The organism is Azospirillum baldaniorum (assembly GCF_003119195.2).
In the GTDB taxonomy this organism is placed as follows: Bacteria; Pseudomonadota; Alphaproteobacteria; order Azospirillales; family Azospirillaceae; genus Azospirillum; species Azospirillum baldaniorum.
In genome coordinates, this window is record NZ_CP022254.1 from 1 (window position 1) to 57,671 (window position 57,671).

The following is a 57,671-nucleotide window of genomic DNA, read 5'->3' on the forward strand; positions in this document are numbered from 1 at the left end:
CGCTCTATTATTACGTCAAGAAAAGCAGGATCTGCTTTTTCAATGCCATCTTGCTGCAGCCGACCAAGCGCTGGAGACCATCTGCACCGACCCGTCACTGAACGGTCTTGAGCGGTTGCGGCGCAGCCTCGTCGCTTACGTCATCTCGATCATCGGCGAGGACAGCTTCAGCGTCGTCATCCTGGAGGAGCGGTCGCTCAGCGACGAACAGTTGCGGGTGGTGATCGAGAAGCGCGATGCCTTCGAGCGCCGTTTGCAGGACGTCGTGCGCGCCGGGGTGACGGATGGCAGCATCCTGCGCTGCGATCCGAAATTCGCCGTCTTCTCCGTCCTGGGGCCGCAAACTGGGTGACGAAATGGCATCGGCCCGAGGGGGCCTGGACCATCGACGAGATTCGCGCAGGCGTCGGCGGCTCTCCTGTGCCGCGGGCTGGCGGCCGAGCCGGTGCCCGGCTACCCGAGCAAATCGGCTGTACGGAGACCAACCCTAACGCTTTGAGCGGAATCGACCGTCGGCCGACGGTGGTCGAGGCCCCGCACGAGGTCGCTTCGGGAACGCCGAGCCCTCAGCTCCGGGGCTGGTCTTCGGGCCTGGGCGCCTTGCTCCTCGTCGTCGGGAACACCCTGGCGCAGAGGAAGTCCACCAGCGCCCGAACCTTCGGCGAGGGTGCTTGCTTGCCGCCACAGCACGTGGAAGAGGCCGGTGCGTTCCACATGATCGGTCAGGATCGGCACCAACCGTCCATCGGCCAAGGGCTCGCGGATGGCGAAGTCCGGCAGGAAGGCGATTCCCAGCCCTTGCAGCGCGAAGCACACGCGAGTCTCGATGTTGTTGCAGATCATCGAGGTGGGCAGTTGCAGTTCAGGCTCGCCGGGGTTTGCCGCAGCGCCCAGACCTCCAGCTTGCCGCTGTTGGGAAAGCGGTAGTGCAGGCAGGTTTGCTGCAGCAGATCGGCGGGGGTTCGCGGTACGCCCCGCCGCGCCAGGTAATCCGGCGAGGCGACCAGATGCATCTGGAAGCTGCCAAGCCGACGTGCCGACAGCCGTGAGTCGGCCGGCTCGCCCGTGCGCACCACGGCGTCGAAGCCCTCCTCGATGACATCCACCATGCGGTCGGTGAAATCCAGGTCCAGTTCTATCGCGGGATAGGCGCGCATGAACTCGCCGAGCACCGGCAGCATCAGCGAGCTGACCAGCGGCAGGCTCACCCGCAGGCGACCGCGCGGCGCGGCCGTGAGCTGCGACAACTCCAGTTCCGCGGCTTCGATCTCGGCCAGGATGCGACGGCTGCGCTCAGGAACAGCGTGCCCTCGGCCGTCAACGTGACGCTGCGCGTGCTGCGATGGAACAGCCGCACGCCAGCTTTTCTTCCAGCCGCGCCACGCTCTTGCCCACAGCCGAAGCCGACACGCCCAGCAGCCGGCCGGCGGCGACGAAGCTGCGGGTCTCGGCGACCTGCACGAACACCATGAAGCCGTTCAGGCTGTCCATGATCGGCATCCCCTGGGTGATTGCGGACTGTTTGTTCCGCACAACAAGGAAATGTAGCCTACTTTTTCTTTAATCGAGAGATTTCTATCGTCGGGGCATTGCCGATCGCATCGAGGCACCAGCCATGACGAACTCACCATTTCCTCTGCATCACGCTGCTCCGTCCACCCATCTGTCCACCCGCATCCAGGCCGTCGTCCAGCAGGCCGTGGACGACCGGAGACTGGTCGGTGCCGTTGTTCTGGTCGCACGTGACGGCGAACTGATCCACCAGCAGGCCGCTGGACTGGCCGACCGCGAAAGCGCGCGGCCGCTGACCGTCGGGACGGTGTTCCGGCTGGCTTCGGTGAGCAAGCCCGTCGTCGCCACCGCCGCGCTGGTCCTGGTGGCGCAGGGGCGGCTCGACCTGGACACCGGCATCGACACCTGGTTGCCCGAGTTCCGTCCCGCGCTGGCCGATGGCCGCCCGGCGCGCATCACGGTGCGACAGTTGCTCAGCCACACGGCCGGTCTCGGTTACCGCTTCCTCGAGACGGACGCAAACGGCCCTTACGCTCTGGCAGGCGTGTCGGATGGCATGGATGCGTCCAGCATCACTCTTGAGGAAAATCTGCGTCGGCTCGCCAGCGTGCCGCTGCTGTACGAGCCGGGCACGGCTTGGGGCTATTCACTGGCAACCGATGTGCTGGGCGCGCTGATCGCGCGAGTCGACGGCACGCCGCTGGACGAGGCCGTGAGGCGGCTGGTGACCGGCCCGCTTGGCATGACCGAAACCGGTTTCGCCGCCCGCGATCCCCGGCGTGTGGCCACCGCCTATGTGAGCGATGCGCCGCAGCCGCACCGGCTGGCCGAGGCGAGACGGTTTCGCCCTTCGAGGGCGCCGTCGGCATTGCCTACAGCCCGGCCCGCATCTTCGACACGTCGGCTTTCCCGTCGGGTGGCGCCGGCATGGCGGGCACCGCCGGGGACTTTCTGCGCCTGCTGGAAACCTTGCGCCAGGGGGCGGCGCGCTGCTGCCCGGTGACCTGATCGGGGAAATGGGGCGAGACCAGACCGGCGGGATGGACCTGCCCAATGCCCGGGCTTCGGCTTCGGCTTGGGCTTTTCGGTGCTGCGCGACCCTCGGCTTGCCGCATCGCCGGAATCGCCGGGCACTTGGCGGTGGGGCGGCGCCTACGGCCATGCCTGGTTCGTGGATCGGGCGCGGGGGCTGAGCGTCGTCGCCTTCACCAACACGCTGTACGAAGGCATGTCCGGCCGCTTCGTCACGGATCTGCGCGACGCTGTCTACGGCGCGCTGGAGGATCGGTGATGACGGCGACACCCGCAAGAATGGCTGCCATCGTGTTTCGCGGCGGCATCACCGGCAAGGAGATCGTCGCGCGGTCCGTCGAGGACGCGGAACGCCGCATGCCGGGGGCTGGACGATGAGGGCCGCCGGCACCGACCGCCTGCCGCTCGCGTCCCTGCTGGCGCTGGCGATGGCGGCTTTCATCACCATCCTGACCGAAGCGCTGCCAGCCGGACTGCTGTCGCAGATGGCGCAGGGTCTGGCGGTGTCCGAGGCCTGGGTCGGCCAGACGGTCACGATCTACGCCATCGGGTCTCTGTTGGCGGCGATACCGCTGACTGTGGCCACGCAGGGCCTGCGCCGTCGCCCGTTGCTGTTGACCGCCATCGCGGGCTTCGTCGTCGCCAACACCGTCACGACGCTTTCCGGCAGCTACGCGCTGACGATGGTGGCGCGCTTCCTGGCGGGGGTGTCGGCCGGGCTGCTGTGGGCGCTGCTGGCCGGGTATGCCGCGCGCATGGTGCCCGAGCGGCAGAAGGGGCGCGCCATCGCCATCGCGATGGTCGGCACACCACTGGCGCTGTCGCTGGGCGTGCCGGCCGGCACCTTCCTCGGCAGCCTGCTGGGGTGGCGGACGTGCTTCGGCCTCATGAGCGCCTTGGCGCTGCTGCTCATGGTGTGGGTGCGCGTGACGGTGCCGGATTTTGCCGGGCAGAGGACGGGCGAGCGGCTTTCGCTGGGGCGTGTCTTCACCCTGGCCGGTGTGCGTCCGGTGCTGTTCGCGGTGCTGGCGTTCGTTCTGGCGCACAACATCCTCTACACCTACATCGCACCGTTCCTGGCGGCGGCGGGCATGGCCGAGCGCACGGATCTGGTGCTGCTGGTGTTCGGCGTCGCCTCGCTGCTGGGCATCTGGATCATCGGCGTGCTGATCGACCGCCATCTGCGCGCGCTCACGCTCGTCAGCACGGCCGTGTTCGCCCTGTCCGCGCTGGCGCTCGGGATGGCGGGTGAGGTGCCGGCCGTGGTGTTCGTGGCGGTGGCCGCCTGGGGCTCGGCCTTCGGCGGTGCGGCGACGTTGTTTCAGACGGCGCTGGCAAAGACGGCGGGAGACGCCGCGGACGTCGCGCAGTCCATGCTGGTCACCACCTGGAACACGGCGATCGCCGGCGGCGGCATCGTTGGGGGCGTGTTGCTCGGACGGCTGGGCGTCGGTGCGTTCGCGCCAACCCTGCTGGTGTTGCTGGCGGCGACGCTGGTGGTGGTGCGGGCGGCTCGGCAGCATGGCTTTCCCGCCCCGGCCGGTGCGGTTGGAAATCCGGTGCGGTTCGATTCCGGACGGTGCTGACTGTCCGGAGGGGGCGCCCCGGGCCGATCCCGTCCACCGACGCTCAACCCGGCCCGGACGGTGAAATGACCGCGGCGTTGCAGGACGAAGGATCTCGGGCTCGAATCGCGTTGCCTTCGCCACGCGGATCGTGGGCGCCGGATACGGTGCCTGCATCGGCGAGGCGGATGGCCCCGGCTTGGCCGAAGATCGGCGACAGGGCGGGAAGGGGCGCCACCTCATGCCCCAGGGCGGCAAGGTTTCCGATCGCGGCCTCGCCCAGGGACGCCTCGATCTTGAGGCTGTCACGGCTGTCGGAGAAGGTCCTTCCCAGAAGGAAGCGGGGCTGGGCAAGCGCCTCCTCAGGCGTCATGCCGTAGTCGATCAAACCGGTGAGCAGCACGGCAAGGGTCTGCGGCTGGCCGTCCGCACCCTGGGTGCCGTAGAGAAGATGAGGCTTCCCATTTTTGAGGGCGATGCCGGGGTTCAGGGTGTAGAAGGGCCGCTTGCCGGGTTTGATCGCGTTGCGGTCGCCGGGAACGGTTGAGAACGCCGCGCCGCGATTCTGCCAGAGGACGCCGGTATCGCCGACCAGGACACCGCTGCCCCAGTCGAAATAGGTGCTCTGCAGAACACTCGCGCAGCGTCCCTGCTCGTCGGTTGCGGCGAAGAAAACCGTGTCGCCATGGCGGTAGGGATGCGGCCAGGGCAGGGCGCGTGCCGGTTCGATGGCCGAGGCTTTGCCGGCCAGACGCCGCGGGTCGAGAAAGTCCCAGGGCAGCAGCTCGGAACCGTCGGGATCGGCGATGAGCGGCCGGTCCAGGAAGGCCTGCTTCACCGCCTCGACCAGCAGGTGATAGCGGAGCGGGCTTGTGGGGGGCAGGGCCGCCAGATCGAAGTGGGAGAGAACGCCCATGATCGCCAGCGTGGAAAGTCCCTGCGTCGGCGCAGGCGGGGCCAGCAGGGTCAGCCCGCGATAGTCCAAGCCGACGGGGGCCTCCTCCCGCGTCCGGGTCGCCGCCAGATCCGCGGCGCCGAGGGGGGAGCCCGCGGCGGCCAGTCCCTCGGCCAGTTGCCGTCCGAGCCGCCCGTCATAGAAGGACCGGCAGCCATCCTCGGCCAGCAGGGAAAGGCTGCGGGCGAGAGCGGGCTGCTTGAAGAACTCGCCGGGGACGACGCTGAAATGATCCGCGAAGCCCTCCCAGTGCGGGATCTCGTCGCGCCGGAAATCGAACCAGAACTGTTGCGAGCGGGTGGGGACATAGCCGTCCCGGGCCTGGGCAACGGCGGGGGCGAGGAGGTCGGCGAAGGGTTCGCTGCCGCCCCATTGTTCGGCGCTGTAGGCGAGCGCTCGCCCCCAGCTGTCGACCGCGCAGGCCGGGGTGACGGTCGAGGCGGGGCCGCGCAGGGGGATCGCAGCCTGATAGGCGGGAAGCCGGCCCGCCGCCTGTCCGATGCCGAGGAAACAGCGTTGCCGCCCCTGCCGGTCCGCCACCAGCCAGATGGCATCGCCGCCGATCCCGCAGAAATGCGGCATGACGACGGACAGGCTGGCGGCGATGGCGACCGCCGCTTCGATGGCGGTGCCGCCCCTCGCCAGAATGGCGGCCCCGGCCTCGGATGCCAGGGGGTGCGGGCTGGTGACCATTCCCGGCCGGGCGACGTTCATCTCTTTCCCCATGCGCAAAGCCCGGCCGCAGTTCCGGCCGGGCTTCGTCCTGCGATCAGTCGGCCTTGTAGGCGAGCTTGCGGTCGGCCGCCGGCGGCAGGAACTGGCGGGTGAAGACCTGCTCCGGCTTGGGCGTGGCGGTCAGCTGGTAGCCTTCGACCATGATGCCGATCGAGCGGGCGAGGCGCGCGTCGTCCACGTCGCCAAGGCCGATCCGGTCGACTTCGGGCGACAGGATGAGTTGCTCGTAGGAGAACTTCATGCGGGCGCGTTCAAGCTCTTCCTTGGCCAGATTGTCGTAGGCAAGGACCGCCTTCAGCCCGGCCTCGGCGTCCGCGCCGATCTCCACAGCTGCCTTGTTGACCGCGCGGACGAGGCCGGCCACGGCGTCCGGGTTCTCCTTGATCAGCTTCTGGGAGACCATCATGCCGTTGGAATAGAGGTCGAGACCGAATTCGCCGAACAGCAGCCAGTTGTAGTCCTTGGCGGGGTCCTGGCGGTTGTTGATCAGGTTGAACCAGCTGGTGATGTTGAAGACCAGGGCGCCGTCGATGTCGCCCTTGATCAGCATCGGCTCCTGCAGGTTCGGCCCCATGTTCTCGATGGCGACCTTGGTCATGTCGACCTTGTTGAGCGTGCCGAGCACGGTGACGAGGCGGGTGGTCGGGGTGCCCTGGGCGCCGCCCAGCTTCTTGCCGACGAGATCGGCGGGCTTGGTGATGTTGGTCGCCTTCTTGGAGACGATCGCGAAGGGCGGCTTGTTCCAGAGCTGATAGACCATGATCGGCACCTCGCCGGGGCGGGTCGCCGCGTTCTGGATGATCGCGTTGATGTCGCCGAAGCCGGCGTCATAAGCCCCCGACATGATGCGGGTCACGGAGGCCGCCGACCCTTCGCCCTGGTCGATGGTGACGTTCAGCCCTTCGGCCTTGAAGTAGCCCTTCTGCTGCGCCAGCAGGAAGGGAGCGTCGGAGCCCTGGGTCTTCCAGCCGAGCGTGAACTTGATGTTGGTTTCGGCCAACGCCGGCGCGCTCAGGCCCGGCCCACTCAGACAAAGGCCGAGCGCAAGCGTCGAGAGAAGCTTTTTCAACATGGGAGGCTCCGTTTCGGGATGAAGGGTCAGGCGGAAGCAAAGCCCTGGCGACGGGTGGCCCAGCCGGTGACGCGCGCCTCGACCAGCGAGAAGGCGACGTAGAGCAGGATGCCCAGCGCGGCGAGCAGGAAGAGGCCGGCGAAGACCAGCGGCACGTCGAAGTTCGAGGAGGCCGTCATCATCACGTTGCCGATGCCCTTGTTGGAGGCGACGGTTTCGGACAGCACGCTGCCGACGAAGGCGAAGGTGACGGCGATCTTCAGCGAGGCGAAGAAGAAAGGCATGGTGCGGGGCAGCCCGACGTTCCAGAGGATGTCGAGCTTGCTGGCGCCGAGCGACTTGAGGACGTCCTCCAGCTCCGGCTCGGTGGTGGCGAGGCCGGTCGCGATGTTGACGACGATCGGGAAGAAGCACATCGCGAGCGCGGTGAGGATGGCCGGTGTCGCACCCGATCCGAACCACAGCACGAAGATCGGCACCACCGCGACCTTGGGGATCGAGGAGAAGCCGATCAGCAGGGGATAGACCGTGTCGTAGGCGGTGCGGGAGACGCCGACGGCCGCCCCGATGACCACCCCGACGGTAACGCCCAGGATGAAGCCGATCATCGTGGTCCAGAGGGTCTGCAGCACATGGGGCCAGAGGATGCCGAGGCGGGAAACCAGCGTCGCGAAGACCTGGGTCGGGCGGGGGAGGACCAGATCGGAGACCTGAAGGGCGAGGCAGAGGAACTCCCAGGTTGCGAAGAAGCCGAGGATGAGGATGGCGGCCCAGAGGCGGCGGCGCAGTTCGTAGCTCATGGCTCAGGCTCCGCGGATGGCGGTGTCGGTGCGCGCGTCGATGATGAGGTCGCGCAGGCGCTGGTTGAGGGCGACGAAATCCGCATCGAAGGTCATCTGGATCGTGCGCGGGCGGGGGAAGTCGACGGCGCTGTCATTGATGATGCGGCCGGGGCGGGCGCTCATCACGCAGACGCGCGAGGCGAGGAACCCCGCCTCCTTCAGGTCGTGGGTGATGAGCAGGACGGTGGGTTTGCGCTTCAGCCACAGGGATTGCATCGTCCCCCACAGCTCCTCGCGCGTGAACTGGTCGAGCGCGCCGAACGGCTCGTCGAGCAGCAGCAGGCTCGGTTCATGGATGAGGGCGCGGCAGAGGTTCGCGCGCTGCAGCATCCCGCCCGACAGCTGCCAGGGATAATGGCCGGCGAATTTGTCGAGCCCGACATCGGCCAGCAGGGCATGCACGCGGTCGCGGTATTCCGTCTTGCGCTTGGCGCGATAGTCGGAGCGGAAGGGCCGCACGATCTTCAGCGGCAGCATGACGTTCCGCTCGATGGTCAGCCAGGGCAGCATGGTCGGATTCTGGAAGGCCATGCCGATGCGCAGGGCCTTGGCCGCCACCTCGCGCCCGCCGACGAGGACGGCCCCCCGGGTCGGCTGCAGCAGGCCGGCGGTCAGCCGCAGGATCGTCGACTTCCCGCAGCCCGACGGGCCGACCAGGGCGACGAATTCGCCATCGGCGATCCGAAGGTTCGTCTCCTGCAGGGCTGCGAACGACTTGCCCGGCGCGCCGAACGAAACGGCGGCCTGGGAAAGCTCGACGGCGATGGCGGAACGGCCTTGCTGGATGGCTTGGGATGGGGACATGCGGCGCACCTCGTGACGGACTAATCAACTGTATGCAACAGGTGCGCCAAACGTCCTGGCGGGCCGCGCTCCACATCAGACATGACCAGCTTTTGGCGAGGAAAAGTGTGTACAATCATTGCATGCATTTGATTTGTGCAGGGTGAGGAGGCTGTTGCATTCAAATGCGGCACTTGGCGAGTTGAATTCCCGCCTGACCTCCCTTATGCAGAGTGGGTCAGGAGAGGGCGGTGATGGCCGAGGAAAAGCGTTCGAGGAAAACCGGGGGCGACCGTGTCGCGGTGATCTGCACGGCCTTGCGGCGCGCGATCATCGAACGGGCGCTCTCGCCGGGGGACCGGCTGCCGGAGGATTCGCTGGGTGAACGCTTCGGCGTCAGCCGGACCATCGCCCGCAGCGCGCTCGGGCAGTTGGCGGCGGAAGGCCTTGTCGATCTGCGCCGGAACCGCATCGCCGTGGTCGCCGTGCCATCCTTCGAGGACGCACGGGACATCTTCGACATCCGGGTCGATCTCGAGCGTCAGGTCGTCCGGCATCTGGCCGGCAAGCTGACCGAGGCCCAGGTGAAGCAGCTGAGGGCCATCGTCGACGCCGAACATCAGGCCCGGCATGGCACCGAGGGGATTTCGATCCGTCTGGCGACGGAATTCCATGTCCGGCTGGCGGAAATGACCGGCAAGCCCGTTCTGATCCGCTATGTGACGGAGATCTGCTACCGCGCGGGACTGTCGCTTGCGGTTTTCAGCCGGCCCCATTCGTCCGAATGCGCGGTGAATGAGCATCTGGAACTGATCGAGGCGATCCGGACCGGCCCCGCGGACAAGGCCTGCGCCCTCATGGACGAGCATTTGGAGGCCGTGGCCGCCCGCGCGCTTCTGCAAAGCTCGGGCGCCAAGAGCCGCGACCTTATGGACATCCTGGCGCCCTACACCGAATAAGGGCGCCAGATATCCCGGTCAGCGCATTCAGGTCAGGGCATTCCGGTCAGCGGGCGCAGGAAGGGTCGAGAATCCACTCGGCGCTGTCGTTCCAGACATCGGTTTCGACGATTAGCCCGTCCCGCACCACGAAACGGTCGACGTAGCGGTTGTTGTCGAAGGGCGTGCCGTCCGGCCAGGCCCCGTACAGGTAGCCGAGGCTGTAGACGATGGTTTCCGTCTCGCCCGGCACCACGTCGTAGCGCTCGATCCGCTTCTTCACCCACTTGTAGCGGGCGGCGTTGAAGCCGGTCGGCCCGCTCGGGGTATCGAAAACGCGGTGCCCGGTGAAGCGGCAGATGAAACCCGGGGCCACATGCTTCGCCGCGCGCACGGGATCGGGGGCCATGGACGCATCCAGATAATCCTTCACGGCCTGCAGATCGCGTTCGGTCATCTCGCTCATTGGGAACTCCACAAGTGTGCTCGGTCTGGCATCAAAAGTGCATACTGCTTATGCATGCAAATGTCACGCCGGATCTGAGATGACGCAGAACCAGATTTTCGACCTTCTCCTGCGCAACGCCCGCCTGAGGGGAGGGCAAGGACTGCAGGATATCGCGGTCAGGCAGGGACGGATCGCCGCCATCAGCCCAGCCTTGGCCGGTACCGCCGTCGTCGAGGCCGTCGTCGAGGAGGATGCCGGTGGGCGTCTCGTCCTGCCGGGGCTGGTCGATACGCACATCCATCTCGACAAGTCCTGCCTGCTCTGTCGGTGCAGAGATGCCGGCGGCGGACTCAAGGGGGCAATCGCCGCGGTGTCCCGCCTGAAAAGGGATTTCACGATCGAGGATGTCTATGAGCGCGGCGCCCGCACCCTGGAGCGCGCGATCACGCAAGGCACCATGCATATGCGGACCCATGTGGAACTCGATCCGCTGGTCGGCCTGCGCAGTTTCGAGGCCATGAAGCGGCTCAAGCGGGATTATGCCTTCGCCATCGACCTGTCGATCTGCGTCTTTCCGCAGGAGGGGATGACCCATGATCCGGCGATCGAACGGCTGCTGGCTCAGGCCCTTGCGGAGGGGGCCGATCTCCTGGGCGGCTGTCCTTACACCGATGCCGATCCTTCCCTGCAGATGGAACGGATCTTCGCCCTGGCGGTGGCGCACGACGTCGATCTCGATTTCCATCTGGACTTCGATCTCGATCCCAGCTGGTCCCACCTTGAGGAAATCTGCCGGCGGACCATGGCGGCGGGCTGGCACGGGCGGGTCGCCGTCGGCCATGCCACCAAGCTCGCGGCCATCGATGATGCGGCGCTGGAGCGGATGATCGCGCTCCTGGCTGATGCCGGCGTGGGGGTGACGGCCTTGCCCGCGACGGATCTCTACCTCAACGGGCGCGATGCCAACCACCGCGCCCCGCGCGGGGTGGCGCCGGTTCATCGGCTGGCGGAGGGCGGCGTTGCCGTCTCGGTCGCGACCAACAATGTCCTGAACCCCTTCACGCCCTTCGGCGATGGCTCGCTGATCCGGATGGGCAATCTCTATGCGAACCTCATGCATCTGGGGCCTGAAAGCTTCGGCCGCTGCCTCGATTTGATCTCCAACGGGGCCGCCCGGCTGATGCGGATCGCGGACTATGGAGTCGCGGTCGGCGGACAGGCGGACATGATCGTGCTCGACGCCGACGACGAGGCCGACGCCTTCGGCGGAATAGCCGTGCCGCTCATGGGGTTCAAGCGCGGCCGCAAGAGCTTCGTTCGACCGGCGGCGACGCTGCTGAGGTAGCGGGCTCCCCCGCTGTCCGCGATCGGGGATCGGAGCGTGCCGAGTTCCGTTGCGCGGGCAGTGAGCCGCTCCGGGCCTCCCGGAGGCTATTTGGCCTGAGCCACGCCGCCACGGACCGATCGTGACCGGTGGGGCGGCGGAGCCTCAGGGATCGTTGCGGCCGTGGGCCACACGGAACCAGTGCTCCGCGTGCTGGCGACAGGTTTCGGCTTCGACGGAATCGCCGGATCGCTCGGCATCGCCAGCGCGGGCGAGCCACTGTTGGTGCTTCTGCTCGGCGGAGCCGTTGACCTTCGGGTGTGCTCGCGCAGGGGCTCCCTGCGTGGCTTGCCGTTGGGCTGCTTTCCCGAACCGTGGCTGCCGACGGGCTCGATCGCCCGTCGGATTGTCGAAAGGCATGAACGTAGATCCTTGGGTGGTCGGTGGACCGCGATCGGAAGCGAAGGATCATTCCCGAACGCTAATCCTGGCGTTCCTTCGTCAGGCCGGAAAAAGCCCGGAAAGCCTCGGTCACATCATTCATGACCTGCGGGAAGAACGCAACGCGGCCGGCAAGCGGACCGTCATTGATGGTTATGGGGCGTGGGAGCGGACGCGGCAAGGGAGGCGGCTTGCCGGGGTCCCGCTCGTCGGCGCGGGGAGGCTCGTAGAAATGCAGGGCGAGCTGACCGTCGGGTTCGGCGGCGTAGGGAAGGCCGGGCTCGGTCCGGCGCTCCGCACCGGGAAGGACATACTGATCGCCCTGGGCGGTCCTTTCCGTCAGCGGCATCCAAGACACCCTTTCGCCGGTTGAAGCCGCGCTCAACCTATCAGGTTTCAGCCAATCCGCTCCAGCGAATACGGCGGATTGTCGAGCGCACAAGGCGCTGAAGGCCGCGGCGCCGACTTCACGCCGGCGGTGCCGACCGCCTTCACCGCCGCCATGCGACACAATGGCTCACGGGAGCGTTCCGATATTCCCGTCATAGTAGAACTTATCTATCATTCTTCGAACATGTGTCGCATGAAAAGCTTATAATTGCGAGAAAATATGCGATCTGCTTGGTGTTTTTCATGCAAAGGTAGGCGGTTTGTGAGGGGAGGCGGTGCGCTTCTCCATCCGGCCAGCCCGCCGTCGCAGGCCCATCGTCCTTCGGCAAACAGTTTTTCGGCAAACCCCGCTCGCGCCCGCCGATGACGGCTTGCCCCTCCGCCTGATCCCATTGCCAACCAATCGACCAAGCCGGGCCGAACACCCGGAAAGGGGACGCTGATGACCGACACGACCACCCCCGCCGCCAACGCAGTCATCAACGGCGACTGGAGGACCGAAACCCTTTTGGGCGGGGCCGGGCACGACACGATCGCGAGCGGCGGCGGTGGCGGCTTCATCGACGGTGGGGCCGGGAACGACGTCCTGACGGGCAACTGGGGGGACGACAGCATCCTGGGCGGAGCCGGAAACGACCGCATCGACGGCGGGGAGAACAACGACACCCTCGACGGGGGAAGCGGCGACGACACCATCTACGGCGGCGGCGGCACGGACCGCATCACCGCGGGCGAGGGCGACGACACGGTGTACGGCGACGGCGGCGCCGACCGGGTGGACGGCGGTGACGGCAACGACGTTCTGTACGGTGGCGACGGCGACGACACGGTGCTGGGTGGCGCCGGCAACGACCGGATGGGCGAGGGTGGAGGCTATTGGAACAACGATCTCTACGACGGCGGTGACGGTGACGACACGCTGGACGGCGGCTATGGCAGCGACACGCTGCTGGGCGGTGCCGGGAACGACAGCCTGACCGTCGGCAACGATTACAACGGCGATCGGCTCGACGGTGGTGCCGGCGACGACACGCTGACCGGTGGGATGGGCGCCGACACGCTGATCGGCGGCGAGGGCGGCGACCTTGTCCAGGGCGGCGGTGGCGACGATCTGGCGATCCAGAACCTGTCCACCCAGACGCGCGCCGACACGTTGGACGGCGGCGCGGGGAGCGACCGGCTGCGGGTCGAACTGACCTCGGCCCAGATCACCGGGGCGGTTGCGGGCGAACTCGTCCGCCTGCGCGATTTCATCCGGCAGCACGGCGACGACGGCCAGACCTTCACCAGCGACGCGCTCAAGCTCGCCGCCCGCAACTGGAACACGCTGGAGGTGCTGGTGGACGGCGTGGCCGCCGACGTGGGCAGCCTCGCCAGCCGGGCCAACAGCGCCCCGGTGGTGAGCGACCAGTTCCTGGCCGGCACGGAGGACACGGTGTTGACCGGGAGCGTCGGCGCGGTGGACGCCGACAACGACGCGTTGAGCTACACCGTTGCCGAGGGGCCGGCCCACGGCACCCTCAGCCTGACCGCCGAGGGCCTCTTCACCTACACGCCCGGCGCCAATTATGCGGGCACCGACCTGTTCCGCATCACCGTGTCGGACGGGCGTGGCGGCGTGGCGACCCAGACCGTCACCGTCACCCTGGCCGAGGTCAACGATGCCCCGACCGGTGTGACGTTGGCCGGCGGGCGCGTGGACGAGGCCGCGCCGGCGGGCACGGTCGTCGGCACCGTGCAGGCCGCCGATCCGGAGGGCGGGGCGCTCGCCTACAGCCTGATCGACGACGCCGGCGGCCGCTTCACCATCGACGTGGCCACGGGGCGGATCGCCGTGGCGGAGGGCGCCAGCCTCGACGCCGGCGCGGCCCCCGCCCACGCCGTCACGGTGCGGGTCACCGATGATGGGGGCCTCAGCACGGACACGGTGCTGTACATCGACGTGACGGACGGCCGGAACGACGGCGCGGCCGACGAGAACGGTCTCCCCGCCTCGGTGGAACTGGCCGCGGAGGCGGGGGAGGTCCGGGACGGCAGCGGCGTCGCCGTCGCCGTCGGCGGCAGTTGGCAGGCCGAGACCTTGTCCGGCGGCGGTGGGGACGACACCCTGTCGAGCGGTGGCGGGGGCGGCGCCCTGCATGGCGGCGCCGGCAACGACGTGGTGACCGGCGATTGGGGCGACGACAGCCTGGACGGCGGGTCCGGAAACGACACCCTGACCGGCGGCAGCCAGGCCGATGTTCTGTCCGGCGGGTCCGGAGACGATGTCCTGGACGGCGGCAGCGAGAACGACACGCTCTATGGCGGGTCCGGAAACGACACGCTGATCGGCGGCAGCAACGAAGACGTTCTGTATGGCGGGCTGGGCGACGATCTCCTGGACGGCGGCACCAACGCCAACACGCTCTATGGCGGGGCGGGCGACGACACGCTGCTGGGGGGTGGCAACGAGGATCTGCTGGACGGCGGCAGCGGCGATGACCGCATCATCGCGGGAACCGGCAACGACAGCATCCGCGGCGGTGCCGGGAACGACTGGATCGACGCCGGGGAGAATGACGACACCATCGACGCGGGCAGCGGCAACGACCTCGTCCTTGCGGGCGGCGGCGCGGACCGCATCACCGCGGGCGATGGCGACGACACGGTCTATGGCGACGGCGGCGCCGACCATGTGGACGGTGGCGACGGCAACGACGTTCTGTATGGCGGCGAGGGCGACGACACGCTGCTGGGCGGTGCCGGGAACGACCGGCTGGGCGAGGGCGGCTCCTACTGGAGCAACGACCGCTACGATGGTGGGGACGGCGACGATACGCTGGAGGGCGGCTTCGGCAGCGACACGCTGATCGGCGGGGCGGGCAACGACAGCCTCAGCGTCGGCGACGACTACAACGGCGACCTTCTGGACGGCGGTGACGGCGACGACACGCTGGTCGGCGGAATGGGTGACGACACGCTGATCGGCGGCGACGGCGACGACGTGCTGTCCGGCGGCGGCGGGCACAACGTCCTGATCGGCGGCGACGGCATCGACACCGTCGATTTCGGGGCGGGCTCCGGACCGATCGCCGTGGACCTCTCCAACGGGGGCGTGCAGCACGGCGGCTGGATGAGCGACAGCCTGTCCGGGATCGAGAATGTCCGGGGCGGGGCCGGCAACGACACGCTGATCGGCGACGCGGGCGACAACCAGTTCTCCGGCGGGGCCGGTGACGACAGCCTGGACGGAGCCGCCGGGAACGACAGCCTGGAGGGTGGCGCCGGGGCCGACACGCTGATCGGCGGCGAGGGCACCGACACCGTCGCCTACAGCGGATCGGCCGGCGGCGTCACGGTCGATCTGGCCGCGGGCACCGGGGCCGGCGGCGACGCCGAGGGCGACCGGATCAGCGGGGTCGAGGACATCATCGGCTCCAGCCACGACGACCGCCTGACGGGCGACGGCGGCGCCAACCGCATCGACGGCGCGGCGGGTGACGACACGCTGATCGGTGGGGCCGGGGCCGACACGCTGATCGGCGGCGAGGGCACCGACACCGCGGACTATTCCGCCTCTCCGGAGGCTGTGACCGTCGATCTCGACGCCGGAACGGGCCATGGTGGCGATGCGGAGGGGGACATCCTGACCGGCATCGAGAACGTCATCGGCTCCGCCTTCGGCGACCGTCTGACCGGCAACGGCGGCGGGAACCGGCTCGATGGCGGTGCCGGGGACGACACGCTGGCCGGTGGCGCCGGGGCGGACACGCTGGTCGGTGGCGAGGGAACCGACACCGCGGACTATTCGGCCTCGGCCGGTGCGGTCACCGTCAACCTGACGACCGGGATCGGAAGCGGCGGAAACGCGCAGGGCGACCGGTTGAGCGGGATCGAAAATCTGCTCGGCTCGGACGGCAACGACCGGCTCACCGGCGACAGCGGGGGCAACCGGATCGACGGGCGGGCGGGCAACGACACGCTGGCCGGCCTGGGCGGGGCGGACACGCTGATCGGCGGGGCTGGAACCGACACCGCGGATTACTCGGCCTCGACCGCTGCGGTGATCGTCGACCTCGCTGCCGGGACCGGTCTGGGCGGCGATGCGGAGGGGGACGTTCTTGCCGGCATCGAGAACGTCACCGGTTCCAGCCGCAACGACCGGCTGACCGGCGACGGTGGGGCCAACCGGCTCGACGGCGCTGCGGGCGACGACACGCTGATCGGCGGCGCGGGCGCCGACACCCTGGTCGGTGGGGCGGGCACCGACACGGCGGACTACACGGCGTCGGGCGCCGCCGTGATGGTCAGTCTGGCGAGCGGCACGGGGACCGGCGGCGATGCGCAGGGCGATCGGCTGTCGGGGATCGAGAATCTGCTCGGCTCCGGCGGCAACGACCGGCTGACCGGCGACGCGAACCGCAACCGGCTGGTCGGGCAGGACGGCAACGACACGTTGGCCGGCCTGGGCGGCGCGGACACGCTGATCGGTGGCGAGGGCACCGACACCGCGGAGTATCTGGCCTCGGCCAATGGAGTCACCGTCGATCTGTCGACCGGCCTGGGGACCGGTGGCGACGCCGAGGGCGACCGTCTGACCGGCATCGAGAACCTGACCGGTTCCAACCAGGCCGACCGCCTGATCGGCGACGGCGGGGACAACCGCCTCGACGGTGCGGCCGGCGACGACACGCTGATCGGTGGCGAAGGTGCCGACACGCTGGTCGGCGGGGCGGGCATCGACACCGCCGATTACTCCGCCTCCGCCGACGCGGTGGTCGTGGACCTCGCGGCCGGCACCGGCAGCGGCGGCACCGCCGAGGGCGACCGGTTGAGCGGGGTCGAGAACCTGATCGGCTCGGCCTTCGACGACCGGTTGACCGGCGACGGTCTGGACAACGTCCTGAAGGGCGGTGCGGGCGCCGACACGCTGGAGGGCGGCGCTGGGGCCGACACCGCCGACTATTCCGGATCGGACGCGGGGGTCACGGTCGATCTCACCACCGGGACCGGCCTGGGCGGCGACGCCGAAGGCGACCGCCTGACCAGCATCGAGAATCTGTCGGGTTCCGGCCACGCCGACCTCCTGATCGGCGACGGCGGGGCCAACCGGCTCGACGGTGCGGCGGGCGACGACACGCTGATCGCTGGGGCCGGAGCCGACACGCTGGTCGGCGGGGCGGGAACCGACACCGCGGACTATTCCGCCTCCACCGCCGGGGTGACGGTCGATCTCGCGGCGGGCACCGGCAGCGGCGGCGACGCGGAGGGGGATCGCCTGTCCGGGGTGGAGACGGTGATCGCCACCGGGCAGGCCGACAGTCTGACCGGCGACGGCGCGGACAATTACCTCGACGGGCGGGGCGGGGCCGACGCGCTGGCGGGCGGCGCCGGCAACGACACGCTGCGGGTCCTGGACGAGGGCTTTGTCTCCGTCGATGGCGGTTCGGGTGACGACACGCTGCGGTTCGAGGGCAACCGGCTGATGCTGCTGGGCACCGCCGTGAACGTGCACGGGATCGAGCGGTTCGACCTGACCGCCGAGGGGCATCAGACGCTGATCTTCAACGAGCAGGGTGTCCGGGCCAACGTGGGCGGTGCGCCGCTCTACGTCACCGGCGACCGCGACGACTTCGTGACCTTCAAGGAGTCGGGCTGGCGGCGGGTCGGCACGCTGACCGAGGACGGCGTCCTCTACAACAGCTACCGCCGCGGCGACAGCGTGGTGAATGTCCAGGACGGCGTCCGTATGTTCGGCGACCTCGTGCTGACCGGCACGCCGGGCGACGACGTGATCACCACCCCGTCCGGAGCCGGCCATGTCGTCGTCTTCGGCGAGGGCGGGAACGACATCGTCCGGCTGGGGGCGGGCTTCCGGCACGAGATCGCGCATCTGGTGCGCATCGACGACGACCTGCACATCCTGTTCGACGCGGGCGGCGGCCCGGCGGGCGAGGACGGCTACGCCCGCGACCGCGTCACCATCATGGAGCATTTCGCCGCCAACGGCGCGGCGGGGGCGGGCATCGGCAGCATCCGGGAGTTCGTCTTCGCGGACGGCGTGGTCTGGCCGGTGTGGGGCGACATCCTGCTGATGGGCGGCGCGGGCGACGACACCATCGCCATCGAACCGGGCTTCACCAGCCGCACGGTCCATGCCGACGACGGGACGAACGTCATCCGCTTCGGCGGCGACGTGACCGCCGCCGACCTGCGCCTGTCGCGCCGCGGCGACGATCTGGAGATCCGCATCGCCGGGACCGACCGCTCGGTGATCGCCTTCAACCACTTCTCCGCCGACGTTCTGGCCGGGGCCGGCAACGGCGGCATTCAGGCCATCGAACTGGCCGACGGCACCGTTTGGCGGGTGAGCGGCGCCGACATCGTCATCAGCACCACCGGCAACGACACCACCGTGTTCGGCCTCGGGGGTGGGGAGGTGACGCTCTACGGCAGCGAGGGCGCCGACACCATCAGTTTCGCGCTGACCATCGACCCCGACCGGATGCGGCTGACCCGTGAGGGCGACGACCTGCGCATCGCCTACACCGGAAGCTCCGACTCCTGGATCGTCAAAAACCACTTCGACGGCAACCCGGACGGCGTCTCCACCATCCGTTTCGGCAACGGCACGGCATGGGCCGTCGATAACACCCGCCTGATCGTCGGCACCGGCAGCGACGAGGTCTTCACCATCACGGCGGGCCTGGGCGGGCGGGTGCTGGCCGGCGGCGGCGGAGCGGACGGGCTGGTGCTCGGCGCCGGAATCCGTCCCACGGACGTGGCGCTGAGCCGCGACGGCAACGCCCTGGTCATCGGCATCGCCGGGACGACGGACCACGTCACCGTGCTGAACCATTTCGACGGGCTGGCCGCCGGCAACAGCGGGCTGCGCACCATCACCTTCGCCGACGGCACGGTGTGGAGCATCGGCGCGGCGGAGGGATTCCGCGTCGGTGGCGACACCGCGGACCTCTTCACGGTGAAGCCCGGCGACGGTGCGGTGACCCTGTTCGCCGGCAAGGGCTTCGACACGCTGACCTTCGGCACCGGCATCCCCATCGACAAGCTGAGCTTCGTGCGGGAGGGCGAGAACCTCGTCATCGCCGTGCAGGGCAGCGCCGAGCGGATCACGGTGCTGAACCACTTCGCGACCGGATGGGGCGCGTCGGTGCTGGAGAATGTGGTCGTCGGCGGGCGGACGTGGCGGCTGACCGATCCCAGCGTGCTGGTCGGCAGCGCCGGGGATGACAGTTTCACGCTGGCGCCCGGCACCGGCTCGCGGATCGTGCTGCCGGGCATCGGCATGGACCAGATCACCATCGGCCAGGGCATCGACCCGGCCAACGTCCGGCTCCAGCGGGTCGGCGACGATCTGGTGGTGACCGTCTACGGCCTCGGCGACACGCTCACCGTGCTCAACCACTTCGCGGGCGGGGCCAGCGGCGGCGTCCATTCCATCCGGTTCGTGGACGGCAACATCTGGAACATCTGGGGCCACCAGATCCAGCTCGGCGGCAGCAGCACCGAAACCTTCGAGGCCAAGCCGGGCATCGGCCACGTCTCGATCTATCCCGGCGGCGGGACCGACGTCCTGCGCTTCGATCCGCGCATCGACAGCCTCGGCACCGTGCTGCGCCGCTCCGGCGGCGACCTCGAGATCGTCATGGGCGACGGCGGCGATGTCGTCACCATCCTGAATCATTTCTTCGGCAACGCGCTCCGCAGCGTCGCCTTCGGCGACGGCAAAGTCTGGACGGTCGGTGGCAACGGCGTCCAGGTCGGCACCGACGGCGATGATGTCTTCACGCTGATGCCCGGCATGGGCAACGTCATCGTGTATGGCGGTGGCAAGGCCAACGGCGACCGGATCGTCGCGGCGCCCGGCGTCGATCCCAAGGATCTGCGGCTGACCCGCGTCGGCAACGACCTGCGCGTCACGCTCGGCGCCGACAGCATGACCATCGTCAACCAGTTCGCGTCGGGCGGGGTGGTGATGATCCCGGAGATCATCTTCCCCAATGGCGTGGTCTGGCCGATCGCCGGATCCACCGTCCACATCAGCGGAGGCGGCCGGGAAACCCTGCCGGCGGCCCCGATCATCTATCCCGGCGGCCCCGGCCAGCGTCTGAGCATCGTCGCCGACCCAGGCAAGACGCGGGTGGTCCGCGTCGGCGCGGATCTGCACATCACCATCGAGGGGCGGCAGGACCAGATCGTCGTCGTCAACCATTTCGCGATGGACGGCGTCGGCGACCTCGTCTTCGACAACGGCACCACCTGGAACATCCAGGGCGGCAAGGTGCTGATCGGCGGTTCCGGCCATGACGAGTTCGTCATCCAGGCCGGCATGGGCGACGTCATCCTCTACCCCGACACCTCCGGAGACGACCGGGTGCGGATCGTGGACAGCGTCGACGGGTCGAAGATCCGGCTGACCCGCTTCGGCGACGATTTGCGCGTGACGGTGGACGGCACGAAGGACTCCCTGACCATCGTCAACCACTTCGCGGGGGCGCCGCTGGAGGCGATCCAGCGCCCGGACGGCAGCGTGATGCCGTTGACCGGCGACACGGTGGTGTTCGGCGGGAAGGGGCCGACCCAGTTCCTGGTCGGGAGGGACACCGGCTCGCAGACGATCTACACCGAGGGCGGCGATTCGCTGGTGTTCGGCGACATCGAGAGCACCGAGGTCGTGATGTTCCGCACCGGCTCCGACCTGGAAATCCACATCGACCGCACCGGGCAGGTCATCACCGTCCTGAACTACTACGGCGCCATCAAGGACCTGACCTTCCCCGATGGGCGGAGCTTCGACCTCTCCTCCCGCGACACGCTGATCGGGGAGGCCGGGGCGACGTCTTCCAGATCGGCAAGACCGGCCCGGCCCAGCAGATCATCCATTCCGGCGGCGGGGGCACCATCAACTTCGGTCCGGACGTCGGCCCGGGCGACGTGACGCTCGCCCGCGACGGCAACGATCTCCTGGTGGTCTTCATCGGAAGCGGACGGACGGTGCGCGTCGTCAACCAGTTCGCTCCGCCGACCGAGGGCATGTCGCGCGGCCTGGAGGCGGTGACCTTCTCCGGCGGCAAGGTCGTGAACGTGTGGGGCGACAATGTCGTGTTCGGCGACGCCGGCACCGACGACTTCACGATCCTGCCCGGCCAGGGGCGGCTCTATGTCTTCCCCGGCGGCGGCACCGACCGCCTCACCCTCGGGCCGGGCATCGCGCCGGCGGACGTCCGCATGGAGCGGGACGGCGTCGATCTCCGCATCTTCACCGACGATGGGCGCATCGACCTGATCGCCGTCAACCATTTCGGGCCGAACGGGGTCGCAGGGTCCGGCTCGGGCCTGGGCACCGTGACCTACGAGAACGGGCAGAGCTGGACGGTCGGCGGCAACGGTATCCTGATCGGCAGCCTGGGCAACAACACCTTCAACATCGGCGCCAACAGCGGACCGACCACGATCCATCCGGGCGGCGACCTCAACCGGCTCAGCTTCACCGCCGGTGTGCCGCCGGCCAACCTGCGGCTGGTGCGCATCCACGACGACCTGCGCATCGTCTCGGCGGACGGCACGGTCAACATCCTGGTGGTCAACCATTTCGAGAACCGTCTCGACGAGGTGAGCTTCCCCTCGGGCCCGACGTGGAATCTCGGCGTCGAGCATGTGTGGATCGGTGGTGACGGGCCCTCGGTCTTCCAGCTCGACGACGTGGGGTCGGACCAGACGGTCTTCCCCGGCAGCGGCGACACGGTCGGCCTGCCGCCGGGGCTGGACTGGAAGGACGTGGTGCTGTCCCGCTCGGGCAGCGACCTCGTCGTCGTGATCCGCGAGACGGGCCGCCAGATCCGCATCGTCAACCACTTCTCCTACAGCGACGGCACCACCGGGCTGGCCGGCCTCCAGTTCGCCGACGGCACCACCCTGCCGCTGGGCGAACTGGCGATGCTGGGCGGGACGACAGGCGACCTGCTGACCGGCACGGCGACCGACGACGTGCTGCTTGGCCAGGATGGCGACGACCGGCTGAGCGGCGGCGGCGGCAACGACACGCTGGTCGGCGGGATCGGCAACGACACGCTGGACGGTGGCGCGGGCAACGACACCTACGTCTACCGGCCCGGCGACGGGCGCGACACGCTGCTCGACACCAGCGGGTTCGACACCATCGAGATGGGGCCGGGGATCGCCCGCGGCGGGATCTACTTCGCGCGCTTCGGCAACGACCTGCACATCCGCTTCCGTGGCCGGCCGGCCGACGAGATCATCGTGACCGGACGGTTCAATCTGGCGGGCGACGGCGCGTCCTACGTGGAGCGGATCGACTTCGCCGACGGCACCCGTTTCGACCTGACGCGGACCGACATCGCGCTGGAGACGGTGGCAACCGCCGCCAACGAGCAGCTCTTCGGCTACAACGTCGGGGACCGGATCGAGGGCAAGGCGGGCAACGACTCCATCCTCGGCTACGCCGGGGACGACACGCTGATCGGCGGGACGGGATCGGACTCCCTCGACGGCGGGGCCGGCAACGACCTGCTGGACAGCCGCGACGATCCGGGCACGGACGGCGCCCGCGACGTGGCCTATGGCCGCGACGGCGATGACACCATCCTGGGCGGCGGCGGCGGCGATCTGCTGTATGGCGGCACCGGGAACGACAGCATCGACGGCGGGGAGGGCGACAACTCCATCGACGGGGAGGACGGGGACGATCTGCTGATCGCCGGAAGCGGCCACGACACCGTCTATGGCCGGGCCGGCAACGACACGCTGGCCGCCGGGGCCGGCAACGACACCCTCTACACCGGCGCCGGGGACGACCTGATCCGCTACGGCGGCGGCAGCGACACCATCACCAACGAAGGCGGCAACGACGTTCTGGAGTTGGGGCCCGGCATCGCGCCGGAGGAGGTGTATTTCGCGCGCTTCGGGAAGGATCTTTACGTCCGGTTCCGCAATTCGGGTGAGCAGATCGTTCTGACCGGGCGTTTCAACGGGGCGGGCGACGGGACCAGCTTCGTGCAGACCCTGCGCTTCGCCGACGGATCGACCTTCGATGTGACCCGTAAGGACATCGCGCTGGAGACCGTGGCGAACCCCGCCAGCGAGGTGTTGGAGGGCTACAACGTCGGCGACGTCATCCGCGGCATGGCCGGCAACGACACCATCTATGGCTACGCGGACAACGACACCCTCGATGGCGGAGCCGGCAGCGATTCCATCCTCGGTGGCACCGGCGACGACAGCCTTGAGGGCGGCGACGGCGGCGACACCCTCGACGGCGAGACGGGCGACGACACGCTGTCCGGCGGTCTCGGCAATGATTTCCTCTACGGAGGGGCGGGTCGCGACACGCTGTCCGGCGGCGACGGGGCCGACTACCTGTATGGCGGGGCCGATGACGACATCCTGAACGGCGATGTCGGAAACGACACGCTGGAAGGAGGCGACGGCAACGACACCCTGACCGGCGGGGAAGGCACCGATACGCTGTTCACCGGTCTTGGCGACGACCTCGTCCGCTACGACGGCGGGCGCGAGACGATCAGCAACATCGGCGGGCAGGACCTTCTGGAGATCGGCGGCGGCCTGTCGGCGTCGGACCTCTATTTCGCGCGCTTCGCCGACAACCTCCATCTGCGCTTCCGCGGGCGGTCCGACGAGGTGATCCTCGCCAACCGCTTCAGCGGGGCGGGGGACGGCGCGTCCTACCTCCAGACGCTGCGTTTCGCCGACGGCACGCTGGTGGACATCACCAACCCGATGCTGGTGCTCGACACGGTGGCGACCGATGCGTACGAGAAGCTGGAGGGCTACAACGCCAACGACACCATCCAGGGCCTGGGTGGGGTTGATACCATCTATGGCTATGCCGGCGACGACCTGCTGGACGGCGGTGCCGGCAATGACCTGCTCTACGGCGGCGCGGGCGCCGACCGGTTGCTGGGCAACATCGGCGACGACCGGCTGGAGGGCGGGGACGGCAACGACACGCTGGAAGGCGGCGACGGCAACGATCTGCACTACGGCGAGGCCGGCGACGACGTCATCGCCGCGGGCAACGGAACTGATTACGTCGAGGGCGGCGCCGGGGATGACACGGTCAGCGGCGGCGCGGGCGAGGATACGGTGTTCGGTGGGGCGGGCAACGACAGCCTGAGCGGCGACGACGGCAACGACAGCCTGTATGGCGAGGCCGGCGACGACACGCTGGAAGGCGGTGCCGGCACGAACACGATTTCGACCGGCCTGGGCGACGATCTGATCCGCCACAGCGGCGGACGGGACACCATCGCCAACGAGGGCGGCCGGGACGTCCTGGAGATGCGCGCCGGCCTGTCCAAGGCGGACCTCTATTACGCGCGCTTCGGCAACGACCTCTACCTGCGTTTCCGCAACGCGGCGGACGAGATCGTGCTGAGGAACCGTTTCAACGGCGCGGCGGACGGGGTGAGCTATGTCCAGACGCTGCGCTTCGCCGACGGCGCGCTGGCGGACATCACCGACCCGGCGCTGGTGCTGGAGACGGTGGCGACCGACGCGACGGAAAGGCTGGAGGGTTACAACGTCAACGACACCATCCGGGGTTTGGGCGGTCACGACACCATTTCCGGTTATGCCGGCGACGATGTTCTGGATGGTGGGACCGGCAACGACCTGCTCTATGGCGGAGCCGGCGACGATACGCTGACCGGGGGCGCCGGGACCGACCAGCTGTACGGCGATGCGGGCGACGACCTGCTGCTGGGCGGGGACGGCAACGACAGCCTGAACGGCGGTGACGGCGACGACACGCTGATCGGCGGACTCGGTGCCGACCAGTATTACGGCGGCGCCGGAAACGACTGGATCGACAACAGCGACGACGTCGGAGCCGGCGCCTCGGGCAATGTGGCCTACGGCGAGGCGGGCAACGACACCATCATCGGCGGCGACGGGGGCGAGACCTTCGGCGGCGGCGACGGTGACGACAGCCTGCTGGGCAACGCCGGGAACGATTGGCTGGAAGGCAACGGCGGCGACGACTGGGTCGAGGGCGCGACCGGCAACGATACGCTCAAGGGCGGTGACGGCAACGACACGCTGCTGGGCGGCAGCGGAACCAACACGATCTCGACGGGCCTGGGCGACGATCTGATCCGCCACAGCGGTGGGCGGGACACCATCACCAACGAGGGTGGCCGGGACGTCCTGGAGATGCGCGCCGGCCTGTCCAAGGCGGACCTCTACTACGCGCGCTTCGGCAACGACCTCTACCTGCGTTTCCGCAACGCGGCTGACGAGATCGTGCTGACGAGCCGCTTCAACGGCGCAGCGGACGGGGCGAGCTACGTCCAGACGCTGCGCTTTGCCGACGGCGCGCTGGCGGACATCACCGATCCGGCGCTGGTGCTGGAGACGGTGGCGACCGACGCGACGGAGACGCTGCAGGGTTACAACGTCAACGACACGATCCGGGGGCTGGGCGGAAACGACGCCATCTATGGCTATGCCGGCGACGACCTGCTGGACGGCGGGCTGGGCGCCGATACGCTTTACGGCGGGGCGGGCGACGACAGCCTGATTGGCGGGGACGGCAGCGACAGCCTGGAGGGCGGCGATGGCATCGACACGCTTGAAGGAGGGAACGGCAACGACACGCTATTGGGTGATGACGGCGATGACACGCTGATCGGTGGAGCGGGCAACGATGTGATCCACAGCGGCGCCGGCAATGATCTCATCCGGTTCGACAGTGGCGTGGACACCGTCTACAACACCGGCGGCGACGATGTGGTCGACCTCGGTGCGGCCTTTGCTTCAGGCAGTTACTACTTTGCCCGCTATGGCGCCGATCTCTACGTGCGGTTCCAGGGAGTAAGCGACCAGATCATCATCGCCGGCCGCTTCAACGGGGGCGGCGACGGGGCGAGTTACGTCCAGACGCTGCGCTTCGCCGACGGGACCCTGGTGGACCTGACGCGGCAGGATCTGGTGATGACCACCGTCGATACCAGCGCCGGCCAGAAGATCGAAGGCTACAAGGTCGGGGACGTCATCGACGGCCAGGGTGGCAATGACACCATCCTAGGTTATGCCGGCGACGACACGCTAACCGGTGGGGGCGGCGTCAACCAACTGTACGGCGGTGACGGCAACGATTTGCTCGACGGCCGGTCCGGCCAGAGTGAGAGCCTTTACGGTGAGGCAGGTAGCGATACCGTCTATGGCAGCGCCGGCAACGATGGCTTGCAGGGCGGCACGGGGGACGATGTCCTAGATGCGGGCGCTGGCAACGACATCGCCTTTGGTGGTGACGGCGACGATACGATTGTCGGCGGCAGCGGGGAGGACCGTCTGTGGGGGGACGGCTTCTCAACGACCGGCAATGAGGTCATCGTTATCCGAATCCGGATGGGCGGACATATAACATGGTTCTGGCCGCGGACGATCGTTACGCTTGACGGGACAGTGCTGATGGACGCGCGGGTGGACGTCCATTACTCGAATTTGGGACAGGACGGCAGCAGCACCGCGTACAAAGGGAACACTCAGGACTTCGTGTTCACCGTCCGCGACCGGAGCGAAGCAGATCGGCTGCAGATCCACGTCGTCAGCGAGTATCAAGGCTCGTCTCTGGCTCGGGCAGGCGTCTACATCGCTGGTATCGAAGTCGCAGGCTATCCTTTCTCTGGTGGCTGGTACATCTGGGAAGGGGGTACATCCACATGGGGGCTGGATAGCATACTGCCTTCTCCATCCCCGACCGAAGCGGCCGGAAACGACATCGTCAGCGCCGGTGACGGCAATGATTGCATAGGTGGCGGTGTCGGTGACGATGAGCTTGATGGTGGTACCGGCAACGATACGATCCTGGGCGGTGCCGGCAACGACACCATCAGGGGAGGGAGCGGATCCGACGAAATGCATGGTGGGGCAGGCGACGATCTCATCGACAATCGCGACGATCCCAACGCCGGCGGCATCAACGACATGTCCTATGGGGGCACAGGGCGCGACACCATTTACGGTGGCGGCGGGACGGACGTGTCTTATGGCGGCGCTGGCGATGACTTGATAGACGGAGGAGCTGGAAAGGACATTCTTTTTGGAGAAGCCGGAAACGACTCCATCCGCGGTGGCGCCGATAACGACCAGCTTTACGGCCAGGACGGGAACGACACGCTCGACGGTGGGGCTGGCAACGACTCTCTGGACGGCGGCGCCGGGGATGACCTGTTCCTCTATGCCGGTTCCGGGCAGGGACAGGATTCCATCCGTGGCGGTGGCGGCAACGACGTGCTGGACCTCGGTGCCGGGCTGGCGGCGGAGCAGCTTTATCTCTCGCGCTTCGGCGACGACCTGTATCTCACCTTCCGCGACACGGGCGACCGCGTCGTCGTGGTCGGCCGCTTCAACGGTGAAGGGGACGGGGCCAACTACGTCCAGACTCTGCGCTTCGCCGACGGCACCGTGGTCAATCTCGCCGCGCCGGACATCGCGCTGGAAACCTACGGTCTGGCCGCGGGAGAGACGCTGCGCGGATACCGGTCGGGCGACCGGATCGAGGGCAACGGCGGCAACGACTCGATCCTCGGTTATGGCGGTGACGACACGCTGAAGGGTGGCGACGGCGCCGACGCGCTGTATGGCGGGCTCGGCGACGACGTGCTGGAAGGCGGGGCCGGGGCCGATTATCTGGAGGGCGGCGACGGCAACGACAGCCTGTCCGGCGGTACGGAGAACGACACGCTGTTCGGTGGTGCCGGAAACGACACGCTGAACGGCGGGGCGGGCGCCAACGGCATCGACGGAGGGACCGGCGACGACCTCGTGGTCTATGGTGGCGGAGCCGACACCATCGTCGGCGGCGGCGGCAACGACGTGCTGGTCTTCGGGGAAGGCTATGGCGCCGACGCTATGCGCCTGGAGCGATACGGCAAGGATCTCCATCTGGTGTTCGCCGACAGGGCGCAGCGGATCGTCATCGCGAACCGCTTCACCAGCACCGGCACCGGCGATGGCGTCAACTATCTGCAGACCCTGCGCTTCGTCGACGGCACGGAGATCGATCTGTCCCGCCCGGACATCGTCATCACGACGAACGACGACAACGCCGGCCACATTCTGGACGGCTACAACGCCGGTGACGTGATCCGGGGCAACGGCGGCACGGACTCCATTTACGGATACGGTGGCGACGACACGCTGTATGGCGGGGCCGGGGTCGACAGGCTGTACGGTGGCGACGGCGACGACCTGATCGACGGCCGTGACGACACCGCCGGCGACGCCGCCTACGGTGACGGCGGGAACGACACGTTGCTCGGCGGGACGGGCGGCGACGCTCTCTATGGCGGCGATGGCGACGATTGGATCGACGGTGGCACCGGCAATGACTCCCTGGAGGGCGGGGCCGGCGAGGACCGTATGGACGGCGGCTCCGGCATCGACACCATCAAGGGCGGTTCGGGCAATGACATCGTCAACGGCGGTTCGGGCAATGACATTCTGTATGGCGATGCCGATCAGGACACGCTGTCGGGCGATACGGGCAACGACACTCTCTATGGTGGTGCCGGAAACGACGTGATCGATGGCGGCGACGATGCCGATACCCTCTACGGCGAGGATGGGGACGACACGCTGGCCGGCGGGCTGGGCAACAACTGGATCGTCACGGGAGCCGGGGACGACCTCGTTCTCTACCAGGGCGGCCGCGACACCATCACCGGGGGCGGCGGGAACGACACTCTGGCCTTCGGAGAGGGGTTCGACGTCGCGAGCCTGCGTTTCGAGCGGTTCGGGGCCGACCTGCACATTCTGTTCGACGGCTTGCCCGATCGCATCGTGGTTGCGAACCGCTTCAACGGGGCCGGCGACGGGGCGAACTATCTCAAGACCCTGCGCTTCGCCGACGGGTCGACCTACGACCTGAGCCGCCAGGATCTCGTCATCGACACGCGGGACGACAACGCCCGTCACACCTTGGAAGGCTACAAGGTCGCGGACGTGATCCGGGGCAACGGCGGCGATGACGCGATCTATGGCTATGGCGGCGACGACAGCCTCTATGGCGGGGCGGGAGCCGATCTGGTGCGTGGCGGCGACGGCGACGACCTCATCGACAGCAGCGACGACGGGGCGAGCTTCGACACGCTCTATGGCGATGCCGGGCAGGACACCATCATCGGCGGTGGCGGCAACGACACGCTGTATGGCGGCGATGGCGACGATCGGCTCGACGGCGGCGGCGGGAACGACTCCGTGGACGGTGGGGCGGGAGCCGACACGCTGTCCGGGGGTGCCGGCAATGACCTGCTCTTCGGCGGCAGCGGAAACGATGTCATCAATGGCGGCGCCGGCAACGACGCCCTGTTCGGAGAGGCCGGCGACGACACGCTGTCGGGCGGTGCCGGTGACGACAGCATCGACGCCGGCCTGGGTGACGATCTGATCCTGTATGAGGGCGGACGGGACACGATCCTGGGCGGCGGTGGCAACGACGTGCTGTTGATGGGCGAAGGCTTCTCGGCGGACCAGCTCCATTTCGCACGGTTCGGAACCTTCCTCGTGCTGCGCTTCCACGACCGCGATGAGCAGATCGTCATCGCCAACCGATTCAACGGCACGGGGAACGGGACGAACTATCTTCAGACCGTCCGCTTCGCCGATGGCACCGAGGTCGATCTGTCGGCCCAGAACCTGCCGCTGCTGACGGTCGGCGGCGAGACGACGGAGACGTTGTGGGGCTATGCCGGGGACGATTGGATCGACGGCAGAGGGGGCAACGACACGCTGCTCGGTGAGGGCGGGAACGACACGCTGATCGGCGGTTCCGGTTGGGACGAACTGCACGGCGGCGCCGGCAACGACCTTCTGGACTGCCGCGGCGACGCGGGGTCCTCCGACGTGGCGTATGGCGAGGCCGGCGACGACACGCTGATCGGCGGCGCTGGAAACGATCAGCTTTCGGGCGGCGACGGCGACGACGACCTCTACGGCGGGGCCGGCAACGATACGCTGGCCGGCGGGCCGGGCAACGACATCTACCGGTTCGCGCCCGGCGGCGGCAACGACCGCATCGTGGAAAACGACGCGGACACTGGCACCGACCGTCTCGTGTTCGACAGCGCCGTCGATCCGCACCAGCTGTGGTTCCGCAAGGTCGGGACGGACCTTGAGCTGCAACTTGTGGGCACCGCCGACAAGGTGATGGTCGCCGGATGGTTTTCCGGCACCACCCATCGCCTGGACAGCATCGAGATCGCCGGCGGTCCGGTGTTGCAGGCGTCGTCGGTGGACCAGATGGTTCAGGCCATGGCCGGCTCCACCCCGCCGGCATCCGGCACGACGAGCATTTCTTCCGGCGCCTATCCGCAGATCGACGCCGTCATCACCGCCCTGTGGCGGTGATGACGGCTGCGGTTGCGGCTGCGGACAGGTCGCAGCGTCCGGCCCATCGCGATGGGCCGGGTCCCCCTGCCAAGCGCCATCGCCGCGCCCTATCCCGGCTGAGGATGCGCAGGGCGATCGCGTTGACTTCCGCCCTAACCGTTCCTATAGGTGGCAAAATCGCGTTCGCCCAAATCTCTCGGGTCGGGCTGGGCCAGCGCTTCTCGATTCAACCGGGGCCGTCTTCCCATGCCAGATCTCAGCTCCCGAGCCGCCGTCCTGACCAGCCTCATCGCCCGGCTGCAGGGCCCTGCCGGAACCGGCGAGGCGCTGAGGGAAATTTCGGAAAGCTGTGACGCTGCACGCGCGGCAGGCTTGGGAAGCGATGCTGCGGCGATGGAGACGCTGGACGCCGCGACCGCCGGTCTGGACCCCATTCTTCGGGAATCGGCGCTGGCCCATGTCTCGGGCGATCTTCGCCGATACGTGAACATCCTGGACATGCTGGACCATGTGCTGGACTTGGCGCCGCTTGACGGCATCAACCAGATCTATTGGTCGATGCAGCGCCAGCTTTTCCTGGTGCGGATGGACATGGCGTCGGTTCCGGACTTCACGACCGGCCGGCTGCTCCCCTTCTATGAGCGGTTCCTGCGGCAGCTATCCTCCCGGCTGGGCACAGCTCCGGCCCCGCGCCAGGCGGGGCGGCCGGACACGGGCAAGGTCGTCATCGTGACCAACCAGTTCCTGTCCGACCAGCACCAGCCATCGCGCGACCTGCTGCTGCTTGCGGTCCGGCTGCAGCGGGACCTCGGCCGGACGGTTCTGGTGCTCAACACCAACATGATGCCGGACCGCTACTACAGCCCGTTCATTCCACCCTTCGCCGCCGCCGTCGAGGAACGGCTGTCCGGCGAGCAGACGATCCGGTTCGAGGACGAGACGGTCAGCATGCTGTCCTCCACCGCACCCGGCATCGCCGCGGAGAAGGTGAACGGCTTCCTGGCGGCCGTGGACGCCTTCGATCCGGATCTGGTGATCGCCTTCGGCGGTTCGGTCGTCGTCGCCGATCTTCTGGAGGGCGTGCGCCCGCTGCTGTGCATCCCCACCACGACCGGCCAGACCATCTCGCTCGCCGACATCGTGCTGGACTTCGGAGGCCGAGTGCCCCCCGCCGGTGAGGGGCGGCTGGCCCGCTCCTGGCGGCCTTTCCGCTTCGGCCTGTCGCTGCGCCGCAGCGGCGACACCGCTACGCGCGCGGAGTTTTCCATTCCGGATGCCGCGTTCGCCTGCATCGTCGTCGGCAACCGCCTGGACGCGGAGGTCGATGGCGATTTCCTGGAGTTGCTGGAGCGGATTTTGGACGCGGTGCCGCAGGCGCTGGTGCTGTTCGCCGGGGGAGCGGAGGTCTTGCCCCGCCGGCTGTCCGGCCGCCGCCACGCCGCGAGGCTGCGCTGTCTTGGCCATGTCGACCGCTTGGAGGCTTTGCTCCAACTCGGCGACCTTTTCCTGAATCCACGCCGCACCGGCGGCGGAGCGGGGGCGGCACAGGCGCTGGCCGCCGGATTGCCGGTGCTGTCGCATGCCGGCGGCGATGTGGCCAGCGTGGCCGGCCCCGCCTTCCTGGTCGCGGATGATGAGGCGTTCGTCGCCCGCGCCGCGGCTCTGGCGGCTGATCCGGCGCTGCTTGCCGCGGCGAGAGGCGAGGCCCGTGCCCGCTTCGCGGTGGTGGAGCAGGAGGGGAGCAACCTGCCGCAGCTCGCCGCCTATATGGCCGAGGCGGTCGCGCTGTTCAGGAAGCCGGAGTAAGCCGTGCGATTCCTTCTATGCGGCCAGGGCACGTCCGAAATCCTGTGGTCGATCCATGCGGCTCTGGTGGATCTCGGCCATGAGTCGGTGCTGGCCTTGCCCGACATCTCGCAGGACCTGATCGACCGGCGGATCGACGTCCTGTTCGTTTTGAACCTGTTCGACATTCCCCGCCCGACGGTGGAGATGCTGCGCGTCTACATCGCCGGATTCGGCGCGCCGCCGGCCGTCGTCCACATCTGTCTGAAGCATCCGCTCGAGGAGGTCGGGGCACGCTCGACGGAGCAGATCCGCGAGACCGACCGGTGGATGACGGAAAACAACATTTCCATGTGGTGCATGTGCCGGGGATCGGCGGAACAGTCCGCCCGGCTCGGTCTGACGCGGGTGTTCCACGAGCCGCTCGGTGTCCATCGCTGGATTTACACCAGCCCGGCGCAGGGCGGTTCCGTCGATCTCTACAAGCGCTGGATGTCGCACGGGACACCCGGCCTGCAACGCCATCCCTACGCCGCGATGAAGGGACTGTCCGACACGGAAGAGGCGGAGGCCTCGGTGCGGGACCGCTTCCTCTATCTGGGGCAAGGCTGGCCGGACCACATCGAATCCGGCCGCGAGCCGGTTCCTCCGGCGATCCACCGCCATGCGGAAGCCGTGTCCGCCGCGATGATGGAGCGGCCGACGCTGCACAGGCTGCAGGCCATGGACCTGTGCGGGCTGACGGAATGGTCGGCGGACCCTGCCTGGACGCTGGATTTCAACCGTGCCTTCACCATCGCCTTCGCCGTCGAAAATCGCCGCCGTTTCGCTCTCGCCCTCCGGAGCGGCTTCGGCGAGGTTTTCTCGCTTTGGGGCAACGGCTGGGAACGGTTTGGGATCGCTTCCGAGCCGGTGTCATCCGCGCCACGCAACGCCTATCACGCCGCCGGAGCATGCCTGGATTTCGGCAGCCTCGCCTATGATACGGCGGTCTTCCCAAGGACGCTGGAAATCATCAAACGGGACGGGCTGCCGGTGAGCTGGCGGCACACGGACACGGACCGGCTGTTCGGCCCGCATGAGGATGACCTGACCTTCACCGGCGAGGCGGACGCGCTTCAGATCCTGTCGGCATTGGCCGGAGATGCCGACCGCCGCGCAAGGCTGCGGTCGGCCCATCGGGACTGGGCCTTCGAACACTTGGCCCTCACCGCCATCCTGCCAAGGATCATCGCGAGATTGCAGGACTGAACGGGGCCGTTGTGCATCGCCCGTGCGCAGGGCGCGCGTCGCCGCCGGGCGTCCGGCGCGCCGGATCGGTGGCCCTTATTCGCCCAGCGCGAAGGCCACGGCGGCGGTGGCGTGGAGCGCCGTCGTGTTGAACATCGGGAACTCCGGGCGGTCGGCCTGATCGACCAGCAGGAAGATCTCCGTACAGCCGAGGATCACCCCCTGCGCCCCGTCGGCGGCCAGCCGGTCGATGATCTCCAGGTATTGGGCCTTGGATTCGGGGCGCAGATCGCGCCGCACCAGCTCGTCGAAGATGATGCGGTCCACCGTTGTCTTGTCAGGATCCGACGGCACCATGATCTCGACCCCGAAGCGCGCCTCGTAGCGGCGGCGCAGGTCGTCGGAGAGCATCGTCGGCATGGTGCCCAGCAGGGCGACCCGCGACAGGCCGGCTTCTCGCATCGCGGCACCGGTCGGGTCGGCGATGTGGATGAAGGGGGTGGGGCGCTCCGCCATGATCGGCTCGACCACGCGGTGCATGGTGTTCGACACGCACAGGATCACGTCGGCCCCGGCGCGCTCCAGCGCGTCGACCTTGCCGGACAGGTAGCGGTGCGCGGCGTCCCACTCGTTCCGGCGGACGAAATGCTCGATGTTGCCGAAATTGACGCTGACGATGACGATCTCGCCGTTGTCCCAGCCGCCGAGCCGGGCGTTCAGCCCCTCGTTCAGCAGGCGGTAATATTCGGCGGTGGCCTGGTTGCTCATGCCGCCGAGGACGCCGATGGTCTTCTGGGGCAGGGGCCGGGCGGTGGGCGTCGTCATGTCGTGATCCTGTCGGTTGGGCCGCGGATGATAGAGCGGCCGCAGCGGATCGCCAACCGTTCAGGCCTTTTCCACGGTCCGCCCCTCCTGGGTGAACAGGTAGGGGACGAAGCTGCGGTGGTGCTCGTCCACCGACAGCTGGCTGCCGATGGGCGGGAAGGCGCGCTGCTGGCAGTCGGTGCGCTCGCAGATGCGGCAGTTCACGCCGATGGGCACGGCGGCGGCCTCGTTGGAGGTGTCGATGCCGGCGGCGTAGACGATCTCGTTGGCGTGCGTCGCCTCACAGCCGAGCCCGACGGCGAACTGGCGCGACGGCTTCAGATAGGCGCCGCCGCGCTTGGTCACCGTGCGGGCGATGCCGATGTAGGTGGTGCGGTCGGGCATGGTGGCGAACTGCACCAGGATCTTGCCGGGCTGGGCGAAGGCCTCGTGCACGTTCCACAGCGGGCAGGCGCCGCCGAAGCGCGCGAAGTGGAAGCGCGTGGCCGAATGGCGTTTGGTGATGTTGCCGGCCATGTCCACCCGCACGAAGTAGAAGGGCAACCCCCGCGCCCCCGGCCGCTGGAGGGTGGACAGCCGGTGGCAGACCTGCTCGAAGCTGGCGCCGAAGCGGCTCTGCAACTGCTCGACGTCGTGGCGCAGCGCGCGGGCCTGGGCGGCGAAGGCGCGGTAGGGCAGGACGAGAGCCCCCGCGAAATAGTTGGCGAGCCCGACCCGGCAGATCGACCGCGCGTCCTCGCTGGAGAATTTCGCCTGGACGACGAGATCCTCGATCACGTCGCCGAAGCCGAGCAGGGCGATCTGGTGGGCCATGTGGAAGGCGCGGCTGGGGCCGTTCAGCAGGGCCGACAGGCGCAGCGTGCCGGTGCTGCCGTCGTAGCTGCGCATGGCCGTCTCGCCATCGTCGGCGACGATCTTGACCCGCACGTCGTGCCGCCGCTTCAGGTAGGCGGCCAACTCGTTCAGCAGGGCGCCGGAGTGGATCTTCTCCGTGTCCCACAGCGTTTCCGCCGCCTCGTCCAGCGGGCCGATGTAGTTGTTGCAGTAGTGGAAATAGTCGCGGACCTCCTCGTAGGGGAACTGCGGCCCGGCGAAGGCGTCGCTCGGCTCCTGGTTGGACAGGCTGTCGGCCAGCGACTGCACCCGCTCGTGGAGTTTCTGATAGGCTTGGTGCAGGCTCAGCACGCGGCGGGCCAGCTCAGGGCTGGAGCCGACGGCGCTGCGCAGCTCGGCGTTGGTCAGCGGCGCCCCGGCGAACAGCGGGTCGGCCAGAGCCTCGCGCAGGTCGGCGACGAGACGGCTGTCCTCGTCCTCGACGAAATTGGACAGGTCCACCTCGAACACGGCGGAGATTTTCAGCAGCACCGGCAGGGTCAGCGGGCGCTGGTTGTTCTCGATCTGGTTCAGATAGCTTGGCGACAGGTCCAGCGTCTTGGCCAGCGCCGCCTGGGTCAGTCCGCGCTGTTCGCGCAGGCGGCGGAGCTTGTAGCCGAGGAAGAGCTTCTGCATGGACCCGCCTATCACCCGAAGATTATGCCGAAGTGCATATTTGCAATCTTGGCAAACCGCGCGCTGCGTTTGCAAAGATGTTCGCAACTTCGCACATTTTTCCCGCCCGGCCAATTGCCCTGTTGCAAATCTTGTGAATAATCCAGGCGTTCCGGTGAGGGGACCGCTGCCACAAGGTTCGCAAGGTCCTCCGCCGCTCGCCAAAGTGGGAAACGCCTGATGCAAGAAATTCTGGCCAAGTTGGACGCCATGCGCTCCGGTGCGCGGCTGGGCGGCGGCGAAAAGCGCGTCGCCGGGCAGCACGCCAAGGGCAAGCTGACCGCGCGGGAGCGCATCGAACTCTTCCTCGACGAAGGCTCGTTCGAGGAGTTCGACATGTTCGTGCAGCACCGCTGCAACGACTTCGGCATGGAAGGCCAGAAGGTACCCGGCGACGGCGTGGTCACTGGTCACGGCACGGTGAACGGGCGTCTCGTCTTCGTCTTCAGCCAGGACTTCACCGTCTTCGGCGGCTCGCTGTCGGAAGCCCACGCCGAGAAGATCTGCAAGATCATGGATCAGGCGATGAAGGTCGGCGCGCCGGTCATCGGCCTGAACGATTCCGGCGGCGCCCGCATTCAGGAGGGTGTGGCCTCGCTCGGCGGCTACGCCGAGGTGTTCCAGCGCAACGTCAACGCCTCGGGCGTCATCCCGCAGATCTCCCTGATCATGGGGCCGTGCGCCGGCGGTGCGGTGTATTCGCCGGCCATGACCGACTTCATCTTCATGGTGAAGGACAGCTCCTACATGTTCGTGACCGGCCCGGACGTGGTGAAGACGGTCACGCACGAGGTGGTGACGGCGGAGGAGCTGGGCGGGGCGATCACCCATTCCAGCAAGTCCGGCGTCGCCGACATGGCCTTCGAGAACGACGTGGAGGCACTGCTCCAGCTGCGCCGCTTCATCGACTTCCTGCCGGCCTCCAACCGCGAGCGGGCGCCGGAGCGCCCGACCGCCGACCCGATCGACCGCGACGACCTGTCGCTCGACACGCTGGTGCCTGAGAACCCGAACAAGCCCTATGACATGAAAGAGCTGATCCTCAAGACGGTCGACGAGGGCGACTTCTTCGAGCTTCAGCCCGATTACGCCAAGAACATCATCATCGGCTTCGGCCGCATGAACGGCGGCACGGTCGGCATCGTCGCCAACCAGCCGATGGTGCTCGCCGGCTGCCTGGACATCGACAGCTCCAAGAAGGCCGCGCGCTTCGTGCGCTTCTGCGACGCCTTCGAGATTCCGATCCTGACCCTGGTGGACGTCCCCGGCTTCATGCCCGGCACCTCGCAGGAGTACGGCGGCATCATCAAGCACGGCGCCAAGCTGCTGTTCGCCTACGCCGAGGCGACCGTGCCGAAGATCACCGTCATCACGCGCAAAGCCTACGGCGGCGCCTATGACGTGATGGCGTCCAAGCATCTGCGCGGCGACATCAACTACGCCTGGCCGTCGGCGGAGATCGCGGTGATGGGGCCGAAGGGTGCTGTGGAGATCATCTTCCGCGGCGACATCGGCGACACCGCCAAGATCGAGGCGCGCACCGAGGAGTACCGGCAGAAGTTCGCCAACCCGTTCGTGGCGGCGTCGCGCGGCTACATCGACGACGTCATCATGCCGCACGGCACCCGCCGGCGCGTCATCAAGGCGCTGTCCATGCTGAAGAACAAGCAGCTCCAGAACCCCTGGCGCAAGCACGACAACATCCCGCTCTGAAGGCGCGCCGCCCCATGACGACCCTGTTCTCAAAGATCCTAATCGCGAACCGCGGCGAGATCGCCTGCCGCGTCATCCGCACGGCGCGCCGCCTGGGCATCAAGACGGTCGCCGTCTATTCGGACGCCGACAGGAACGCCCTGCACGTCGAGATGGCCGACGAGGCCGTCCATATCGGCGCCGCCCCCTCGGCGCAGAGCTACCTGCTGATCGACCGCATCGTCGACGCCTGCAAGAAGACCGGCGCCCAGGCCGTCCATCCCGGCTACGGCTTCCTGTCGGAGAAGCGCGAGTTCCAGGAGGCGCTGGCCGCGGCCGGGATCGCCTTCATCGGCCCGGACGCCCACGCCATCCAGGCCATGGGCGACAAGATCGAGTCGAAGAAGCTGGCCAAGGCCGCCGGCGTCAGCACGGTGCCCGGCTATCTGGGCGTCATCGCCGACGACAGCGAGGCTGTGACCATCGCCCGCGACATCGGCTACCCGGTGATGATCAAGGCGTCGGCCGGCGGCGGCGGCAAGGGCATGCGCGTGGCCTGGAACGACGAGGAGGCCCGCGAAGGCTTCCGCTCGGCCCAGAACGAGGCGCGCTCCTCCTTCGCCGACGACCGCGTCTTCGTCGAGAAGTACATCCAGCAGCCGCGCCACATCGAGATCCAGGTGTTGGCGGACGGGCAGGGCACGGCCCTGTATTTGGGCGAGCGCGAATGCTCGATCCAGCGCCGTCACCAGAAGGTCATCGAAGAGGCGCCGTCGCCCTTCCTCGACGCCGCCACCCGCAAGGCGATGGGCGAGCAGGCCGTGGCCCTGGCCCGCGCCGTGGATTACAAGTCCGCCGGCACGGTCGAGTTCATCGTCGATGCCGAGCGCAACTTCTACTTCCTGGAAATGAACACCCGCCTCCAGGTGGAGCATCCGGTCACCGAGCTGGTCACCGGCCTCGACCTCGTCGAGCTGATGATCCGCGTCGCGGCGGGCGAGAAGCTGACGCTCAAGCAGGAGGATATCCACCTGCACGGCTGGGCCATCGAGTCCCGCGTCTACGCCGAGGACCCGTTCCGCAACTTCCTGCCCTCCACCGGCCGGCTGACCCACTACCGTCCGCCGTCGGAGGACCCGCATGTCCGCGTCGACACCGGCGTCTACGAGGGCGGCGAGATCTCCATGTACTACGACCCCATGATCGCCAAGCTGTGCAGCTGGGGTTCGACGCGCGACGCCGCCATCGCCCGCATGCGCGAGGCGCTGGACCAGTATTACATCCGCGGCGTCAGCCACAACATCCCGTTCCTCGCCTCGCTGATGGCCAACCAGCGCTTCGTCGAAGGCCGGCTGACCACCAACTTCATCGCCGAGGAATACCCGACCGGCTTCCACGCCTCCGACCTGCCGCCGGAGGAGCCGGCGGTCCTGATCGCCGTCGCCGCGGTGATCCATCGCTGCCTGAACGACCGCGACATCCAGATCTCCGGTAAGATGCCGGGCAACAAGGTCCGGGTGCGCGACGACTGGGTCGTGGTGATGGACGGCACGCAGCACCCGGTCCATGTCCGCCCGACGGACGGCAGCCCGCAGCGCATCGGCTACACCGTCGATTTCGAGGGCAGGCACCATGTGGTGTGGAGCGACTGGACGCTCGGCCAGCCGCTGTTCCGCGGCACGGTGAACGGCGCGCATGTCTGCGTCCAGGTGGACCGCGTCGGCGTCGGCTACCGCCTGTCCCACTCCGGCAGCCAGGCGCTGGTCAAGGTGCTGACGCCGAACGCCGCGCGGCTCGACGCGCTGATGCCGGTGAAGGCGCCGCCGGACATGTCGAAGTTCCTGCTGTCGCCGATGCCCGGCCTGCTCGTCTCGGTCGCGGTGACCGAGGGGCAGGAGGTCAAGGCCGGCGAGGTGCTGGCCGTGGTCGAGGCGATGAAGATGGAAAACATCCTGCGCGCGGCGCAGGATGGCACGGTGTCCAAGGTGCACGCGACGCCCGGCTCCAGCCTGGCGGTCGATCAGAAGATCCTGGAGTTCGCGTGAGCCAAGCGGGCTCCGACATATAGGGAAAGGTAAGGACGATGGCTTTCGCAAACACGCTGACGCAGCGTGCCGCTTCGCTTCTCGAGACGGTCGCCCCGCGGGGCGGCCTGCTCACCGCCGCCACCGCGGCGGTTCTGGGCAGCCTGCTCCTGGCCGCCTCGGCCAAGGTGCAGGTGCCCTTCTGGCCGGTTCCGATGACGATGCAGAGCATGGTCGTCATCCTGCTCGGCATGGCTTACGGCAGCCGCCTCGCCACGGCGACGGTTCTGCTGTACCTGCTGGAAGGCCTCGCCGGTCTGCCGGTCTTCGCCGGTCCGGGCGCCGGCCCGGCCTACATGGCCGGCCCGACCGCCGGGTACCTGCTGGGCTTCGTCCTGGCCGCCGGCGTCACCGGCTGGCTGGCCGAGCGCGGCTGGGACCGCAGCCCGCTCAAGGCCGTCGGCGCCCTGGCGATCGGCCATGCCCTGCTGTTCGTTCCGGGCGTGGCCTGGATGGCCGTCCTGTTCGGCGGCGAGAAGGCCGTCGCTCTGGGCCTGACGCCGTTCCTGGCCGCCACGGTCCTGAAGACCGCGCTGGGTGCCGCGATCATGCAGGCCGCCTGGAAGGTCGTCGCCCGCCGGTCGCAGGGCTGAGGGTAGGGGAGCTTGCTTGCCCCCACCCTAACCCTCCCCCGCGCAGCGGGGGAGGGCCGGGGTGGGGGCAAGTGACTCATCCATTTCATTGATCGTTTCAAATCATTCGAACCAAGAAGCCGTGTCGAGGAGACGTCCCATGAGCGAGTTCCCGAAGAAGACCCAGGCCGACTGGCAGACCCTGGCCGCCAAGGACCTGGGCGCCAACGGGACGCTCGAAGACCTCGTCTGGAAGACTCCGGAAGGGCTGGACGTCAAGGCCCTCTACACCGCCGACGATCTGGAAGGGCTGGAGCTGGACAGCCTGCCCGGCTTCCCGCCCTTCACCCGCGGCCCGCGCGCCACGATGTACGCGGTGAAGCCCTGGACCATCCGCCAGTACGCCGGGTTCTCGACCGCCGAGGACTCCAACGCCTTCTACAAGGCGAACCTGAAAGCCGGGCAGATGGGCCTGTCGGTCGCCTTCGATCTCGCCACCCACCGCGGCTATGACAGCGACCACCCGCGCGTGGTCGGCGACGTGGGCAAGGCCGGCGTGGCCATCGACAGCGTCGAGGACATGAAGATCCTCTTCGACGGCATCCCGCTCGACAAGATGTCGGTGTCGATGACCATGAACGGCGCGGTGCTGCCGATCCTCGCCGGCTACATCGTCGCCGCGGAGGAGCAGGGTGTCAGTCAGGACAAGCTGAGCGGGACCATCCAGAACGACATCCTCAAGGAGTTCATGGTCCGCAACACCTACATCTACCCGCCCGAACCCTCGATGCGGATCATCGCGGACATCATCGAGTACACGGCGCTGAACATGCCGAAGTTCAACTCGATCTCGATTTCCGGTTACCACATGCAGGAGGCCGGGGCGACCGCGGTGCAGGAGTTGGCCTTCACCATCGCCGACGGCCTCGAATATGTCCGCGCCGCCATGTCCAAGGGGCTGCCGGTCGACAAGTTCGCGCCGCGCCTGTCCTTCTTCTTCTCCATCGGCATGAACTTCTTCATGGAGATCGCCAAGCTGCGCGCCGCGCGCCTGCTCTGGTCGACCCTGATGAAGCAGAAGTTCGACCCGAAGGACGCCCGCTCGCTGGCCCTGCGCACCCACTGCCAGACCTCCGGCGTCAGCCTGACCGAGCAGGACCCTTACAACAACGTCATCCGCACCACCATCGAGGCGATGGCCGCCGTGCTGGGCGGCACCCAGTCGCTGCACACCAACGCCTTCGACGAGGCGCTGGGCCTGCCGACCAAATTCTCCGCCCGCATCGCCCGCAACACCCAGCTCATCATCGCCGAGGAGTCGGGCGTCACCAACGTGGTCGATCCGCTGGGCGGCTCCTACTACATCGAGAATCTGACCCACAGCCTCGCCAACGCCGCGCTCGACCTCATCAACAAGGTCGAGGATCTGGGCGGCATGACCAAGGCGGTGGACAGCGGCATGCCCAAGCTGCTGATCGAGGAGGCCGCCGCCCGCCGGCAGGCCCGCGTCGACCGCGCCGAGGAGGTGATCGTCGGCGTCAACAAGTACCGTCCGGAGAACCCCGAGATGGTCGACGTGCTGGACATCGACAACACGGCGGTCCGCGAATCCCAGATCGCCCGACTGAACAGCGTGCGCGCCAACCGCGACGACGCCAAGTGCCGCGCCGCCCTGGAGGCCCTGACCAAGGCCGCCACGGAGAAGTCCGGCAACCTGCTCGCCCTGGCGGTGGAGGCCACCCGCGCCCGTGCCACGGTCGGCGAGATTTCCGACGCGCTGGAGAAGGCCTTCACCCGCCATGTCGCGGTCATTCGCTCCGTCTCTGGCGTCTACGGCGCCGCCTATGAGGGCGACGAGGGCTTCAAGAGGATCCAGGAGGAGGTGTCCGCCTTCGCCGCCGAGGAGGGCCGCCGCCCGCGCATCCTCGTCGTGAAGATGGGACAGGACGGGCACGACCGTGGCGCCAAGGTCATCGCCACCAGTTTCGCCGACATTGGCTTCGACGTGGACATCGGGCCGCTGTTCCAGACCCCGGAGGAGGCTGCCCGTCAGGCGGTGGAGAACGACGTGCACGTCATCGGCGTGTCGTCCCAGGCCGCCGGCCACAAGACGCTGGTCCCGCAGCTGGTCGAGGAGCTGCGCCGCCAAGGCGCCGGGGACATCCTGGTTGTCTGCGGCGGCGTGATCCCCCCGCAGGACTACGACTACCTCTACAAGGCGGGCGCCGCCGCCATCTACGGCCCCGGCACCAACATCCCGAAGGCCGCCTCCGACATCCTGGCCATCCTGCGCAAGCAGAAGGCCGCGGCGTAGAGCGGCGCCAGCACTTTTCCCTCCCCCGCCCAGCGGGGGAGGGCTAGGGTGGGGGCTCCTTCAAGAACGCGCTCCACTTCCCTTGTCCATCACCGCCGAAACCGACCTCTACGCCCCCGTCAAAGCCTTCCTCGAAGCCCAGGGCTACGATGTGAAGGCCGAAATCCATGGCTGCGACCTCGTCGCGGTGCGCGGGGCCGAGCCGCCGCTGATCGTCGAGCTGAAGAAGCGCTTCACCCTGGACCTGCTGCTTCAGGGGGTCGACCGGCTCGCCCTGACCGACACCGTCTATCTCGCCGTGCCGCAGCCGGGGCGCAAGGCCAGCGGTGCATCGCCCCACGACAGCGGGGTGCGCAAGCTCTGCCGGCGGCTGGGCGTCGGGCTGCTGATCGTCGACATCGGCCGGGCCGCTGGGCATGAGGTGGAGGTTCTGCTCGACCCCGTTCCCTACAGCCCGCGCAAGGACAGGACGCGCGCCGCCCGCCTGCTGGGAGAGCATACGCGGCGCCGCGGCGATCCCAACCGGGGCGGCTCCACCCGCGTGCCGATCGTCACCGCCTACCGTCAGGACGCGCTGCGCTGCGCCCGGCTGTTGCAGGCCGGGCCGCTGTCGCTGAAGGCGCTGCGCGCGGCCGGGGCACCGAAGGACGCCGCGGCCATCCTTCAACGCAACGTCTATGGCTGGTTCGAGCGCATCGCCAAGGGCACCTATGGGCTGAGCGAGGCCGGCGTCCAGGGTGTGGAGACCTTCGCCCACGCGCTCGCCGCCGAATAGGCGTGCTTTACCGTGCCGTCGCGCACCAACGCCGCCAGAGCGTGCGGAAGGCGGCCTCATAGGCGCGGGCCAGCGCCGGAACGTCGCCCAGCGGAGAGGACATGACACGGCTCCGCAGACCCGCGCGCAAGGTGGCCAGCGCGTCGAGGTCGCCGGCCAGCGCCACCGCGCGGGCGGCGTAGGCGTCGGCATCGGGCGCGATCAGCTCGGACAGTCCGGCCGAGACCATCATCGCGGATCCCACCCGCGCGATTCCCAGGTCCCGGAGACGGCCCGCCGGCACGATCACCGGTACCCCCATCCACAGCGCCTCGCAGGTCGTGGTGTGGCCGTTGTAGGGGTAGGGGTCCAGTCCGATGTCCATGTCGTTGTAGTCGGCGAGGTTGGCGTGGATGCCGGCCGGCGGGCGGCGAAGCTCCAGCCGGTCCGAGGCCACGCCGTGGCAGGCGAACAGCGCCGTCAGGTGGGCGCGCGAGGCCGGATCGCGCATCGCCTTGTACTTCAGCAGCAGACGGGAGTTCGGGACGGCCCTCAGCACGCCCGCCCACAGGGCCGCCGTTTCCTCGGTGATCTTGCTGAGGTTGTTGAAGGAGCCGAACGTGATGAAGCCGTTGCGCGACGCCGGCAGCGGACCGACCTCCGGCGCTTCGGGCGGTCCCTGATAGGCCCAGGAGAAGCGGGGCAGCCGCAGCAGCGGCTCGGCGTAATGGGCCTCTTCCCCCGGCGGGGCAAGCAGGGCGTCGGTGATGCAGGCGTCGAAGCGGTCGATGCCGGTCGTCACGATGTTCACCGCCGTGGTCACCTGCACCGGCGCCGGGCGCCGGGTGAAGACGCCCAGCCGGTTGCCCGCGGTGTGGGAGGCCAGATCCACCAGAATGTCCACCCCGTCCTGCCGGACCCGGACGGCCAACTCCTCCTCGGTCAGGGCGGCCGCGTCGCACCAACGGTCGGCCAGGGCGCGGAAGCGCTCCGTCTTGGCGTCGGGGGCGGTGGCGGTCGAATAGAAGAACAACTCCACCAGCGACCGGTCGAAGGCGCGGAACAGCGGCTCCATGTAGAAGGAGAAGGCGTGGTTGCGGAAGTCGCCGGACACCAGTCCGACGCGCAGGCGGCGGTCCGGGTCGGGTTCGTTGGCTGGGCGCGGCAGGGGCTCTGCCACGGCGAAACGCTCCGCCCAGCGCCGTGATTCCTCCAGCAAACCCGCACCGTCCTGACCGTTGCGGTAGAGCAGAGCGCACAGGTATCGGCTGCGCGCGTCGCGGTCGTCGGGGTCGAGCCGGACAGCCCGTTGGAGCAGCGGCAGCGATTCCTCCACCCGTCCCATCAGACCCAGCGCCCCGGCGAGGTTGCTGAACGCACCCGCGTGGCCAGGATGCAGCGCGAGCGCCCGCCGCGCCGCCTCGGCCGCCGCGCCGTAGCGTCCCAAGGTCTCGCAGGCGGCGGACAGGTTGACCCAGCCCTCCACATGGCCCGGCTGCACGGAAAGCGCCCGCCGGCAGGCTGTGGCGCCGTCCGCGGTGCGACCGGTCTCGTCGAGCAGCAGGCCGAGGTTGCTCAGGGCTTCGGCGTGGCCGGGGGCGAGCGCCAGCGTATGGCGGAATTCCCGCATCGCTCCGCTCCGGTCACCCAGCGCATAGAGCGCCGCCGCGCGGTCGAAGCGGATGCCCGCATCCTCCGGCAGCAGCCCCACCGACCGTTCCAGGAGCGCTGCGGCCTCCGCACGCCGCCCGGCGTCGCGGTGGGGGCGCGCCATGATCTGCAGCAGCAGGGCGGCGCGTCCCGCGGCGCGGTGGTCGCCGGGCATCAGCCGCACCGCGCGCTCCAGCGCCGTGACCGCCGCTTCGCGCAAATGGATGCCGCCATGGGGCAGGGCGTTGCCGAAGCGGTACCAGCCCTCCGCCGCATCGGGGGCCAGCGACAGAGCGCGGCGATGGGCGGCGGCGGCCCGCTCCGGCTGCCCCGCGGCGTCGAGGATGTTGGCGAGGTTGGCGGGATAATCCGCCGCGTCGGGGCGCAGCGCCATGGCCTCGCCGATCAGCGCCGCGGCCTGTTCCACGCGCCCGGCCTGCCCGCACAGCACGCCCAGCAGGTGGCGGGCGTCGGCCTGCTCGGGGGCGGCCTCCAGGATGCGCCCGTACAGGATCTCCGCCTCCGCCAACCGCCCGTTCATGTGGTGGTCGAGCGCGGCGGCGAGGGCTTCGGCTATGGTCGCCAGGGCGGGCCTCCGGTGTACATGGGGCGGGCGGATCAGATGGCTTTTTCGCCCATCGCGGTCCCGCCGTCCACCGTCCGAAGAAAGGTCACTCCACGAAATCCTCGCGGCTGAGGCCGTAGCGCTTCAGCTTGTCGTAGAAGGTCTTGCGCGGAATGTTCAGCGCCTCGATGGCGGCCTTCACGCTGCCTTTGCAACGGGCCAACTCGCTTTCGATCAGGCTCTTCTCGAACAGGTCCACCTGCTCCGCCAGCGACAGGCCGCTGCGGCCCGCCGCCATCGCCGGAGCGGCGCCGCCCACCGCGGACAGCGCGTCGTCCAGCCCCAGCACGAAGCGGTCGGCGGCGTTGCGCAGCTCGCGGACGTTGCCGGGCCAGTCGTGGGCCGCCAGCCGCTGCACCTGCGCCGGGCTGGGCGCGCGGGGCTCGCGGTTGTAGCGCGCGGCGGCCTGGAGGACGAAATGCTGGAACAGCAGGGGGATGTCATCGCGGCGGTCGCGCAGCGGCGGGATGGTCACCACGACGACATTGAGCCGGTAATAGAGATCCTCGCGGAACTTGCCCTCGCTGGCCGCCTTGCGCAGGTCGACCTTGGTCGCGGCGACGACGCGCAGGTCCACGGGGATCAGCTCGTTCGAGCCGAGCGGCTCCACCACCCGCTCCTGGATCACGCGCAGCAGCTTGACCTGGAGCGAGAGCGGCATGCTCTCGATCTCGTCGAGGAAGAGCGTGCCGCCGCTGGCGTGCTCGATGCGCCCGACGCGGCGCTTGCCGGCCCCGGTGAAGGCCCCGGCCTCGTGCCCGAACAGCTCGCTCTCGAAGATCGCCTCGGGCATGGCGCCGCAGTTCAGGGCGACGAAGGGGTGCTTGCGCCGGCCGCTGCCGGCGTGGAGGGCGCGGGCGACCATCTCCTTGCCGGTGCCGGTCTCGCCCAGCACCAGAACGTCGGCGTCGGTGTCGGCCACCGCGGCGATGGCGCCGCGCAGCCGCTCGATCCCCGGCGTCCGCCCGACGATGGGCGAGGTCTCCCCGGCGGGCAACCCGGCCAGCTGGTCGCGCAGGCGCCGGTTCTCCAGCACAAGCCGGCGCTTCTCCACCGCGCGCCGCGTCACCTCGACCAGCCGGTCGGAGGGGAAGGGCTTTTCCAGGAAATCGTAGGCGCCGCGCCGCATCGCCTCCACCGCCATCGGCACGTCGCCGTGGCCGGTGATCAGGATGACCGGCAGTTCGGGGTCGAGCGCGAGGGCGCGCTCCATCAGCTCCAGCCCGTCGATCTGCGGCATGCGCACGTCGGTGACCAGGGCGCCCGGCCAGTCGCGGCCGAGATGGCGCAACGCGCGCTCCGCCCCGTCGCAAGCGGTGACGTCGAAGCCCGCCAGTTCCAGCGCCTGCTGCCCGGCGAGACGGACGGACCGCTCGTCGTCCACGAAGAGGACGGAGCCGCCCGGGGCGATGCTGCCGGTCGTCATGTCTGGATATCCCTGCGCTTGAGGCGGATGGTGAAGAGGGCGCCGCCCTCCGGATGGTTGGCGGCGGTCAGGCTGCCGCCGAAATCCTCGACGATGCCGTGGCTGATCGACAGGCCGAGGCCGAGCCCGTCGCCCGCCTCCTTGGTCGTGAAGAAGGGCACGAACATGCGCGGCAGGTCGGCCTCCGCGATGCCGGGGCCGCTGTCGCGGACGGTCAGCACCGCCTCCTCCCCCTCCGCGGCCAGAGCGATGCGGACATGGCGGTGGGGGGAGGCGCGCATGGCGTCGGCGGCGTTGCCGATCAGGTTGACCAGCACCTGCTGCAACCGCACGTCCTCGCCGGTGACCAGCAGGGGGCCGGGCGGCAGATCGGTGTCCACCGTCACGGACTCGCGGCGCAGCCGGGCCTCCAGCAGGGCCAGCGCCTGTCCGATGGCGGCAGCGGCGGAGACGGCACCCAGCGTGCCCGAGGCGCGCCGGGCGAAGCCCTTCAGGCTGCGGGTGATGGCGGCCATGCGGTCGGTCAGGTCGGCGATCTCCGCCAGATTGTCGCGCACCGCGTCCGGCCGTCCGCGCTCCAGCAGAACCACCGCGTTGTCGGCGAAGCTGCGGATGGCGGCGAGCGGCTGGTTGATCTCGTGGGCCATGGCCGCCGACATCTGGCCCAGCGCCGCCAGCTTGGCCGCCTGGGTCAGCTCGTTCTCGGTGGCGCGCAGTTCCGCCGTGGCGGCGGCCACGCGGCGCTCCAGCTCGGCCCGCGCCTCCTCCTGGAGGGCCAGCCGCTCCACGAGGTTGAGGCGGCGCTGGGCCAGCGCGTGGCCGGTCAGGGCGGCCAGCGCCACCACCGCGGCGGCGAGCAGCCCGGCCTGCTGGGCGCGGGTGGCGACCGGGGCGAGGCTGGTCAGGGCGTGGATCGTCCAGTCGCCGCCGGGCACCGCGGCGGATTGCAGGAGGTAGCGCCGCTCCGCGTTGCCCTCCCTCAGCGTGATGCGGTCGGATGCCCCGCCGAAGGCCCAGGGCAGGGTGGGGATCTCCTCGGTCGCGGGGACCGCCGCCGCGGGCAGCGTGACCGGCAGGCGGCGGGGCAGGGCGTTGTAGCGCCAGCCCTCGACGTTGGTGATGAAGACGACGCCGTCGCGGTCGGAGACCAGAACCTTCTCCTGGCCGTGCGACCAGGCGCGTTCCAACTCCTGGAAGCCGACCTTCAGGACCACAACGCCGGCTGGCCGGCCGCCCGGCCGCCCATCTGTGCGGTTTTCCGCCACCACCCGCTGCGCCGTGTAGTAGCCGGGGACGAGCGAGGTGGTGCCGAGCGCGAAATGATGTCCTTCCCCCCGCTCCATGGCCGACTGGAAATAGGGGCGGTAGCTGAAATTCTGCCCGACGAAGCTGGGCGAGGCGTTCCAGTTGCTGGCCGCGACGGTGGTGCCCGCCCCGTTCATCACATAGAGGGCGGACGCATTCAGCGTCGCCGCGATGGCCTCCAGCTTGCGGTTCAGGCGGTCCACCCGCTCCGGGCTGGGGTCGCGCAGCAGGTCGGCGACCTCCTGGTCGCGGGCGAGCACCATCGGCACGGCGGCGTGCCGCTCCAATTCCGTGCGCAGGTTGGATTCGTACAGCGACAGTTGCGCCGACCCCTGTTCGCGCAGGGATTCGCCGGCATTGTCCGCCGCCAGGCCCGCGGCCACCGCCGCCGCCAGCGGCATGCCGACGACCAGCACGGCCAGCATCACCCGCCGCGGACGGGCGAACAGGAGGGGCATCCGCCGGGCAACCCAGTCGCGGCTTTGCGAAAATGTCCAGCGGGTGGGGGCGATCCTAACCAACGGTCCTCAATCCATGCTGCGCCGCAACAAGGCATCGCAATGTGCGGATTTTCGCACATGGATTCCGCCCCTGTCGTGCGGATTCTGACCCACGCGTTCCGTCAGAGCGCTGCGATTGCTCGTTTTTACTTTTGGCACACCGTTTGCTTTGACAAGGGCATGACGGGCAGGCCGCCGACCGCGAGACAAGAGCGGCAGCCCATTTCAGGAACGCCACGAGGAGACGAACATGCACGCCCAAGGGCAGCCCCAGAAAAAGCCATTCTACACGAACCTGACGGTTCAGGTTCTGACCGCGATCACCATCGGCATTCTGCTCGGCCATTTCTATCCGGCCCTTGCGGTGCAGATGAAGCCCCTGGGCGACGTCTTCATCAAGATGATCAAGATGGTCATCGGCCCTATCGTTTTCCTGACCGTGGTCACCGGCATCTCCTCGATCGGCGACATGAAGAAGGTCGGCAAGGTCGGCGGCAAGGCGATCCTGTACTTCGAGATCGTCACCACCTTCGCCCTAGGACTCGGCCTGCTGGTCGTCAATCTGGTGAAGCCGGGCTCGGGAATGAACATCCAGGCCGGCTCGCTGAAGGCTGATGCCGTCGCCAAATACGCGACCGAGGCGCAGAACCACACGACCATCGACTTCCTGGTCAACATCGTCCCGGACAACGTCATCGGCGCCTTCGTCAAGGGCGACATGCTGCAGATCCTGTTCTTCGCGGTGATCTTCGGCGTCGCGCTGTCCGCCATGGGCCAGAAGGGCAAGGTGGTCGAGGACATGTTCGAGAAGGTGTCGCACGCCCTGTTCGGCGTCATCGGCATCCTGATGCGCGTCGCCCCGCTGGGTGCGTTCGGCGCGATGTCCTTCACCATCGGCAAGTACGGCGTGTCGTCGCTGACCTCGCTCGGCCAGCTGATGGCGGCGGTCTACATCACGATGGCGCTGTTCGTCTTCGTCGTGCTGGGCAGCATCGCCCGCCTGTACAACTTCAGCCTCCTGACCTTCCTGCGCTACATCAAGGACGAGCTGCTGATCGTGCTCGGCACCTCCTCGTCGGAGTCCGTGCTGCCGCGCATGATGGAGAAGATGCAGAAGTTCGGCTGCTCCAAGCATGTCGTCGGCCTCGTCATCCCCACCGGCTACTCGTTCAACCTGGATGGCACCTCCATCTACCTGTCGATGGCCGCGATCTTCATCGCCCAGGCCTTCAACATCGACCTGACGATCTGGCAGCAGCTGACCATCCTCGGCCTGCTGATGCTGACCTCGAAGGGTGCGGCTGCGGTTACCGGCGGCGGCTTCGTGACGCTGGCGGCCACCCTGTCGGCCACCGGCCATCTGCCGATCGAAGGTCTGGCGCTGCTGCTCGGTGTGGACCGCTTCATGTCGGAAGCCCGCGCCATCACCAACCTGATCGGCAACGGCGTCGCCACCATCGTGGTCGCCAAGATGGAAGGCGAGTTCGACGAGAGCAAGGCGGTCGCCGAATACCAGGAGCACTTCAAGGAACCGGCTCTGGCCCGCATCTGACGCGGGTCCGGCCTCCCGTTCCAGGGGGTGAAAAGGAGGGGGCGGTCCGCCGCGGGCTGCCCCTTTCCCATTCCGGTGCCCGGACAATTCGGGTATAAGCCGGAGGGGAAACAGTTCGTCGTTCGGCAAATTAACTGAAATCAAGTTAAAAGGGGAGAGGACGTATGTCCGGCGACTTCGACGCGATGGCGCTTGAGTACCACCGGAATCCGAAGCCCGGTAAGTTGGCGATCGTCGCCACCAAGCCCATGGCGAACCAGCGCGACCTCGCGCTGGCCTACTCGCCGGGCGTGGCAGCGGCGTCCAGCGCCATCGCCGCCGACCCGGCCCAGGCCGCGGAGCTGACGGCCCGCGCGAACCTCGTCGCGGTCATCACCAACGGCACGGCGGTGCTGGGCCTGGGCGACATCGGTCCGATGGCCGCCAAGCCCGTTATGGAGGGCAAGGCCGTCCTCTTCAAGAAGTTCGCCGGCATCGACTGCTTCGACCTGGAGCTGAACGAGAAGGACGTCGACGGTCTGGTCGACACCATCGTCCGGCTGGAGCCGACCTTCGGCGCCATCAACCTGGAAGACATCGCCGCCCCCGCCTGCTTCGAGGTGGAGCGCCGCTGCCGCGAGCGGATGAAGATCCCGGTCTTCCACGACGACCAGCACGGCACCGCCATCGTGGTGGGTGCGGCCGTCCTGAACGGGCTGAAGCTGGTCGGCAAGGACATCTCCACCGTCAAGGTCGTCTCCACCGGCGGCGGGGCCGCGGGCATCGCCTGCCTGGACCTGATGCTCAGCCTTGGCGTCAAGCGCGAGAATGTCTGGCTGGTCGACCGCATCGGCGTGGTCCACAAGGGCCGCAACGAGGAGATGAACCCCTACAAGGACGCCTACGCGCAGGAGACGGACGCCCGTGTTCTGAACGACGTCATCGACGGGGCGGACATCTTCCTCGGCCTGTCTGGCGCCAAGGTGCTGAAGCCGGAGATGCTGGTCCGCATGGCGGACAAGCCGCTGGTGCTGGCGCTGGCCAACCCGGAGCCGGAGATCATGCCGGACGTTGCCCGGCAGGCCCGCCCCGACGCGATCATCGCCACCGGCCGCTCGGACTTCCCCAACCAGGTCAACAACGTCCTCTGCTTCCCCTTCATCTTCCGCGGCGCGCTCGACGTGGGCGCGACGACGGTGAACGAGGAGATGAAGATCGCCGCCACCCACGCCATGGCCAGCCTTGCCCAGGCCGAGCCGTCGGACGTGGTGGCCGCCGCCTATGTCGGCGAGAACCTGCGCTTCGGCCCGGACTACATCCTGCCGAAGCCCTTCGACCCGCGTCTGGTGATCGAGGTGTCCTCGGCGGTCGCCAAGGCCGCCATGGAGTCGGGCGTGGCGACGCGGCCGATCGTCGATTTCCGCGCCTACCGCGACAGCCTCGGCCAGTATGTCTTCCGCTCCGGCCTCGTCATGAAGCCGGTCATCACCAAGGCGAAGGCGGCGCCCAAGCGCATCGTCTACGCCGAGGGCGAGGAGCCGCGCGTCCTGCGCTGCGCCCAGGTGGTGGTGGACGACGGCATTGCCCATCCGGTCCTGCTCGGCCGCGCCGACGTGATCGAGCGGACGATCGCCGACATGGGCCTGCGCATCCGCATCGGCAAGGACGTGGAGGTGATCGAAGCCGCCCGTGACCTGCGCTGCCACAACTACGCCGAGGTCTACCGGCAGCTCATGGGTCGCCGCGGCGTGTCGCCGGCCAACGCGCTGAACGTCGTGCGCACCCAGCCGAGCGTCTTCGGCGCGCTGATGGTCCGCCGGGGCGAGGCCGACGGTATGGTCTGCGGCACCTCGGGCCGCTACGGCGACCATTTCAACCACGTCATGGACGTGATCGGCCTGCGCAAGGGCGTGAAGGTCGCCGGCGCGATGAACGGTCTGATCTCGCAGAAGGGCACGCACTTCATCTGCGACACCTACGTCAACCCCGACCCGACCGCCGAGCAGGTGGCCGAGATCGCCCGGCTGGCGGCGGAAGAGGTGAAGCGCTTCGGCATCGAGCCGAAGGTGGCGCTGCTTTCCCACTCCAACTTCGGCAGCGCGGACACCCCGTCGGCGCGCAAGATGCGGCTGGCCTACCAGCTCATCGCCGAGGAGAACCCCGACCTGGAGGTGGACGGCGAGATGCACGCCGACGCCGCCCTGTCGGAGGTGCTGCGCAAGGGCGTGCTGCCCGACAGCCGCCTGAAGGGCGAGGCGAACCTGCTGGTCATGCCGACCCTGGACGCCGCCAACATCGCCTTCAACATGCTGAAGATCATGGCCGACGCGCAGAATGTCGGGCCGATGCTGCTGGGCGCCGCGCGTCCCGTGCACATCGTGACCCCGTCGGTGACCACGCGCGGTCTGGTCAACATGACGGCGGTGGCGGTGGTCGACGCCCAACTCGCCGCCCCGGTCAACGCCGCCCCGCGTCCCCCGGCGCTGCAGGACGGCGAGGACTGAGCAACCGCGACCGCGGGGCCGGACGGTGCTTGCACCGCTCCGGTTCCGCGGGCCACTCTGCCGGGATGAGTCCCGACGCCCCTTCCCGCGATGACCTGTCCTCCCTGACGGCGTCGGCCGCCCGCCATCACGCCGAAGGCCGGCTGGCCGAGGCGGTGACCGCCTACACCGACGCCTTGCGGCTGGATCGCCGCAACCCGGCGCTGCTCTACGGCTTCGGGCTGGTGCTGCGCGATCTCGGACAGATGGACGGGGCCGCCACATGCTTCGAGGCGGCCTTCGCCCTTGATCCCCGGTTCGTGGACGCGGCCGACAGCCTTGGCACCTTGCGCGCCGGCCAGGGCCGTTTCGCCGAGGCCGAAGCCTGCCACCGCGCCGCTCTGGCCCACAGCGCCGACCGGGCGACGTTCTGGAACAATCTGGCCAACGCGCTGAGCCGGCAAGGCCGGGTCGTCGAGGCCCTGGCGGCGTGGCGGCGCGCCATCCTGCTCGACCCGGCCTTGCCGGAGGGGCTGTCCAACCTCGGCGGCGGGCTGCGCGACACCGAGCGGCTGGACGAGGCCGAGCGGGCGCACCGCCGCGCGCTGCGGCTGATGCCGGACGAGCCGCAGGCCAACAACAACTTCGGCCACGCGTTGCAGGCGCGGCTGCGCCATACGGAGGCGGCCCGCTGGTTCCGCCGTGCCCTGGCGCTCGACCCCGGTTACGCGGCGGCGCTCTGCAATCTCGGTCTGGCGGTTCAGCGCCTGAGCGACGACGGGCTGGCGGACCGTCTGTACGGGCGGGCGCTCCGCGTAAGTCCCGACTTGCCGCTGGCCCGGTTCAACCGCGGTCTGCTGCGGCTGGAGCGCGGCGAACTGGCGGAGGGTTGGGCCGGCTATGGCTGGCGCTTCGCGTCCGGTCAGGCCGGCGGGACGCGCCAGCCGCGGCTGCCGGCGTGGCGCGGCGAGGATCTGGCGGGCAAGCGCCTGCTGATCTGGGGCGAGCAGGGGGTGGGCGACACCATCCTGTTCTCCTCCCTCTGCGCGGAGGCCATCGCCCGCGCCCGTTCCGTGGTGATCGAAACCGACCGGCGGCTGGTGCCCCTGTTCGCCCGCTCCTTCCCCGCCGCGCTGGTCCGTTCCCGACGGAGCGACGCGGGCACCGTGCCCGATTGCGACCTGCACACGCCCATCGGTTCCCTGGCGCGGGTCTTTCGCCGCGACCTGTCCGCCTTCGCCGGTGCTGCTGGTGGCTGGCTGGCCCCCGACCCGGTTCGGGTGGCGTTCTGGCGTGACCGTGTCGCTGCGCTTGGCCCCGGCCTTCGCGTGGGGATCGGCTGGCGCAGCGCGCTGATGACCGAATCGCGCCGTGCCGCCTACAGCCGGCTCGACCAGTGGGGGGCTTTGTTCGCCGTGCCGGGCGTGGTGTTCGTCAACCTCCAGTATGGCGCGTGCGAGGCCGAGCGGGTTGCGGCGGAGGACCGGTTCGGCGTTGCCGTCCATCGTTGGGACGATCTCGACCTGACCGACGACTTCGATGGGACGGCGGCGCTGATGGCGAATCTGGATCTGGTGATCGCGCCCGCCACGGCGGTTGGAGAACTGGCGGCGGCGCTCGGCGTGCCGGTCTGGCGCTTTGGCGGGTCGGACTGGACCCAGCTCGGCACCGCGGTGCGCCCCTGGTTTCCGGCGCAGCGCCTGTTCCGGCCGCGCGGCGGGGAGGACCTCCAGGACGTGCTGAACCGGATGGCCGCACAACTCTCCCGGCGGCCTATCTGAAATTTCGGCGAAAAACAATTCGCAACTTTACGTGCTTTGCGGTAAAGTGGGGATCCAGCGATCCATTCGCGCTTCTCCGTTCGGGGGGCGCGCCTGATGGGAGAAGGTGCCATGTCTGACGGAATGGCCGGCGTCAACCAGATGGTCTCGGACCTCAACAAGTCCGTGTCCGCTGCCGTGGAACGCATGAACGCGCAGCGGGAGGCCGAAGCCGCCGCCGCCGCAAACGTGCAGGAATTCCGCAAGGACGTCCGCAAGTCCTCCGTCAACACCCCCGGCTTCGCCACGGACATGGGCGTTCTAGCCAAGAACGTGACCCGCCTCAACGTGGTCGGCGCGCTGGGCGCCGACGATCCCGTCGACTTCTACAAGTTCCGCGTGACGACCAAGGGCGAGGTGACGCTGGGGCAGGTCGGCGACGAGGGGCTGCGCGTCCAGGTGATGTCCAAGTTCGGCACGGTCGTGGCCGACAGCGACAAGAACACCGGCAAGAATTACGACGCCTTCAAGGGCATGATGCAGGGCGAGTACGAACTCGACCGCGGCGACTACACGCTGCGCCTGACGCGCGAGAAAGGGCAGTCCGCCAAGGACCCCAAGAACTACGCCATCCAGCTCAGCATGGGCAAATACACCCAGGATTACGACACGGTCGTCAAGGCGCCGAAGAAGGGCGAAAGCCCGTTCAACCTGTCCACTGGTCAGCAGGCCATGCTGGACGGGCTGAGCCAGGCGGCGGCGAGCCTGAATTCCATCCCCACCGGCCAGTCCGGCACGCAGAAGTTGCTCGGCAGCTTCAACATGTTCGTCTGATCGACTCCTGATTTCCACCAAGGACCGAAGCCCTTTCCCCACCCATGGGGGAAGGGCTTTTTCCATCCGGGGCCCATGGTCCGCCCCGCTCGGCGCTCCTCCTCCGGCGCACCCCGCAATCGGCGGACCTTTCGCCCGTGGGAAATGTTAAGCCAACGCTATGACCGCACCGGACCATCCGATCCTGCTCTGCCACGACTGTGGGGCGCCGCACGCCCTGCCGCCGGCCTTGCCCGGCCATCGCGCGGAATGCCACCGCTGCGGGGCGGTGCTGCGCCATTTCCGGACCGGCGGGCTGGGGCAGGCGGTCGCCCTCGCCATCGCCTCGACGATCCTGTTCGTCACCGCCAACCTGTTCCCCATCCTGACCTTCGAGCTGGAGGGGCGGGCGCAGACAGCGACCCTGCTCAGCGGCTCGGTGGCGCTGTGGGACGGCGGCTACGAGGTGCTGGGCGTCCTGGTCTTCTTCGTGCTGTTCCTGGCGCCGCTGGCGCAGGTGCTCGGCACGCTCTATGTCGTGATGCCGCTCGCCGCCGGGCGGACGGCGGCGCCGGGCGCAGCCTGGACCTTCCGGACGGTGGCGCGGCTGCGCCGCTGGGCGATGGCCGAAGTCTTCCTGCTCGGCCTGATCGTCGCCTATGTGAAGCTGTCCGATCTGGCGGAACTGGAGCCGGGGGCGTCGCTGGCCGCCCTGGTCGCCTTCATCCTGGTGCAGGTGTGGGGGGAGGCGTCGCTCAGCCCCTTCGAGGTGTGGGAGCGGATCGCGCCACAGACCCGCGTTGCCCAAACGGCCAACGCCGACCCGGAGCGGCTGACCGCCTGCCACGACTGCCATCAGGTGGTGGCCGGGGCCAATGGCGGTGAATCGCAGGGGGCCTGCCCGCGCTGTGGCGCCCGGCTGCACCACCGCAAGCCGAACAGCCTGCCGCGCGGCTGGGCGCTGATCTCCGCGGCGACGATCCTCTACATTCCGGCGAACCTGTTGCCGATCATGACGGTGGTCTATTTCGGCGCCGGCCAGCCCGACACCATCCTGTCCGGTGTGGAGGCGCTGATCGCGGCGGAGATGTGGCCGGTGGCCCTGCTGGTCTTCTTTGCCAGCATCACCGTGCCGGTGCTGAAGCTGATCGGGCTGGCCTATCTGCTGTGGACGGTGCAGCGGGGCTCGCCGAAGCGGCAGCGCGACCGCACGCGGCTCTACCGCCTGATCGAGGGGGTGGGGCGCTGGTCCATGGTGGACATCTTCATGATCTCGCTTCTGGCGGCCCTGGTTCAATTGGGCGCCATCGCCACCATCCACGCGGAGCTGGGCGCCGTCGCCTTCGCCGCGGTCGTCATCATCACCATGCTGGCGTCGGACTCCTTCGACCCGCGTCTGATCTGGGACGCGCCGCCCCGGCGGGCGCAGCGGCAGGATTCCTCCATGATTGATGCCCATGACTGATCCGAACCCCACGGTGGAGCCGGCCAGCCCGGTGATCCGCCGCCGCCGTGGCCTGCCGCTGATCTGGCTGGTGCCGCTGGTCGCCGCGCTGATCGGCGGCTGGCTGGCCTGGAAGACGCTGAACGAGCGCGGCCCGACCATCACCATCACCTTCGACACGGCGGAGGGGCTGGAACCGGGCAAGACCCGCGTGCGCTACCGCGATGTCGATGTCGGGACGGTGCAGGGTGTGGCGGTCTCGCCCGACCTGTCGAACGTCATCGTCTCCGTGCGCATGGTGAAGGGCGCCGCCTCCTATCTCAACGACCGGACGAGCTTCTGGGTGGTCAAGCCGCGGCTGGGCTTCGGCGGCGTGTCGGGCCTCGGCACGCTGATCTCGGGCGCCTACATCGGCATGGACCCGGGAACCGGCAACGGCGAGGCGCTCAGCGCCTTCCGCGGGCTGGAGGAGCCGCCGCTGATCCGGTCCAGCTCGCCGGGCCGGCGCTTCGCGCTTCGCGCCGATCGGCTGGGCGGGCTGGGGCCGGGGGCGCCGATCTACTACCGCGGCATCCAGGTCGGCGAGGTGGTCGGCTATGAATTCTCCCAGGACTGGCAGTCGCTGACCATCCCGGTCTTCATCCACGCCCCCTATGACCGGATCGTTCGGCCCAACACCCGCTTCTGGAACGCCAGCGGCCTGTCGGTGTCCATCGGGCCCGAGGGGCCGACGGTGGCGCTGGAATCGCTGCAATCTCTGGCGACCGGCGGCGTGTCCTTCGAGACTCCCGGCCTCGGCGGCCCCGGCGACAGTGGCGAGATCGCGGCGGAGGGCACGGACTTCCCCCTCTATGAGAGCCGCAACGCCGCCAGCGATGCCCGCTTCACCCGGCGGGTGCCCTTCCTGGTGCATTTCGACGG

Annotated in this window: 31 protein-coding genes and 2 pseudogenes (1 of these 33 running past the window's edge); 20 read left to right on the forward strand and 13 right to left on the reverse strand. The window is 68.6% G+C overall.

What is annotated here, in order from left to right; genetic code table 11:
* A partial coding sequence (locus tag Sp245p_RS34945; RefSeq protein WP_211114924.1) for a TetR-type transcription factor C-terminal domain-containing protein occupies window positions 1–352 on the forward strand: 352 nt, incomplete at its 5' end.
* A 214-nt stretch (window positions 353–566) separates the two neighbouring features.
* Here the strand turns inward: Sp245p_RS34945 and Sp245p_RS14430 are convergent.
* A pseudogene (locus tag Sp245p_RS14430) lies at window positions 567–1,491 on the reverse strand (LysR family transcriptional regulator).
* A gap of 124 nt (window positions 1,492–1,615) precedes the next feature.
* Between Sp245p_RS14430 and Sp245p_RS14435 the strand changes: the two are divergent.
* Both Sp245p_RS14435 and Sp245p_RS14440 read left to right on the forward strand, forming a co-directional pair.
* Window positions 1,616–2,803: pseudogene (locus Sp245p_RS14435) on the forward strand (serine hydrolase domain-containing protein).
* Between the two features lie 115 nt (window positions 2,804–2,918).
* Entirely contained in the window at window positions 2,919–4,130 is a 1,212-nt protein-coding gene (locus tag Sp245p_RS14440; protein WP_014198519.1) for an MFS transporter, read from the forward strand.
* Window positions 4,131–4,173: 43 nt separating this feature from the next.
* On the opposite strand, the gene Sp245p_RS14445 is transcribed toward Sp245p_RS14440, so the two are convergent.
* Genes Sp245p_RS14445 through Sp245p_RS14460 form a run of 4 tightly spaced genes read right to left on the reverse strand, consistent with a single transcriptional unit; the run spans window position 4,174 to window position 8,517 of the window.
* Window positions 4,174–5,778, reverse strand: a complete 1,605-nt coding sequence (locus Sp245p_RS14445; RefSeq protein ID WP_014198520.1) for a gamma-glutamyltransferase family protein — start codon at window positions 5,776–5,778, stop codon at window positions 4,174–4,176.
* Window positions 5,779–5,833: 55 nt separating this feature from the next.
* Entirely contained in the window at window positions 5,834–6,871 is a 1,038-nt protein-coding gene (locus Sp245p_RS14450) for an ABC transporter substrate-binding protein (protein ID WP_014198521.1), read from the reverse strand.
* Between the two features lie 26 nt (window positions 6,872–6,897).
* Window positions 6,898–7,671, reverse strand: a complete 774-nt coding sequence (locus tag Sp245p_RS14455; RefSeq protein ID WP_014198522.1) for an ABC transporter permease — start codon at window positions 7,669–7,671, stop codon at window positions 6,898–6,900.
* Between the two features lie 3 nt (window positions 7,672–7,674).
* Window positions 7,675–8,517, reverse strand: coding sequence for an ABC transporter ATP-binding protein (locus Sp245p_RS14460; protein WP_014198523.1), 843 nt, complete (start codon window positions 8,515–8,517; stop codon window positions 7,675–7,677).
* A 233-nt stretch (window positions 8,518–8,750) separates the two neighbouring features.
* On the opposite strand from Sp245p_RS14460, the gene Sp245p_RS14465 reads away from it, so the two are divergent.
* The gene (locus Sp245p_RS14465) at window positions 8,751–9,455 is read left to right on the forward strand and encodes a GntR family transcriptional regulator (RefSeq protein WP_014198524.1); all 705 of its coding nucleotides are present in this window, start codon (window positions 8,751–8,753) and stop codon (window positions 9,453–9,455) included.
* A gap of 46 nt (window positions 9,456–9,501) precedes the next feature.
* Here Sp245p_RS14465 and Sp245p_RS14470 read toward each other — a convergent pair whose 3' ends face one another.
* Entirely contained in the window at window positions 9,502–9,900 is a 399-nt protein-coding gene (locus Sp245p_RS14470) for a nuclear transport factor 2-like protein (protein WP_014198525.1), read from the reverse strand.
* A 79-nt stretch (window positions 9,901–9,979) separates the two neighbouring features.
* Here Sp245p_RS14470 and Sp245p_RS14475 point away from each other — a divergent pair, with 79 nt between their 5' ends.
* Window positions 9,980–11,227: an amidohydrolase family protein gene (locus Sp245p_RS14475; protein ID WP_014198526.1), complete on the forward strand. Its 1,248-nt coding sequence runs from the start codon at window positions 9,980–9,982 to the stop codon at window positions 11,225–11,227.
* 144 nt (window positions 11,228–11,371) lie between these two features.
* On the opposite strand, the gene Sp245p_RS36540 is transcribed toward Sp245p_RS14475, so the two are convergent.
* Together Sp245p_RS36540 and Sp245p_RS14485 are read right to left on the reverse strand one after the other, a co-directional pair.
* Entirely contained in the window at window positions 11,372–11,626 is a 255-nt protein-coding gene (locus tag Sp245p_RS36540; RefSeq protein WP_014198527.1) for a DUF4167 domain-containing protein, read from the reverse strand.
* 61 nt (window positions 11,627–11,687) lie between these two features.
* Window positions 11,688–11,996 carry a hypothetical protein gene (locus Sp245p_RS14485; RefSeq protein WP_014198528.1) on the reverse strand — a complete coding sequence of 103 codons (309 nt, stop codon included), beginning with the start codon at window positions 11,994–11,996 and terminating at the stop codon, window positions 11,688–11,690.
* 483 nt (window positions 11,997–12,479) lie between these two features.
* Here Sp245p_RS14485 and Sp245p_RS14490 point away from each other — a divergent pair, with 483 nt between their 5' ends.
* The 4 genes from Sp245p_RS14490 (at window position 12,480) to Sp245p_RS14505 (ending at window position 33,445) form a co-directional block, all read left to right on the forward strand.
* Complete coding sequence (locus Sp245p_RS14490) at window positions 12,480–20,975, forward strand: beta strand repeat-containing protein (protein WP_109138644.1); 8,496 nt, start codon at window positions 12,480–12,482, stop codon at window positions 20,973–20,975.
* Window positions 20,972–30,427 carry a calcium-binding protein gene (locus Sp245p_RS36265; protein WP_109138645.1) on the forward strand — a complete coding sequence of 3,152 codons (9,456 nt, stop codon included), beginning with the start codon at window positions 20,972–20,974 and terminating at the stop codon, window positions 30,425–30,427. Before Sp245p_RS14490 ends, Sp245p_RS36265 begins: the two co-directional genes overlap by 4 nt.
* 228 nt (window positions 30,428–30,655) lie before the next feature.
* Complete coding sequence (locus tag Sp245p_RS14500; RefSeq protein ID WP_014198530.1) at window positions 30,656–32,215, forward strand: glycosyltransferase; 1,560 nt, start codon at window positions 30,656–30,658, stop codon at window positions 32,213–32,215.
* A 3-nt stretch (window positions 32,216–32,218) separates the two neighbouring features.
* A complete protein-coding gene (locus Sp245p_RS14505) occupies window positions 32,219–33,445 on the forward strand; it encodes a glycosyltransferase family protein (protein WP_014198531.1) in 1,227 nt (408 codons plus the stop codon).
* Window positions 33,446–33,520: 75 nt separating this feature from the next.
* Here Sp245p_RS14505 and Sp245p_RS14510 read toward each other — a convergent pair whose 3' ends face one another.
* Window positions 33,521–34,249 (reverse strand): aspartate/glutamate racemase family protein, encoded by a 729-nt coding sequence (locus Sp245p_RS14510; protein ID WP_014198532.1) that lies wholly within the window; start codon window positions 34,247–34,249, stop codon window positions 33,521–33,523.
* A 60-nt stretch (window positions 34,250–34,309) separates the two neighbouring features.
* Window positions 34,310–35,758, reverse strand: coding sequence for a helix-turn-helix domain-containing protein (locus Sp245p_RS14515; RefSeq protein ID WP_014198533.1), 1,449 nt, complete (start codon window positions 35,756–35,758; stop codon window positions 34,310–34,312).
* A gap of 219 nt (window positions 35,759–35,977) precedes the next feature.
* On the opposite strand from Sp245p_RS14515, the gene Sp245p_RS14520 reads away from it, so the two are divergent.
* The 5 genes from Sp245p_RS14520 (at window position 35,978) to Sp245p_RS14540 (ending at window position 43,234) form a co-directional block, all read left to right on the forward strand.
* A complete protein-coding gene (locus Sp245p_RS14520) occupies window positions 35,978–37,510 on the forward strand; it encodes an acyl-CoA carboxylase subunit beta (RefSeq protein WP_014198534.1) in 1,533 nt (510 codons plus the stop codon).
* A 23-nt stretch (window positions 37,511–37,533) separates the two neighbouring features.
* Entirely contained in the window at window positions 37,534–39,534 is a 2,001-nt protein-coding gene (gene accC, locus Sp245p_RS14525) for an acetyl-CoA carboxylase biotin carboxylase subunit (protein WP_041812960.1), read from the forward strand.
* 38 nt (window positions 39,535–39,572) lie between these two features.
* Window positions 39,573–40,166 carry a biotin transporter BioY gene (locus Sp245p_RS14530; protein ID WP_014198536.1) on the forward strand — a complete coding sequence of 198 codons (594 nt, stop codon included), beginning with the start codon at window positions 39,573–39,575 and terminating at the stop codon, window positions 40,164–40,166.
* A 139-nt stretch (window positions 40,167–40,305) separates the two neighbouring features.
* Window positions 40,306–42,459, forward strand: a complete 2,154-nt coding sequence (scpA, locus tag Sp245p_RS14535; protein WP_014198537.1) for a methylmalonyl-CoA mutase — start codon at window positions 40,306–40,308, stop codon at window positions 42,457–42,459.
* Between the two features lie 82 nt (window positions 42,460–42,541).
* Complete coding sequence (locus Sp245p_RS14540; protein ID WP_014198538.1) at window positions 42,542–43,234, forward strand: DUF2161 domain-containing phosphodiesterase; 693 nt, start codon at window positions 42,542–42,544, stop codon at window positions 43,232–43,234.
* A gap of 7 nt (window positions 43,235–43,241) precedes the next feature.
* On the opposite strand, the gene Sp245p_RS14545 is transcribed toward Sp245p_RS14540, so the two are convergent.
* The 3 genes from Sp245p_RS14545 to Sp245p_RS14555 all read right to left on the reverse strand — a co-directional run bounded on the left by Sp245p_RS14545 (window position 43,242) and on the right by Sp245p_RS14555 (window position 48,677).
* On the reverse strand, window positions 43,242–45,404 hold the full coding sequence (locus tag Sp245p_RS14545; protein WP_014198539.1) for a tetratricopeptide repeat protein: 2,163 nt from the start codon (window positions 45,402–45,404) through the stop codon (window positions 43,242–43,244).
* Window positions 45,405–45,534: 130 nt separating this feature from the next.
* The gene (locus tag Sp245p_RS14550; RefSeq protein ID WP_014198540.1) at window positions 45,535–46,914 is read right to left on the reverse strand and encodes a sigma-54-dependent transcriptional regulator; all 1,380 of its coding nucleotides are present in this window, start codon (window positions 46,912–46,914) and stop codon (window positions 45,535–45,537) included.
* Window positions 46,911–48,677 carry a sensor histidine kinase gene (locus Sp245p_RS14555; protein WP_014198541.1) on the reverse strand — a complete coding sequence of 589 codons (1,767 nt, stop codon included), beginning with the start codon at window positions 48,675–48,677 and terminating at the stop codon, window positions 46,911–46,913. Before Sp245p_RS14555 ends, Sp245p_RS14550 begins: the two co-directional genes overlap by 4 nt.
* A gap of 292 nt (window positions 48,678–48,969) precedes the next feature.
* On the opposite strand from Sp245p_RS14555, the gene Sp245p_RS14560 reads away from it, so the two are divergent.
* The 6 genes from Sp245p_RS14560 to Sp245p_RS14585 form a co-directional block, all read left to right on the forward strand.
* Complete coding sequence (locus tag Sp245p_RS14560; RefSeq protein ID WP_014198542.1) at window positions 48,970–50,271, forward strand: dicarboxylate/amino acid:cation symporter; 1,302 nt, start codon at window positions 48,970–48,972, stop codon at window positions 50,269–50,271.
* Window positions 50,272–50,435: 164 nt separating this feature from the next.
* The gene (locus Sp245p_RS14565) at window positions 50,436–52,754 is read left to right on the forward strand and encodes an NADP-dependent malic enzyme (protein ID WP_014198543.1); all 2,319 of its coding nucleotides are present in this window, start codon (window positions 50,436–50,438) and stop codon (window positions 52,752–52,754) included.
* Window positions 52,755–52,819: 65 nt separating this feature from the next.
* Window positions 52,820–54,514, forward strand: coding sequence for a tetratricopeptide repeat protein (locus tag Sp245p_RS14570; RefSeq protein ID WP_014198544.1), 1,695 nt, complete (start codon window positions 52,820–52,822; stop codon window positions 54,512–54,514).
* A gap of 111 nt (window positions 54,515–54,625) precedes the next feature.
* Window positions 54,626–55,327 (forward strand): hypothetical protein, encoded by a 702-nt coding sequence (locus Sp245p_RS14575; RefSeq protein ID WP_014198545.1) that lies wholly within the window; start codon window positions 54,626–54,628, stop codon window positions 55,325–55,327.
* Window positions 55,328–55,487: 160 nt separating this feature from the next.
* Window positions 55,488–56,771, forward strand: coding sequence for a paraquat-inducible protein A (locus Sp245p_RS14580; RefSeq protein WP_109138646.1), 1,284 nt, complete (start codon window positions 55,488–55,490; stop codon window positions 56,769–56,771).
* A protein-coding gene (locus tag Sp245p_RS14585; RefSeq protein WP_041812972.1) for a PqiB family protein crosses the window boundary here: on the forward strand, window positions 56,764–57,671 show its 5' portion. 787 nt of this gene lie beyond the right edge of the window; 908 of the gene's 1,695 nt are visible here — the first part of the coding sequence; its start codon is at window positions 56,764–56,766; the stop codon falls past the right edge of the window. Before Sp245p_RS14580 ends, Sp245p_RS14585 begins: the two co-directional genes overlap by 8 nt.

Bases quoted from the DNA above. Each gene is read 5' to 3' on its own strand.
- Sp245p_RS14475 (WP_014198526.1), top strand. From the start codon at position 9,980: ATGACGCAGAACCAGATTTTCGACCTTCTCCTGCGCAACGCCCGCCTG.
- Sp245p_RS14575 (WP_014198545.1), top strand. From the start codon at position 54,626: ATGTCTGACGGAATGGCCGGCGTCAACCAGATGGTCTCGGACCTCAAC.
- Sp245p_RS14520 (WP_014198534.1), top strand. From the start codon at position 35,978: ATGCAAGAAATTCTGGCCAAGTTGGACGCCATGCGCTCCGGTGCGCGG.
- scpA (WP_014198537.1), top strand. From the start codon at position 40,306: ATGAGCGAGTTCCCGAAGAAGACCCAGGCCGACTGGCAGACCCTGGCC.
- Sp245p_RS14450 (WP_014198521.1), bottom strand. From the start codon at position 6,871: ATGTTGAAAAAGCTTCTCTCGACGCTTGCGCTCGGCCTTTGTCTGAGT.
- Sp245p_RS14570 (WP_014198544.1), top strand. From the start codon at position 52,820: ATGAGTCCCGACGCCCCTTCCCGCGATGACCTGTCCTCCCTGACGGCG.
- Sp245p_RS14485 (WP_014198528.1), bottom strand. From the start codon at position 11,996: ATGCCGCTGACGGAAAGGACCGCCCAGGGCGATCAGTATGTCCTTCCC.
- Sp245p_RS14460 (WP_014198523.1), bottom strand. From the start codon at position 8,517: ATGTCCCCATCCCAAGCCATCCAGCAAGGCCGTTCCGCCATCGCCGTC.
- Sp245p_RS14510 (WP_014198532.1), bottom strand. From the start codon at position 34,249: ATGACGACGCCCACCGCCCGGCCCCTGCCCCAGAAGACCATCGGCGTC.
- Sp245p_RS14490 (WP_109138644.1), top strand. From the start codon at position 12,480: ATGACCGACACGACCACCCCCGCCGCCAACGCAGTCATCAACGGCGAC.
- Sp245p_RS14545 (WP_014198539.1), bottom strand. From the start codon at position 45,404: ATGAACGGGCGGTTGGCGGAGGCGGAGATCCTGTACGGGCGCATCCTG.
- Sp245p_RS14550 (WP_014198540.1), bottom strand. From the start codon at position 46,914: ATGACGACCGGCAGCATCGCCCCGGGCGGCTCCGTCCTCTTCGTGGAC.
- Sp245p_RS14470 (WP_014198525.1), bottom strand. From the start codon at position 9,900: ATGAGCGAGATGACCGAACGCGATCTGCAGGCCGTGAAGGATTATCTG.
- Sp245p_RS14565 (WP_014198543.1), top strand. From the start codon at position 50,436: ATGTCCGGCGACTTCGACGCGATGGCGCTTGAGTACCACCGGAATCCG.
- Sp245p_RS14560 (WP_014198542.1), top strand. From the start codon at position 48,970: ATGCACGCCCAAGGGCAGCCCCAGAAAAAGCCATTCTACACGAACCTG.
- Sp245p_RS14515 (WP_014198533.1), bottom strand. From the start codon at position 35,758: ATGCAGAAGCTCTTCCTCGGCTACAAGCTCCGCCGCCTGCGCGAACAG.
- Sp245p_RS14500 (WP_014198530.1), top strand. From the start codon at position 30,656: ATGCCAGATCTCAGCTCCCGAGCCGCCGTCCTGACCAGCCTCATCGCC.
- Sp245p_RS14555 (WP_014198541.1), bottom strand. From the start codon at position 48,677: ATGCCCCTCCTGTTCGCCCGTCCGCGGCGGGTGATGCTGGCCGTGCTG.
- Sp245p_RS36540 (WP_014198527.1), bottom strand. From the start codon at position 11,626: ATGCCTTTCGACAATCCGACGGGCGATCGAGCCCGTCGGCAGCCACGG.
- Sp245p_RS14455 (WP_014198522.1), bottom strand. From the start codon at position 7,671: ATGAGCTACGAACTGCGCCGCCGCCTCTGGGCCGCCATCCTCATCCTC.
- Sp245p_RS14580 (WP_109138646.1), top strand. From the start codon at position 55,488: ATGACCGCACCGGACCATCCGATCCTGCTCTGCCACGACTGTGGGGCG.
- Sp245p_RS14530 (WP_014198536.1), top strand. From the start codon at position 39,573: ATGGCTTTCGCAAACACGCTGACGCAGCGTGCCGCTTCGCTTCTCGAG.
- Sp245p_RS14440 (WP_014198519.1), top strand. From the start codon at position 2,919: ATGAGGGCCGCCGGCACCGACCGCCTGCCGCTCGCGTCCCTGCTGGCG.
- Sp245p_RS14445 (WP_014198520.1), bottom strand. From the start codon at position 5,778: ATGAACGTCGCCCGGCCGGGAATGGTCACCAGCCCGCACCCCCTGGCA.
- Sp245p_RS14465 (WP_014198524.1), top strand. From the start codon at position 8,751: ATGGCCGAGGAAAAGCGTTCGAGGAAAACCGGGGGCGACCGTGTCGCG.